Genomic DNA, 57671 nt, shown 5'->3' on the forward strand with positions numbered 1-57671 from the left:
AACCATCAAGCCTAAACGCGCCAAAGAAGAGCGTCCGTCGAGCCAGCCGACCAAATTATCCGGCAATGTCACCGACTCCAGCGTGACCGCCAACGCAAGCTCTCCCGGATGCAAAAAGAAGGCTTCGCCTTCCGGCAGGTTAATTTCATCGCTCATCACGCGGTCCAACGCCGCGCTGACTTCATCTTTCGGGCCGCTTAAATCAATAAAGGCCGCCGTGTGCCCTCTGAATACCCGAAATTGATTTCCTAAACGGACATCAACGGTCGCGCCGTTAATTCTTTCCGTCGGCGGGCGCGGGGTAATCATCAATCGGCCATCGTCCAACCAGGCTTCAATATCACGGTCACACAGTCTCATTTTTTTCTCCACACACATCTATATTCGTCATACTTCAAGTTGCGGGTGCGTTGGCTTTGTTACTCGGCCCATCCATGGGCCTCGCTCCGTTGGGGCCGCCGCCAGCGGCGTTCAAATCTGCTCCCGGCAGATTTGTCATTCCCCCAGTCACTTAGTTATCTAAGCTCCTGGGGACTCACTCGCTTACCGCCTTCCTGCAACTCGAATTATTTAGAGTATACACTGAGTAAAAACCCAAAAAGATTATTCGAAAAACTGGCTTATCTTGGCTTTCAGAATATCAATCGCAATACGGTTTTTCCCGCCGCGCGGGACGATAATATCGGCGTATTGTTTTGAGGGTTCGATAAATTGCATAAACATGGGACGCACCGTTTTCTGATACTGTTCCATCACGGAATCCATTGAGCGGCCGCGTTCGTTGACGTCGCGGCGCATACGGCGCAGCAGGCAAATATCCAGCGGCGTATCGACGAAAATGGAAAAATTCATCTCATCGCGCAGGCGGGCTTCCGTCAGCAGCAGAATCCCCTCCAGAATCACGACTTTCTTCGGATCAAGATGCACAGTCTCCTGCTTACGCGTATGTTCAACATAGCTGTATAGAGGAAGCTCCACCGCCTGACCCGCTTTCAGCATTTTCAAATGCGTCAGCAGCAGGCTGTGGTCCATGGCGCTGGGGTGGTCGTAGTTGGTCTTCACCCGCTCTTCCATCGTCAGGTGGCTTTGATCTTTGTAGTAGCTGTCTTCAGGTATCACGCCAATATGCTGATCACCGACCTGGTCACGCAATTCACGGTACAACGTGCTGGAAATAAGACTTTTACCGGAAGCAGACGCGCCCGCTATCCCGATGATGACACACTGGTGAGACTTATCAGTCATGGTATTAAAGACCTGATTAACATAAAAAAAGAGGGATACACCAAGCGGTGTGGTGACGCGGCAATTATAGGGAGTTAAGGCTGTTCACGCCAGCGTTTCCACCACTGCACGGGCGGGGAGCGGCCGAATGCCGGCGCTTATCCCGCCCCCGTCGTCCGCCGCCTACAGCGCCCGAAAAGAGATTTCCGTCGGGATCACTTCGCCTTGCCAATAAAGCTGAGCGGCGACCTGGCCGGCCAGCTCACGGTAGAGAGACGTGAACTCGCTGTCCGGATGGCTGACCACCGTCGGTTCGCCGCGATCCAGATCTTCACGCAGCGAAATATGCAGCGGCAGCTGTCCCAGCAGCGCGCAATGGTATTTTTCCGCCAGTTTTTGCGCCCCGCCGGTGCCGAAAATCGGCTCCAGATGGCCGCAGTTGCTGCAAATATGGACGCTCATGTTTTCAACGATCCCCAGTACCGGCACGCTGACTTTCTCGAACATGGCGATCCCCTTCATCGCATCCATCAGCGCGATATCCTGCGGCGTCGTCACCACCACCGCGCCGGTGACGGGAATGCTTTGCGCCAGCGTTAATTGAATATCCCCGGTTCCCGGCGGCATATCCAGCACCAGATAATCCAGATCCGGCCAGAGGGTGTCCTGCAACAGCTGCAACAGCGCTTTGCTCGCCATCGGACCGCGCCACACCATGGCGTTATCATCAGTGACCAGATAGCCGATCGAATTGGTCGCCAGCCCGTGCGCCATGATCGGCGCCATGTGCTGGCCGTCCGGCGAAGTCGGGCGCTCGCTCGCGGACCCCAGCATCGTCGGAATCGACGGGCCGTAAATATCGGCATCCAGAATACCGACATTGGCGCCTTCCGCCGCCAGCGCCAGCGCCATATTGACCGCGGTGCTGGATTTGCCGACGCCGCCTTTGCCGGAACTCACCGCGATAATATTCTTAACCCCTTTGACGCCGGCCTGATCGTTCACCCGGCGCAACGTGGCGATATTATGCGTAAGGCGCCACTCCACCGCTTTGGCGCCGGACAGGCGCAGCAGTTCGTCGCTCACCGTCTCTTTTAACGCCTCCAGCCCGCTCAGCCAGGCAAACGGCATGACTAATTCGATATGCAGCACATCATCCAGCAGCGCGCAGTGATGCAGCGCGTTCAGGGTGGTCAGGTTGTTTTTCAGCGTCGGGTGTTGAAAGGTCGATAGTACCCCGGTCACCATGGCATGCAGCGCCTCTGGCCGCTGTTCGGGGGATTTGGAATTCATTCCGGCTCCTTAAAATTTTCATTATTTAACCGTAAAAGCCGTCATAGCATATCAGAAGGGGAAGGAGACTTACGCGGCGCAAGGTAAAAGATTTTAAACGCTGGATTCGCCAATCAGCCGCAGCTTTAGGCAAGGCAGCGGTTTACGCAGTAAGGCGCTATCGGTTAACATCAATGACCCTCAATCACCAATAAAGAAAGCAAGTTCCTCATGACTCAAGTCGCAAAGAAAATACTGGTAACGTGCGCGTTGCCTTACGCTAACGGTTCGATCCACCTCGGTCATATGCTTGAACACATTCAGGCGGATATCTGGGTTCGTTACCAGCGAATGCGCGGCAACCAGGTTTACTTTATCTGCGCGGACGACGCCCACGGCACGCCAATCATGCTGAAAGCGCAGCAGATGGGAATAGCGCCGGAGCAAATGATTGCGGCGATGAGTCAGGAGCATCAGAAAGATTTCGCTGGCTTCAACATCAGCTATGACAATTATCACTCCACGCACAGCGAAGAAAACCGTGAACTGTCCGCGCTGATTTACACCCGGCTAAAAGAGAACGGTTTTATTAAAAACCGCACCATCTCTCAGCTTTACGATCCGGAAAAAGGCATGTTCCTGCCGGACCGTTTTGTGAAAGGCACCTGCCCGAAATGCAAGGCGCCGGATCAGTACGGCGATAACTGCGAAGTGTGCGGCGCGACCTACAGCCCGACCGATCTGATCGATCCGAAATCCGCCGTCTCGGGCGCCACGCCGGTGATGCGCGAATCAGAGCACTTCTTTTTCGATTTGCCCGCGTTTGGCGCAATGCTGCAGGCCTGGACGCGCTCCGGCGCGCTGCAGGAGCAGGTCGCCAATAAGATGCAGGAGTGGTTCGACGCCGGCCTGCAGCAGTGGGATATTTCCCGCGACGCCCCCTACTTCGGTTTCGAAGTGCCGGATGCGCCGGGGAAATATTTTTATGTCTGGCTGGATGCGCCGATCGGCTACATGGGGTCATTCAAAAATCTGTGCGACAAACGCGGCGATCTTGACTTCGACGAATTCTGGCGCCAAGACTCCACCACCGATCTGTACCATTTCATCGGTAAAGACATCGTCTATTTCCACAGTCTGTTCTGGCCGGCCATGCTGGAAGGCAGCCGTTTCCGTAAACCGACCAACCTGTTTGTTCACGGTTATGTGACGGTCAACGGCGCCAAGATGTCGAAATCGCGCGGCACCTTTATCAAGGCCGATACCTACCTGCAACACCTGGATGCGGACTGCCTGCGCTACTATTACGCCGCGAAACTCTCTTCGCGTATTGATGATATCGATCTCAATCTGGAAGACTTCGTCCAGCGCGTGAACGCCGACATCGTTAACAAGTTGGTCAATCTGGCCTCCCGCAACGCTGGCTTTATCAGCAAGCGGTTCGCGGGCCGGCTGGCCGAAAAACTGGCGGATGAAGCGCTGTATAAAACCTTTACCGACGCGGCGGAAAGCATCGCCGAAGCTTACGCCAACCGTGAATCGGGCCGGGCAATCCGCGAAATCATGGCGTTGGCCGATCTGGCCAACCGCTATGTGGATGAACAGGCGCCGTGGGTGGTGGCGAAGGAAGAGGGCCGCGACGCCGATCTGCAAGCCATCTGCTCTATGGGCATCAACCTGTTCCGGGTGCTGATGACCTACCTGAAACCGGTGTTGCCCGCGCTGGCGCAGCGTGCCGAAGCCTTCCTTAACCACGAGCTGAAGTGGGACGAAATCGCCGCGCCGCTGCTTAACCATCAGGTAAACACCTTTAAAGCCCTCTTCAGCCGTATCGATCTGGATAAGGTTAACGCCATGGTGGATGCCTCCAAAGAGGATATGGCGACGGCAAAAGCCGCAGCCGGTCCGCTGGCGGATAACCCCATTCAAGAGACCATCAAGTTCGATGATTTTGATAAGGTGGATATGCGTATCGCCCTGATTAAACAGGCGGAATTGGTTGACGGCTCCGATAAGCTGCTGCGTCTGACGCTGGATCTGGGCGGCGAAACCCGCCAGGTATTCTCCGGCATCCGCACCGCTTATCCCGATCCGTCCGTACTGGAGGGGCGTCTGACGGTGATGGTCGCCAACCTGGCGCCGCGCAAAATGCGCTTCGGTCTCTCGGAAGGCATGGTCATGGCCGCCGGCCCCGGCGGCAAAGACATTTTCCTGCTCAGCCCGGACAGCGGCGCGCAGCCCGGTATGCAGGTGAAATAACCGCGTTACCGCCCTGCCCGCGACCGCAGGCGGGAACGGCGGATTTATATCATCCCCCAAGGCAGAACTCAGGTTCTGCCTTTTTAACATTCCGTTTTAACACCTGATATCACCCGCCTCTCCGTGTTACCGAACGCAACCGCCAAGCAACACAAAGCTAACCAAGCGCTATATAAAACGTGATACAGCGCACAAAAATCCCGCACTTAAACCCCTAGGAACAGACCTTAAATACTTACTTTTTGATTTGGCGCAAAACCCACAGTTTGAGTGTTGTTAAATTGCCTGCAACAAAAATTATACATAAAAATATAGGGAAACTAATGCAACTGAATCGAAGAGGTTTCTTTAAAGTTTGCGCGGGAGGCATGGCAGGGACCACGCTCGCGGTGTTGGGTTTTACCCCGACGGAAGCAATGGCATCGGTACGTCAATACAAACTGCTGCGGGCGAAAGAGACGCGTAACAACTGCACTTACTGCTCCGTCGGCTGCGGCGTGCTGATGTACAGCCTGGGCGATGGCGCAAAAAACGCCAAACCCTCTGTTTTTCATATCGAAGGCGACGCCGACCACCCGGTCAGCCGCGGTTCTTTATGTCCGAAAGGCGCGGGCCTGGTGGACTATATTCACAGCAAGAATCGTCTTCTTTATCCAGAATATCGCGCCCCGGGCTCGGATAAATGGCAGCGCATCAGCTGGCATGACGCCATCGATCGCATCGCGCGCCTGATGAAAGCAGACCGCGACGCCAATTTTCAGCGCACCAACGCCAAAGGCGACACCGTGAATCGCTGGGTGACCACCGGGATGCTCTGCTCCTCCGCCGCCAGCAACGAAACCGGGCTGCTCGACCAGAAATTCACCCGTTCGCTCGGTATGGTCGCCATCGATTGTCAGGCTCGCCTGTGCCACGGCCCGACCGTCGCCGCCTTAGCCCCGACCTTCGGTCGCGGCGCCATGACCAACAACTGGGTCGATATCAAAAACGCCGACGTGATTATCGTGATGGGCGGCAACCCGGCTGAAGCGCACCCCGTCGGCTTTAAATGGGCCATCGAAGCCAAAACCCATAACGATGCGAAGCTGATCGTCGTCGACCCGCGCTTCAACCGCTCCGCGTCCGTGGCCGACCTCTACGCGCCGATTCGCGCCGGCTCCGACGCCGCATTTTTGCTGGGCATCGTCAACTACCTCATCACCCATGACAAAGTCCATCACGAATATGTGACGTCTTACACCAACGCCAGCCTGATCGTACGCGACGATTTCAGTTTTGACGAAGGCCTATTCAGCGGCTATAACCGAGAAACCCGCCAGTACGATAAATCCAGCTGGCACTACGAACTGGATGCCGCGGGCTTCGCCAAACGCGACAAGACGCTCTCCCATCCCCGCTGCGTATGGAATCTGCTGAAAAAACACGTCGCGCGTTACACTCCCGACATGGTGACTTCGCTGTGCGGCACCCCCGCCAAAGCCTATGAGGAGATCTGCCGCACGCTGGCCGAAACCAGCGCTCCGGAAAAAACCGCCACCTTTATGTACGCGCTGGGCTGGACCCACCACACCAACGGCGCGCAGATTATCCGCGCCGCCGCCATCATCCAGCTCTTGCTGGGCAACATCGGCATGGTCGGCGGCGGCGTCAACGCCCTGCGCGGCCACTCCAACATTCAGGGCTATACCGATCTCGGCCTGCTGACCACCAACCTGCCGGGCTATATGCCGTTGCCGTCGGAAAAACAGACCGATCTGCAAACCTATCTGGGACAGATCACGCCGGCGGCGTTACTGCCCGATCAGGTTAACTACTGGAAAAACACCCCGAAATTCTTTATCAGCATGATGAAGAGTTTCTTTGGCGAGAACGCCCAGGCGGCCAATAGCTGGGGCTATGACTGGCTGCCGAAATGGGATCGCAGCTACGACATCATCGCCCAGACCGAACTGATGACCGAAGGCAAAATCAATGGCTACATCGTGCAGGGTTTCAACCCCATCGCCGCATTCGCCAATAAAAACAAAGCCGTCGAAGCGTTATCCAAACTGAAGTTTTTGGTGACCATCGATCCGTTAGCCACGGAAACCTCGACGTTCTGGCAGAACCACGGGGAGTTCAACGACGTCGATACCGCGTCGATCCAAACGGAAGTGTTCCGTCTGCCCTCCTCCTGCTTTGCCGAAGAGGACGGCTCCATCGCCAACTCCGGCCGCTGGCTGCAGTGGCACTGGGCGGCGGCGGAGCCGCCGGGAGAGGCGCTGCACGACGGAAAAATCCTCGGCAAGCTGCTGACCCGCCTGCGCGAACTCTACCGGGAAGAGGGCGGCGCCTACCCCGATCCGCTGATGAACATCAACTGGAACTACCGCGACCCGCAAGACCCGACGCCGGAAGAGGTGGCGCGCGAGGCCAACGGGGTGGCGCTGGCCGATATCTATGACGACGGCGGCAAACTGATCCTGAAAAAAGGCCAGCAGATCGCCGACTTTTCCCAACTGCGCGACGACGGCACCACCGCCAGTTTCTGCTGGATTTACGCCGGCTGCTGGACGGAAGCCGGCAACCAGATGGACAGGCGCGACAACGCCGATGCCGGCATGGGCTGCACGCCGAACTGGTCGTGGGCCTGGCCGCAGAACCGCCGTATTCTTTACAACCGCGCTTCCGCCGACCTGCAGGGCAAACCGTGGGACAAGAAACGCAAGCTGATGGAGTGGAACGGTCAAAAATGGAGCGGAATCGATATTCCCGACTTCGCCAACACCGTGCCGCCGGGCAAAGATACCGGGCCGTTTATCATGCAGCCGGAAGGTCTCGCCAGACTGTTCTCCATGGACAAACTGGTGGACGGCCCGTTCCCGGAACACTACGAACCGATAGAAACGCCGCTGGGCACCAACCCGCTGCATCCCGACGTGGTGTCGAATCCGGCGGCGCGCCTGTTCGCCAGCGACGCGAAAACCATGGGGTCGGCGAAAGACTTCCCTTACGTCGCCACCACCTATTCCATTACCGAATTGTTCCGTCACTGGACGAAACACGCGCGGCTGAACGCCATAGTGCAACCGGAGCAGTTTATTGAAATTGGCGAAAACCTGGCGCAAAGCAAAGGAATAAAAGCGGGCGATGAAGTGAAAATTTCCTGCCAGCGCGGCTATATCAAAGCCAAAGCGGTGGTGACCAAACGCATTAAAACGCTGAACATCGCCGGTCAACCCGTTGAAACCGTCGGCATTCCTTGCCACTGGGGTTTCGAAGGGGCGACGCGCAAAGGCTTCCTGGCGAACACGCTCACCCCCAGCGTCGGCGACGCTAATTCACAGACGCCTGAATATAAAGCGTTTCTGGTTAATATAGAGAAGGTGTAAGGGTAGCCAACTATGTCAATGCAATCTCAAGATATTATTAAACGTTCGGCCACCAACGCCTTCACGCCGCCGCCGCATGCCCGCGACGATAAAAGCGAAGTGGCGAAACTGATCGACGTGACCACCTGCATCGGCTGCAAAGCCTGTCAGGTGGCCTGCTCGGAGTGGAACGATATCCGCGACGAAGTCGGCCATAACGTCGGGGTTTACGATAACCCGGCCGATCTGAGCGCCAAATCCTGGACGCTGATGCGCTTCTCGGAAGTAGAGGAAAACGACCGTCTGGAGTGGCTGATCCGCAAAGACGGTTGTATGCACTGCAGCGAACCGGGCTGTTTGAAAGCCTGTCCGTCCGCCGGCGCCATTATCCAATACGCCAACGGCATCGTCGACTTCCAATCCGAACAGTGCATCGGCTGCGGTTACTGCATCGCCGGCTGCCCCTTTAATATCCCGCGGCTGAATAAAGAGGACAACCGCGTCTATAAATGTACGCTGTGCGTCGATCGCGTCAGCGTCGGCCAGGAGCCCGCGTGCGTGAAAACCTGCCCGACCGGGGCGATTCGTTTCGGCACCAAAGAGGAGATGAAAAGCGTCGCCGAGGAGCGGATCGTCGATCTGAAAAAACGCGGCTACCAACACGCCGGTCTTTACGATCCGCAGGGGGTGGGCGGCACGCACGTGATGTATGTGCTGCACCACGCCGACAGACCGTCGCTGTACCACAATCTTCCCGATAACCCGCAGATCTCCACGCCGGTCAATCTGTGGAAAGGCATTTTGAAGCCCCTGTCGGCGCTCGGATTTGTCATGACGTTTGCCGGATTAATCTTCCACTACGTCGGCATCGGCCCGAACACGGAAGAGATTGAGCACGAGAACGAGGGAGAGAACAAACATGAGTAAACAGAAAATGATTTTGCGCACCAAATTCATTGACCGCATCTGTCACTGGATCGTGGTGATCAGCTTTTTCCTGGTCGCCCTATCCGGGATTGCGCTGTTCTTTCCCACCCTGCAGTGGCTGACGCAAACCTTCGGCACCCCGCAGATGGGACGCATCATGCACCCCTTTTTCGGCATCCTGATCGTCATCTGCCTGATCCCGATGTTTATCCGCTTCGTCGGGCACAACATCCCCAAGCTGCGCGATATTCCCTGGTTTCTGAATATCATCGAAGTGCTGAAGGGCAATGAGCACGAAGTGGCGGATGTGGGCAAATATAACCCCGGTCAGAAAATGATGTTCTGGAGCATCATGGGGCTAACGCTGGTTCTGCTGATTACAGGCGTCATTATGTGGCGCCCCTATTTCGCCCAATTGTTTCCTATCGACGTGGTGCGTTACGCCATTCTGATTCACGCCGCGGCGGCCATCGTACTGATCCATGCGATTCTGATCCATATGTATATGGCATTTTGGGTCAAAGGTTCGATTAAAGGCATGATTGAGGGCAAGGTTTCCGAGCAATGGGCGAGGAAACACCATCCCCGCTGGGCGCGCGGCCTGAAAAAGGAACAGGAAACGAAGAAGTAAGCCATAAAAAGGAGATGAGTTTGCTGACAAAGTCCGGTGAGCGGCGATAATGGACGATAGGTTTGTCAACAGTCTGAGGAGCTCCCCGCGCAGGCCGGGATCTCCGGCGACGCCGCGCCGTCTGGCGCCGCGTCTGCCGCGCTAAAAACATCCCCCTCCCAGACAAACTAAACGTTATAGCTTGCTCCTAAAAGTCATAACAGGCCCCATTCCTCAGCCGGCGCTTAGCGGTTATGATGCGCTATCGCCTGTAAATAGCCATCCAGACAGCCATAACCTCGACGGATATTCAAGCAAAAACAATAAGATGGTCCTATACCCCAAATCGTTCGTGTTACAGGGTATATTGCCGGCATACCATGGAGCTAATAATAATGAAGAGATTCACTCCGGCCTTGATTGCGCTGAGCCTGGCGACGGCTTTACCGGCGTTCGCCGCCGAAACCGCCGCCGTCGCGCCGATTCCCGCCGCTCTGGCTCAGCATAACGGCCCGGTTCGCGTCGCCGTTATCCGCAATTTGGGCTCTGACGACAACACCACGCAGTTTATCTCCGGCGTGGTGGAAGAGAGCAAAAAGCTGGGCTTCAAAGTCAGCACCTTTCTAAGCAACGGCGACGACGCCCGCTTTCAGGATTTCGTCAATCAGGCTATCAGCCAAAAATATGACGGCATCATTCTGTCCCAGGGACGCGACCCCTACTCGACCGATCTGATTAAACGCATCGTCGACAGCGGCATTGCGGTTTCGGTTTTCGATACCGCCGTCAACGGCGAGATCCCCGGCGTCACCGTCACCCAGCAGGACGACGCCTCGTTAACCAACGAATCGCTCGGCCAGTTGGTTAACGACTTTAACGGCAAAGCCAACATCATCAAACTGTGGGTGGCCGGCTTCCCGCCGATGGAGCGTCGGCAGGCGGCCTATCAGCAAATCCTGAAGGCCAATCCCGGTATTAAAGAATTGGAATCCATCGGCGCCGTCTCTTCCGATGTTCAGGGCGATACGGCCAACAAAGTGGGCGCCGTGCTGGCGAAATACCCGAAAGGCAAAATCGATGCGATTTGGGGTTCATGGGACGCATTCACCCAGGGCGCCTATAAAGCGCTGAAAGAGAACGGCCGTTCCGAAATAAAAATCTACAGCATCGATATCTCCAATCAGGATCTGCAACTGATGCGCGAAGCCAACAGCCCGTGGAAAGTCAGCGTGGCGGTCGATCCTAAGCTGATTGGCAAGGTGAACCTGCGACTGATCGCCAATAAAATCGCCGGCGAACCGACGCCGGCCGCGTATGAGTTCAAAGCGGCGGCGATCCCTCAGGCGCTGCTGGTCAGCCAGCCTGGCCCGGTCAACGTCGCCGGACTGGCCAAAATCATCCCCGGCTGGGGCCAGACGGACGATTTTATCGCCCCGTGGTTCGCCACGCTGGAAGCCAAACAGGCTAAATAAGCGGAGAAAAAAGATGGGAGACACTCCTCTGCCCACGCCGGAATACAGCCGCAACATGCGGCTCATCGGACACAGCGATCAAGGCGGCAGGCCCGACGGCGTGCAGGTCATGGTTCATCGCGGCTATGCCTATATCGGCCATATGGTCTCGCAGGGCGTATCCATCGTCGACGTGCGCGATGCGAAAAACCCCAGGCCCGCCGGGTTCATCGCCGCCCCGCCCGGAACCTGGAGCATTCACCTACAGACGCACGACGATCTGCTGCTGGTGGTCAACGCCCGCGATCTGTTCGCCGACGCCAGCTTTGCGGAAGAGAAGGTTTACTACACCCGCTCGGTCGCCGAAACGCTCGGCGGCAAGCGGCAGGAGCGAAGCTGGAGCGCCGGACTGCGCATCTTTGATATCTCTACGCCGGATAAGCCGCGCGAAATCAGCTTCCTATCGCTGGACGGCATCGGCATTCACCGCATCTGGTATGTCGGTGGCCGCTGGGCCTACGTTTCCGCGCTGCTTGACGGCTACAGCGACTATATCTTCCTGACCATCGACCTGGCCGATCCCACGCGTCCGCAAGTCGCCGGACGCTACTGGCTGCCCGGCATGCACACCGCCGGCGGCGAGAAGCCCGCCTGGCCTGAGGGTAAACGCTACGCGCTGCATCACGCCATCGTCAGCGGCGATACCGCCTACGGCAGCTGGCGCGACGGGGGATTAACCCTGCTGGACGTCAGCGATCGCGCCGCGCCGAAGCTGCTCAGCCACCGAAACTGGAGCCCGCCTTTCGGCGGAGGCACACATACCGCGCTGCCGCTGCCCGATCGCGATCTGCTTATCGTACTCGACGAAGCCGTGCTGGATAATCAGGAGGATGGCGAAAAACTTATCTGGATATTCGATATTCGGGAGCCGAGCAACCCGGTCAGCATCGCCACCTTCCCGCAGCCGGCCGAAACCGACTATGTGAAAAAAGGCGCGCACTTCGGCCCGCATAACCTGCACGAAAACCGTCCGGGCAGTTTTATCAGCTCGACGCTGATTTTCGCCACCTATCAGAACGCCGGCGTCAGGGTTTACGATATCAGCAACCCTTATCAGCCGAAGGAGACCGGCGCGCTGGTGCCGGCCGCGCCGCAGAGAATGGTGGACAAGCGCCCCGGCCGACCGCGCGTGATTCAATCCTGCGATGTGTTTGTCGATGCCGAAGGGATTATCTACAGCACCGATTACAACGCCGGTTTATCCATCATCGAATACCGCGGCTGACGGCGGCCGCTTAATCACGTTATTCCCGTTATGCGCGCCTTTTTCCGTCATTCCCGCGCAGGCGGGAATCCTATCCCCCGCGCCGTCTGGAAAAATAGGTCCCCGCCTACAGACTGCGGGGACGACGAAAAGGGCTGCCTGCCGGAACGACGGCGCTTATAGCACGCTCACCCACATCGCGCCTTTCCCCACCGGATAACGCGCCAGCGGCCGTAATGCGCCGTCGGAATCGTTAATGCGGTATACCTCGATATGCTGCGATTTCTGTCCGGTGGCAATCAGGAATTTACCGCTATGGTCAATATTGAAACCGCGGGGCTGCAGCTCCGTCGGCTGATGCCCGGTCAACGACAGCGTGCCGCCATCCTCGGACACCCGGAAGATACTCAGCAGACTGGCGGTACGATCGCTGGTATAAAGGAAACGGCCATCCGGCGTAATGTGGATATCCGCCGCCCAGCGAGTATCGGTAAATCCGGCCGGCATCGCATCCAGCGTCTGGACTCTGCGCAACTTGCCGTCCGGCGTATTGAGCTGATAAACATCCACGGAGCTGTTCAGCTCGTTAACGCAATAGGCAAAATGCCGATTGGGATGGAAGTCCATATGGCGGGGACCCGCGCCGGCGGCGGTGGTCAACGCCGACTGCTGGCGCACGCTCAGTTCTCCGGCAGCGCTCAGATCGTACAAACGGATACGATCTTCTTTCAGACAAGGCGCCCAGACGACGCTATTGGCGGGGTCGATATTGGTGGAATGGCACCCCTCCAGCCCGTCCAACTGCTGGATTGACTCCCCGGCGATACCGTTTTCGCCCAGAGGAATAACGTTAACGCTGGCGCCGCTGTAAGAGGCGCTAAACAGGAAACGCCCCTGGCGATCGGTGGAGAGATGCGTTGGGCTGCCGGGTAAGGAAGCCGCCCCTGTTTCAGTTAATAACCCTTTATCATCAATACGGTAGCTGATAACGCGAAACTCGGGGCGCACGCCGGCAAACAAATGGCGCTTATCAGGCGAGATCACCATGGGCTGCACCTGCCCGGGCATATCGACAACCTGCAATAACGTCAGATCGCCCTGCTCGCCAAGTTGCCAAACATGAATCTGCTGACTCTCCGGACTGGCGACATAAACCACTTGCTGCATCGTACTCTCCTTAATTCATGCGAATTTTACGTCTCAGACTTTTCAGCAAAGGCGGATGAACCGTAGCTCCCCCCTATTTTGCGCCGTCTGAAATACGGTGTAACATCATCGTTAATATTCTATTCTACAGCCACTTTGCGAGACTACTATGGCCTATCGTGTAATTGCGCTCGATCTCGACGGAACGCTCCTGAATCAACAGAAAAAAATTTTGCCGGAATCACTTGCCGCGCTAGCGCTGGCCCGCCAACAGGGCATAAAAGTGGTCATCGTGACCGGACGTCATCATTCAGCCATTCACCCTTTCTATCAGGCGCTGCAGCTTGATACTCCGGCCATCTGCTGCAACGGAACTTACGTCTATGATTATCTGACGGGGCAGGCGTCTCACGCCAATCCCATGTCGGCCGAACAGGCGAAAAGCGTGCTGAATCTCCTGCGGCGGTTTGATATCCATGGGCTGATGTACGCGGATGACGCCATGTATTACCAACATTCGACCGGGCATGTCGCCCGCACGCAAAGCTGGGCGTCGTCGCTGCCGGAATTGCAGCGCCCCTCCTTCAGACAGGTTGACGATTTGGCGCGCCAGGCGGATGCGGCGCTCGCCATCTGGAAATTCGCCACCCACCACGAAAATATCCCGACCCTAAATGATTTCTCCGCCATCGTGGAGCAAGAGCTTGGCCTGGCCTGCGAATGGTCATGGCAGGATCAGGTCGATATCGCGCAAACCGGCAACAGTAAAGGCAAGCTGCTGCGCAAGTGGGTTGAAGAACAAGGGATCGGCATGAGCGAAGTTGTCGCCTTCGGGGATAATTTTAACGATCTCAGCATGCTGGAAAACGCCGGCCTCGGCGTGGCGATGGGCAACAGTGCCGACGAAGTCAAAGCCCGCGCCGATCTGGTTATCGGCCACAATGAAGAACCGGGGATCGCCGACGTGATCCGAACCCGGGTGCTGGGGTAATCCCGCCTGGTTCACCCCTCGCCGTCCCCGCAGTCAGTAAGGCGGGGACCCGCGGTTTCAGGCGGCGCGGATGCCCCGGCGCAAACGACCGATGAACACGCTTTAGGCGGTGATCGATACGCTTTTTATCTGTGCGTAAAGTTGCATATTCGGATGCAGAGAGAGTTCATCGCGCGCCCACGGCGTGATCCGCGCCCACAGCGCTTGATCGCCGATCGCCAGCTTCACTTCGATTTGATCCTCAACATCAATGCACTCGACCACTCTGGCCGGAAGAACATTGCGGATGCTGCTGCCGGCGGACGGCCTCAATACCAGCGAGACATCGGCGGCATTGATACGGATGCGCAGCGGCGTATTTAGCGGCGCATCCACTTTTCCCACCCACAGGTGACGATCGCCCAGCGACAGCGCCGTCATCGCATAGCGATCGTGCTGCTCAAGAACGCGCACGTTCAATATGCTGCTCTGCTCTTCCCGCGGCAGCCAGGGACGTAGCGCGCTGCTGGCCCAGACATCCTCCAGCTTGCCCTGCGCCTTGACTTTCCCCTGATCCAACACCAGTACGCGATCCGCCAGCCGCAGGACCTCCTCCATACTGTGGCTCACGTACAGAATGGGAATATTCACCTCTTTCGCCAAGCGCTCCAGGTAAGGCAGCAGCTCCCGTTTTCTCGGCAAATCAAGAGAGGCCAGCGGCTCATCCATCAGCAGCAGATCGGGCGCGGTCAGCAACGCGCGGCCGATGGCCACCCGCTGCTTTTCCCCGCCCGACAGCGTCAGCGGATAACGCCCCAGCAAATGCTCGATGCCCAGCAGGCGAACGATATCGGCGAACTGCCCGTCCATTCCGCCGGCCATGCCGTAGCGCAGATTGCCGCGGACGCGGTAATGGGGAAATAAACGCGCGTCCTGAAAAACGTAGCCGATGCGGCGTTTTTCCGGCGGCAGAAAAATATGCAGCCGGGTATCGACCAGCACGCGATCGTTAAGCGCGATACGTCCCGACTTCGGGCGGGTTAGCCCGACAATAGCATTGATTAATGAGGTTTTCCCCGCACCGGAAACGCCGAAAACGGCCGTAATGCCGCTGGCGGGCAAATCCTCTTTGACGCTGAGATGCAGATCGCCCAGCTGTTGGTCGAAATCGAGCTGTAACATTATCCCCCCAGCCGTTTACGGCTCCAGTTCGTCAGCCACTCGGACAGCAGCAGGGAAACCAGCGAAAGCGCGATGGCGATGGCGCACAGCCTTGCGGCGTCCGCTTCCGCGCCGGGCGTTTCAATCAGCGTATACATCGCCAGAGGGATGGTTCGGGTTTCGCCGGGAATATTGGAAACAAAGGTGATGGTCGCGCCGAACTCGCCCAAAGAACGGGCGAAGGCCAGCACCGTGCCGACCACGATGCCGGGAAAGGAAAGCGGTAAGGTAATGGTAAAAAATACGCGCCAGGGAGAGGCGCCCAGCGTTCGCGCCGCCTGCTCAAGACGCGTATCCACCGCCTCCAGAGACAAGCGAATCGCCCGGACCATCAAAGGAAAAGCGACGATCGCCGACGCCAAGGCCGCGCCGCGCCAACTGAAACTGAAGCTAAAACCAAACCACTCATACAGCCAGGCGCCAATGACCCCTCGCCGCCCCATGGCGACCAACAGTAGATAACCGATCACCACCGGCGGCAACACCAACGGCAAATGGATGATGCTATCGAGCAGCGATTTACCCGGGAAGCGAAAGCGCACCAGAATCCACGCCATCAGGATCCCCACTGGCAGGCTGCATACCACCGCCGCAAGCGACACCTTGAGGCTGAGTTCAACCGCCTGCCATTCATAATCACTTAACATCGATGGTCACTGACGTCATTAACGCGGAGTAAATCCGAAACGTTTAAACACTTCGGCCGCCGCCGGCGTTTTCAGATAGTCGTAGAAACCCGTCACCGCCGCGTTCTTATGCTCTTTCACAATCGCCATCGGGTATTCCACCGGCTTATGGCTACTGGTCGGAAATATGCCGACAACTTTGACCTTGTCGCTGGCGACGGCATCAGAACCATACACAATACCCAACGGCGCTTCTTCACGCTCCACCAAGGCCATGGCCGCGCGCACATTATTCGCCCGCGCCATCAGCGGCGACAGCTCATCCCAGGCTTTCAGGTTTTGCAACGCCTCTTTGGCATAAATGCCGGCGGGAACGTGATCCGGATCGCCCACGGCCAGACGGCCGCCTTGCAACAGGCTTTTCCAATCGGTTTTATCATTGATGGCCACGTCTTTAACCGCGCTGGTTTTCGGCGCGATCGCCACCAGCTCATTACCCAATAGCGTATAGCGGGTAGCGGCGTCCATCAGGTTTTTATCCTGAGCGTAATCCATCCATTGCTGATCGGCGGAGATAAACATGTCGGCAGGCGCGCCCTGCTCGATCTGGCGCGCCAGCGTCGACGATGATGCATAAGAGGCAACGATCGTGACATTTTTCTCTTTCTGATATTGCGTGGCGATCTCTTGTAATGCGTTGGTCAGCGACGCGGCGGCAAACACCGTCACTTTCTCTTCCGCCGCCATTGCCGGCAGCGCGACGCCCACGCTAAGCGTCAGTGCGGTAACCCATTTTATCCACTGCTTTTTCATTCCCGTCTCCCAATACCCATCGTTATATCGAGGATAATATAACGAAAATTAAAGCCGTGTCATACGCTTTTCAGAAAGCGGGATCGCCGTTGGAAAATAAAGCGTCCGGCAGAGCGCCGGACATCGAAATCGCAGGGGGGAAAATCCATTAATGCTGTTTTTTCGCTTCGCTATGGCCGATCTTGGAAAAAACGTTAAACACCTCGCCCAATCCATAAATGGCGCCCAAAATAATCGCCATCATTACCGGCACCATCGCTACTGCAAATAGCAGGCTTTTTAATAACTCCAACATGCTTACCTCACTTATCGCAACGCTTATCGTTACGCGAGCCGCTCACCCGGCGAACCGAATCACCGTAAGCTACCATAGTCGCCACAATGAGCCAATATTGTAACTTAACGAGAGAAAATAGCGCTGCCATTCGTGCGATTTGCCCCCGATGAAAAAAATGGCGACAATACAAATTATTAAAACCCAATGTCACTCACCTTCGGCGGACTCGCGCATGCAAGCTGAAATTCTTCTTACCCTCAAACTCCAGCAGCGTCTATTTGCCGACCCGCGGCGCATAGAGTTGCTGAAACAGATCCGCCATACCGGTTCAATCAGCCAGGGCGCCAAACTGGCGGGCATCAGTTATAAAAGCGCATGGGATGCCATCAACGAAATGAACCAATTGGCGGAGCAGACGTTAGTTGAGCGCATGACCGGGGGAAAAGGCGGCGGCGGCGCGCAAATTACCCGCTATGGCGAGCGGCTGATTCAGCTTTACGACCTGCTCGCGCAAATTCAGCAAAAAGCGTTTGATGTATTACAGGATGACGCTTTACCGCTAGATAGCCTGCTGGCGGCAATTGCGCGTTTTTCACTGCAAACCAGCGCCCGAAATCAGTTTTTCGGCACCGTGCTCGCACGCAGCAATCAACAGGTGCAGCAGCATCTGGAAATTTTGCTCGCCGATGGCAAAACGTCGATAAGCGCGCTGATTACCCAGCAAAGCGCCGAGCGTTTACAGCTCGCGCCGGGTAAAGAGGTGCTGGCGCTGATTAAGGCGCCCTGGGTCAATCTGTGCGCGGGAACGCCGCCGGAGGGCGAAGCGGATAACGTCCTTAACGGACAGATCAAGAGTATTCAGCCCGGCGCTGAAAATAGCGAGGTGCTGGTCACGCTGGCCGGCGGGGAAACGCTGTGCGCAACGGTGCCTAACGCCGTCGTCTTACAGCAACGGCTCGCGCCCGAGCAGCCTATCCACGCTTATTTTAATGCCGACAAGGTCATCATCGCGACGCTCTGCTAAACACGCCCGCCGTCTGATATACCGTTGGTTCAAGTTTACACCTGCCGTAGGAAGGGAGAAAAATGTCGTTGTTGAAAATATCGCAAGGGTTATTCCGCTTAAGCGACACCCGCGTGCTGCGTCTGGATGAGCTCACGATCGAAAAACATCAATGCTGGGCGTTCGTCGGCGCAAACGGCAGCGGGAAATCGTCGCTGGCTCGTGCCCTGTCCGGCGAATTGCCGCCGCTGAGCGGCGAACGCCGGTGCGGCTTTCAGCGTATTGCCCGGCTGTCGTTCGAACAATTGCAACAGTTGGTTTGCGCCGAATGGCAACGCAATAACACCGATATGCTGAGCAGCGGCGAAGACGATACCGGGCGCACCACCGCGGAAGTGATTCAGGATGCGGTCAAGGATCCCGTACGCTGCCGGCAGTTGGCTGCGCTGTTCGGCATAGATCCTCTGCTGACGCGCCGTTTTAAATACCTCTCCACCGGCGAAACGCGCAAGACCATGCTGTGCCAGGCATTAATGCCTGAGCCGGATCTGCTTATTCTGGACGAACCCTTTGACGGATTGGACGTCTCCTCGCGCCGGCAGCTTGCCGCGCATCTGCCCGAACTGGCCGCTCAGGGCTATACGGTTGCGCTGATCTTGAACCGCTTCGACGATATCCCTGAGTTCATCAATCGGGTCGGCATTCTGGCCGACTGTACGCTTACCCGGACAGGAGAACGGGAGGCGCTGTTACAAGAAGCCCTTATCGCCCAATTGGCCTACAGCGAAAAACTGTCCGCCAGCGCCCTGCCCGAACCGGAAGATCCGAAACTGCATACCAAACTTCCGGCGCATGAACCGCGTATTACGCTGCGCAACGGCGTCGTAACCTATAACGACCGCCCGATTCTGCACGGCTTAACCTGGGAAGTGCTGCCGAACCAGCACTGGCAGATTGTCGGCCCGAACGGCGCCGGGAAATCCACGCTGCTCGGTCTGATTACCGGTGATCATCCGCAAGGCTACAGTAACGATCTCACGCTGTTCGGCCGCCGACGCGGCAGCGGAGAAACCATCTGGGATATCAAACGGCATATCGGTTACGTCAGCAGCAGCCTCCACCTTGACTATCGCGTCAGCGTCAGCGTGCGCAACGTAATTCTCTCCGGCTTTTTTGATTCCATCGGCATCTATCAGGCGGTTTCCGATCGCCAGCGGCAGCTAACCAATCAGTGGCTGACCCTGCTGGGCCTTAACGGCGAGATTGCCGACGCGCCGTTTCAATCGCTCTCCTGGGGTCAGCAGAGGCTGACGCTGATCGCCAGAGCGCTGGTTAAACATCCCGCGCTGCTGATCCTTGATGAACCCTTGCAGGGGTTGGATCCCCTCAACCGCCAGCTGGTCCGCCGCTGGCTGGATATTCTGATCGGGGAAGGCGACACGCAGTTGCTATTCGTCTCCCACCATGCGGAAGACGCTCCGCAGTGTATTACCCACCGCCTGACGTTTGTCGCCAGAGACGGGGGATACGACTATCAAACCGAAGAGATCGCCCCGAGCAGCGCTAATAAATCGTAAGCAGAAATTCCTCAGGATTCCGATTGATCTTTTAACTCCAAATCAGAATCCTACAGGGCGGACTGTTTAGGGAACGCGCCCGAGTGAGAACGCTACCACTTTCAAACGTTCAGCATAAAAAACGACGTTTACTTGCACAAAAAAAGACCGCAATCGCATGCGTTCCCGTTAAAAAATTATCCATAACAGGCGCTTTTTTTTCGGCTGCAGATCACCTTTTTCAGCCACGCGCCGTGTTATTTTTTTATAAATTTTCAAGCAGAGGTCATTATGAACGTTCTTGTTACTGGTGGAAGCGGTTACATAGGCAGCCATACCTGTGTACAACTGCTGGCCGCCGGGCATCAGCCCATCATTCTCGATAATCTATGCAACAGTAAAGCCAGCGTCGTTGAGACCATTACGCGGCTGACGGGAAAAGCGCCCGAATTTTATCAGGGCGACGTACGCGACGGCGCATTGCTTGATGACATCTTCGCCCGTCATACCATTGATTCGGTGATCCATTTCGCCGGTTTGAAAGCGGTAGGGGAATCCGTGCAGAAACCGGTCGCCTACTATGACTGCAACATCTACGGCACGCTGGTCTTGGTCGAGGCCATGAAGAAAGCCGGCGTAAAGAATCTGATTTTCAGCTCGTCCGCCACGGTTTACGGCGATCAGCCGCGCATCCCGTATCAGGAGAGCTTCCCGACCGGCCATCCCGCCAGCCCCTACGGCCGCAGCAAGCTGATGGTCGAACAAATCTTGCAGGATCTGCAACACGCGGAACCGGACTGGAGCATTACGCTGCTGCGTTATTTCAACCCGGTCGGCGCGCATCCCTCGGGCGAGATGGGAGAAGATCCCCAGGGCATTCCCAACAACCTGATGCCGTATATCGCTCAGGTTGCCGTTGGCCGCCGCGAATCGCTGGCGGTTTTCGGTAACGACTATCCGACGGAAGACGGCACCGGCGTGCGCGATTACATCCACGTCGTCGATCTGGCCGACGGTCACGTCGCCGCGATGAATACCCTGCAAAATCGCGCCGGCGTTCATATTTATAATCTGGGCGCCGGCGTCGGCTACAGCGTCTTACAGGTGGTCGACGCGTTCAGCCAGGCCTGCGGCAAACCCGTCGCCTATCACTTCGCGCCGCGCCGCCAGGGCGATCTGGCCGCCTATTGGGCCGATGCGGAAAAAGCCGCCAATGACCTGAACTGGCGGGTAAAACGTTCGCTGCAGGAAATGGCTCAGGACACCTGGCGCTGGCAGTCCACGCATCCGAACGGCTACCCGGACTGAAATCTCATCGCCCGCCATCAATGTAAAGCGCGCTGGTGGCGGGAATGCATAGATTGCAGCGACGGCCGGCGGCGATTCCCATCGATGATGGCATCCACAGGAGCAGATCATGCCGAATGAAAAAACCGCCGCGCCGGACGGCCAGCCGTTTCAATTGACCACATTAGCGAATCAGGCGGGCATGCGCGTGCGCCTGATGGATTGGGGCGCGACCTGGCTCTCCTGCCGGCTTCCCTTCGCGAACGGCGAGGCGCGCGAAGTGCTGTTGGGGTGCGCGTCGCCCGCGCAATATCCGCGGCAGCGGGCCTATCTCGGCGCGTCGATCGGCCGTTACGCCAACCGCATCGCCAACGCCGTTATCCGCCGCGCAGACGACGTTTTTCATCTTACGGCCAATCAGGGAGAACACCAGTTGCATGGCGGGCCGCAAGGTTTTCACGCCCGGCGCTGGCGGATCCTCCGTCAGGATGCCGCCCAGGTCACCTATCAACTGCACTCGCCGGATGGCGATCAGGGATTTCCCGGCCGGCTTAGCGTACAGGTATGCTATCGTCTGACCGACCGTAACGCACTGGAAATCGAGTATCAGGCCGTAGCGGAGAAACCTTGCCCGGTGTGCCTGACCAATCATGCCTACTTTAATCTCGACGGCGCGCCGACGGACGTCCGCCGGCATCGGCTGCAGCTGTTTGCGGACTACTACCTGCCGGTAGACGGCGCCGGCATTCCCGGCGATAACCTCGCCGAGGTGAAAGAGACCGGAATGGATTTCCGCCGGCCTAAAACGCTGGAACAAGATTTTCTGCGCGACCGGGATCAGCTTGTCGTCGGCGGCTACGATCACGCCTATCTATTGCATCGCGGCTCCGGCGCAGGCCCGGCCGCCAATCTGTGGTCGTCCGACGGACGCGTATCGATGAGCGTATTTACCAGCGCGCCCGCCTTGCAACTTTACAGCGGCAACTTTCTCGCCGGCACGCCGTCGCGCGAAGACCACACGTATGCAAACTATGCCGGAATAGCGCTGGAAAGCGAATTTCTACCGGATAGCCCCAACCACCCGGAGTGGCCGCAGCCGGATTGCTGGTTAAAACCGGGAAAGGTTTATCGTTCCGCCACCGCCTATCAGTTTTTCTTCCGGTAGCCGGCGATCTCGTCATCCCCGTCGCTTTTCCGGCTGGCGCTCCCGGCGTTTTACCCGCCGCTGCTCAAGAATGACGCGAATTAGCTGAAACGATAAAGCTGAGAATGATTTTGCACAAAAATAACGCTGATAAATGGCGTTGACTCTCGACTAGAGATTGCCGATAGCCCTCCTCCCCCCCTATAATGAAGCGAGTTATCACAGAAATCTTAGGATATGAAGGAGTTTAGCTATGGCTGTAACTAAGCTGGTACTGGTAAGACACGGTGAAAGCCAGTGGAACAACGAAAACCGCTTCACAGGCTGGTACGATGTTGACCTGTCCGACAAAGGTCGTTCAGAAGCAAAAGCCGCAGGTAAGTTGCTTAAAGATGAAGGTTTTTCCTTTGACTTCGCTTACACGTCCGTGCTGAAACGTGCTATTCATACGCTGTGGAATATTCTGGACGAGCTGGATCAAGCCTGGCTGCCAGTGGAAAAATGCTGGAAACTGAATGAACGTCACTACGGCGCGCTGCAAGGTCTGAACAAAGCGGAAACCGCTGAGAAATACGGCGACGCGCAGGTTAAACAGTGGCGCCGCGGTTTTGCCGTGACGCCGCCGGAACTGACTCGCGATGACGAACGTTTCCCCGGGCACGACCCGCGTTACGCATCTCTGAGCGACAAAGAGCTTCCGCTGACTGAAAGTCTGGCTCTGACCATCGAACGCGTGGTTCCTTACTGGAATGAAACCATTCTGCCGCGCATTAAAAGCGGCGAACGCGTTATTATCGCCGCTCACGGCAACTCGCTGCGCGCCCTGGTAAAATACCTGGACAACATGAGCGAAGAAGAAATTCTCGAACTGAATATCCCGACCGGCGTGCCGCTGGTTTATGAGTTTGACGAAAACTTCAAACCGATCAAACACTACTATCTGGGTAATGCTGATGAAATCGCAGCAAAAGCCGCAGCGGTAGCCAATCAGGGCAAAGCCAAGTAATCCGGCCGACCTGCGTAAAAAACCCGGCGTAATCGCCGGGTTTTTTATTGCGGGCTTACTGGCGCCCCTGCGGGCGCGTTAAATATCGCGCCCGCCCTATTCGCCCTTTACCCGGCGATCATTTACCGCGACGCTCGCGCACCGCCTCCGCCAGACGACGCAACAGCACCTCCGTATCTTCCCAACCGATACAGGCATCCGTCACGCTTTTGCCGTAGACCAGCGGCTCGCCGCTCTCCAGATTCTGGTTGCCTTCCACCAGCGCGCTTTCGACCATCACGCCGATAATCGCCTTTTCGCCCTGCGCAATCTGGCGGCTAACGTCTTCACACACTTCCATCTGCTTTTTGAACTGCTTGCTGCTATTGGCATGGCTGAAGTCAATCATCACCTGCGCCGGCAGTCCGGCTTTTTCCAGCCCCGCCTTGACCTCTTTGACGTGTTCCGCGCTGTAGTTCGGCGCTTTGCCGCCGCGCAGAATAATATGGCAATCGTTATTGCCGCTGGTATTTACGATAGCGGAGTGTCCCCATTTGGTCACCGACAGGAAACAGTGCGGCGCGCCGGCGGCATTAATCGCGTCGATGGCGACCTTAATGGTGCCGTCGGTGCCATTTTTAAAACCAACCGGGCAAGAGAGGCCGGAAGCCAGTTCGCGGTGCACCTGAGACTCCGTCGTCCGCGCGCCGATCGCCCCCCAGCTCATCAAATCGGCAAGGTACTGAGGCGTGATCATATCGAGAAATTCGCCAGCGGCGGGCAAACCGGTATTATTGATATCCAGCAGCAGCTGGCGCGCGATGCGCAGCCCGTCGTTAATCTGATAGCTATGATCCAGATGAGGATCGTTAATCAAACCTTTCCATCCCACGGTGGTGCGCGGCTTTTCAAAATAAACCCGCATCACGACTTCTAAATCGTCATTCAGCTCCTGGCGTAGTTTAAGCAGACGGGCCGCATACTCCTTCGCCGCTTTAGGATCGTGAATGGAACAAGGGCCGATGATAACCAGCAGGCGGTCATCATTGCCGTTAAGAATTTTATGAATGGCGGTACGCGTGAACGAGACCGTTTCCGCGGCACGATCGGTAGCCGGGAATTTTTCCAACAGGGCAACCGGCGGTAAAAGTTCCTTGATTTCTTTAATTCTTAAATCATCATTTTGGTAATTCATAGTAATTCCATCGATTCCAGAGCCGTATTTTTCACCCCTATCCAACGCGCGCCACCTATCCCCTTCATAATCCAAGCTGCAGGCGCGTTGGCTTTGTTATCGCGCCATCCGTGGAGCCCGCCCCGCTGGGGCCGGCGCTTCGCGTTGTTCAAAACGATAACGTTTTGTCCTGCAGCACGAATGATTTTGAGTATATGTGTAAAATAGCTGATAGATTGAGAAATGAAGCTGTTTATATTGCAAGTTGACTATTATATGTCAAGCAAACCACTTAATGGCGCTGAAATTGACCGCATTTTCCTGATCAAATGCTTTTCAATACGCATAAATGGCTTTTTGACCAGGTTAAAAAACGCCGATATCGAAAATTCTCCGCAACAGCCTGATACCGTTCGCTTAAGCCGGTCTTTAGGGGAAATGCAGAGGGAAAGGTTCTCGTAGGGATGCCTCACCCCTGTGGTCGCCCCGCGTATCTCGATGTTTAAATGCTCGGCATTCCCGCGACAACCGGGTTTCAGGCCGTGGGGCGCGGAAAATCAGCAGAAAATTTTGCCTACCGTCGGCTACAGTAAAGAATCAATAACATGCACCCAACGCAGGACAGGTTATGACAGATTCCCATCACGCAGAAGCAAAACCGGGAAACGGGAAACGGCTGTTAGCCGCATTTATTGTCACCGCGACCTTTATGGTGGCGGAGGCGGTTGGCGGGTGGTATTCCGGCTCGCTGGCCCTTATCGCCGATGCCGGACACATGCTGACCGATGCTGCGGCGCTATTGGTGGCGCTGTTAGCGGTACGTTTCGCGCAGCGTAAAGCCAATGCCCGCCACACCTTCGGTTACCTGCGCCTGACCACCCTCGCCGCGTTTGTTAATGCGCTGACATTGGTGGCGATTACCGTCTTTATCTTCTGGGAGGCCATCCAGCGCTTTTATCAACCGCAGCCGGTGGCAAGCCTGCCGATGCTGATTATTGCGGTTGCGGGACTGGCGGCCAACCTGGCGGCGTTCTGGCTGCTGCATCGCGGCGGCGAAGAGAAAAATATTAATGTCCGGGCGGCGGCGCTGCATGTTCTGGGGGACTTGCTAGGCTCGGTCGGCGCGATCGCCGCCGCCTTGATTATTCTGTTTACCGGATGGACGCCGATCGATCCCATCCTCTCCATCGTGGTCTCCTGCCTGGTGTTGCGCAGCGCATGGGCGTTGATGAAAGAGAGTATGCATGAACTGTTGGAAGGCTCGCCGGGCCAGATAAACATTGACGCGCTCAAGAGAGAGCTGACCCTCAACATACCGGAGGTTAGAAACATCCACCATGTCCATTTATGGCAGGTCGGCGAAAAACCGTTAATGACCCTCCATGCTCAGGTTATTCCGCCTTACGATCATGACGCGTTGCTAAAGCGTATTCAGGATTATCTGCTGCAGCATTACCGGATCGATCACTCCACGATTCAGATGGAGTACCAGCATTGTGACGATGACACCTGCGACATCAACCATACGTCCGGCCATCACCACCATCATTAATCGCGCACAAATGGAAAACAGGCTACCCAGCGGGAGCCTCAGACTGTTGACAAAGTCAGATATTACTCGCCCCGTAGCGGGGCTCGCCCTGCGGGCCGCCGCCAGCGGCATTCAAAAACGCACGCGTTTTTGTAGGGGAAACTCGGGGGGAGGTTCCCGCTTACGACGCCTCACCCCCGTGATCGCCCCGGGTATCTCGATCTGACAGACAAGTTTCATGCGGATCGCGGCGTCTGCGGCTTTACGCCGCGACGGATAACGGTTTGGAATGGTTTTCCCGCGCGCTCTTAATCCATAGCCAGGAACCATTCAGCGCGATTAACGTCAGAACGGCGTACTCTACCGCCATCGCGTAGACCCCCTGATAGGCGAAAATCACCACGCTGATAACATCAATAACCACCCATAGCAGCCAGTTTTCAACGTACTTACGCGTCATCAGTATCATGGCGACGATCGACAATACCATCATCGTGGAATCCCAGAATGGGAACGCGTCCGGCTGCAGCGCCGGCATTTGCACGCCGGCGCCGAGCGTTTGCATGCCCGAAACCGCAATACGCGTCAGCACGGCGAAAAATGCGTCGATATAAAAGGTCATCAATCCAATGGCCACGACGCACACTGCGGACCAGCCAAGCAATTTGGGCAGCGAAAGCCAGCGGATTTTAAGCTCCGCTTCATGCGCAGCGGTCTTACGCGTCCAGGCATACCAGCCATAAATATTGGCGGCAAAAAAGAAAATTTGCAGCAGCAGACTGGCATAGAGCTGAATCTGGAAAAAAATAACGGCGAATAGCGTAACGTTAATCAAACCAAACAAATAGTTAATGGTTTTTTCCAAACTCGCCAACCAGATACAAAGCAGTCCGAATAGCGTGCCGATCGCCTCTATCCAGGAAAGATCGTATCCGCCCGTCCCGAAAGGGATATGAATTAAGATGTTACTGGTACTGAAAAAATCCATCTCGTCATCCTGTCTCAATAAATAATAGTGCGCGAATTTATGGCCTTTCCCCTTATTTTTCCGCTTACCGGCGGCATCCGGTTCACTGAACGTTATTGGGCGCAGCCAAATGGAAATCATGAGTTATCAAACAATACCGCTAACATCTCACTTCAGCGCGGCGGCAAAATCCAGCATGCGGTTTAACGGAATCAATGCGCGTTCTCTCAGCGCGGCATCCACGTAAATTTCATGCGCGTCGCCGCGCTGCTCCAGGCCGTCGGCAATCGCCCGCAAGCCATTCATCGCCATCCAGGGGCAGTGCGCGCAGCTGCGGCAGGTCGCGCCTTCGCCCGCGGTAGGCGCTTCAAGCAAAGTTTTTTCCGGACAGGCCTGCTGCATCTTGTAGAAAATGCCGCGATCGGTCGCCACTATCATCTCTCGCTGCGGCAGTCTCTTGGCCGCCTGGATCAGTTGGCTGGTGGAACCAACGGCATCGGCCATCTCAACGACGCTTTGCGGCGACTCCGGATGAACCAGAATCGCCGCCTCGGGATACAGCGCCTTCATTCGCTTCAGAGCCTGGGTTTTAAACTCGTCATGCACAATGCAGGCGCCCTGCCAGCAGAGCACATCGGCGCCGGTCTGCTTTTGCACATAGCTGCCCAGATGGCGATCGGGCGCCCAGATGATTTTTTGCCCCAGGCTGTCCAGATGTTCTATCAGCTCAACCGCAATGCTGGAGGTTACCACCCAATCGGCGCGCGCTTTCACCGCCGCCGAGGTATTGGCATAAACCACCACGGCGCGATCGGGATGGGCGTCGCAAAAACGGCTAAACTCATCCACCGGACACCCCAGGTCGAGCGAGCACTCCGCTTCAAGCGTCGGCATCAGCACGGTTTTTTCCGGGCTGAGGATCTTGGCGGTTTCCCCCATGAAGCGCACGCCCGCCACCAGCAGCGTTGAGGCCGGGTGCGTAGCGCCGAACCGCGCCATCTCCAGAGAGTCCGCGACGCAGCCGCCGGTCTCCTCCGCCAGGGATTGAATTTCCGGGTCGGTATAGTAATGCGCGACCATCACGGCATTGCTCTGTTGTAATAACGACTTTATCCTGCCGCGATAGTGCTGCCTGGCGGCTGCCGATAACGGTTTAGGTTTAGCAGGGAAAGGATAAATAGTTTCATTGCTATCAAAAAGAGTGCTCATGATGGATTTCCATGATAACGACACGGCTCGGAGCCCGAAAGACAGGCGCTCTCGTCTAGGTCTAAATGTTTTTTATCCTAAACAAACTACCTAAAAAAAAGCGAAAAGTCGCCTGTTTTCGCATGAAAATTGTTTTTTTGTTTATTGGATTAAAAATTATCGGAGAGTCTGTTTAACGCCGCGGCGGCGGGCGGGACGTCCGCCATGCCAAGCCGCTAACGCCGCCCCTATCTTCAGGCAAAGAAGCGATGCCAGAACAACGAGATGGGGATAACCAGAAACAGCGCGGGGAGAAAGTTCACGACGGCGAAGCTCTTAATTTGCGCAATGCGCAGCCCTACCGCGATCATAATAATTCCGCCGCAGGCGGAAAAATCGCCGGACGAGATCTCCGTCATAAACGGCATAATCAGCCTGGCGGAAAAAAACAGCAACGATTGGACGATAAGCTGGGGAATGGCTATCGACATGACGGCGAAGCCCAGCGTTATGGAAAAAATCAACGCGGTAAAAATATCCAGCGCTGACTTAATGATCAGCAGCTGATAATCGCCGTTTAGCCCTTCGGTCAGCGCCCCGACGACGCCAGTACCGCTGGCGCAGAACAGCACGATAAGCGCGGTAAAATTCTGCGTATAGACGTCCTGCGGCAGGCGGCGCTCCGGCTGCGGCAAGATACGACTAAGCGCACGTTGGATCATCATTCCCGCTTTTTGCACGCCGTACTCCATGCGCAACAATTCGCCGGCAGCGACGCCAATGATAATCGCCAGCGCCACCGCGGGCAGCTGCTGTACTTTTATCACCAGCGTGACGCCCATTGCTATCGACACCATAGCGAAGGCGGGCGGCAGCCCATCCTGCAACCGTTGGGGAATAAAACGCCGCAGCGCAATACCCAGCCCGCCGCCGACAAGGATAGCGGCGCCGTTAATCAAAGGACCGACCATAAAACTCCCTAACCACTGATATCTACATCGGGATAAGCGCGCACGAGGAGTGCGGCCGCTACCCCTAAAGAGGACTAAAGAAAGGTAATATACCGCAATTCGCGGGCGGTCATAACGCAGAACAATGCAAACAGGGGGCTGAACGCAGGTGATTCGCTTCATTCTGCGGCCAATCCTTACAGGCTAACGAATTCCCAGAAAATCATTAAACTTTATTTAGCGAATGGTCATATATAACAGCATGTTGTTTTTCCCTTCGCGTAAAAAATCATGCTAAGGTCAGTGGCGGAACGTCGCAAAAGCCAATACCGCGTCGGACAAAAATGCGTTTTTATCCCGCAGTTCGGATTAAAAAGCGATGACAGGCTGAACCCATTGTCACAGTCGTTGGTTTTGTTGCTGGAGCTGCGGTTGGAGCTTTCGGTGGTACCGATATAGATAGAATTCGTTCAGTTCTCCATCCCATGCAACCTCAGGCGGTTGCTGATACTTCTGAGGAGTGATCGCTATGGTTCTCGTATCTTTGGACAAAATTCCTTTTTTAATCTTGGGAATTGGCCTTATTTCTTCCTTTGCACTCCCTGGGGCGCCGACATGGCTTTCACCTAAATTTTTGTGCGTTTATTTTTGTGTTTTCCTTGCTGCCGGTTTTTATATTTATTCAGCCATCAGCCATAAAGGACGAGCGGAGATATTGTCAGCATTCATAATCAGTATCTTATCTATAATATTACTTCCCATAATAAAAACTTATTTTAGCTAATGAACTTTATGGCGGATCGTCTTCGCCGCAACGGCCAGCTTCATTTTTCAGCGGAATGCTGCGTATGGGAACAAAAAGATTTCATCTTCTTACACGCCGCCAGGAGCGCCCAGGGACGTTTTTCTTTATCTATCGTTTGCTATCCCAGCAGGGCGTACGAGGGGCAGAAACGTTGCAGCAGCGGCGCTGAGTTTCCAATGCTCACGACATACCGGCACCGACTCACGCGCGGCATAAGCGCGTGCGCTTTCAGTTTCGCCACCGGCGTTTGCCGTTCCCATTCGGCTCCCTTCTGCCTGAGCGTTATATACAGGCAAAGATGCTAATGGCAAAGGGCAGACTTTTTAAGTGACGGCGGGATGAGCGATATCACACCAGAGGAAAATCGTTGCTAAAAAAGGGACTATACGGATAGTGGTGGGTCGTGCAGGATTCGAACCTGCGACCAATTGATTAAAAGTCAACTGCTCTACCAACTGAGCTAACGACCCGCAATGCGGAACTGCTGATGATAAACCGGCATTAAAACTTAATGCTGAAATTGGTGGGTCGTGCAGGATTCGAACCTGCGACCAATTGATTAAAAGTCAACTGCTCTACCAACTGAGCTAACGACCCAAATTTCATGCTGCTTCGGCATCTCGCTATTGCCTTGGCAACGGCGGCATATATTACTAATTTAAATTTTCAGCGCAACCTATTTTCCATAAAAAAGGGCTGACTGCTTATTCTTCAGGCGCTAAAGAACAAAAATCGCCCATGGAGAGCGATTTTTATTCCTGAATAGAAGGGGTCAGGACGCGGACAGGCGTTTTTGCGCCAGCTTGGCGCTTTCCGTATTGGGGTACATTTTTACCACCTGCTGGTAAACGGCCTTGGCTTTATCCGCCTGACCTTTTTCCTGCATGATCACCCCAACCTTGAGCAAGGCTTCCGCGCTTTTGGGGGATTTAGGATAATTCTTGACTACATTGGCAAAATAGTAAGCGGCATCATCTTTTTTACCCTTGTTGTAATTCAACTGTCCGAGCCAGTAGTTGGCATTGGGTTGATAGGTTGAATCCGGGTATTTCTTAACGAAAGCCTGAAATGCGTTGATAGCCTGATCGTACTGTTTTTTTTCCAGCACCAGGGCAACAGCGGCATTGTAATCGCTATTCGCATCGCCGGTACTGGCCGGCGCCGCGCTATTGTCAGCCCCCGCCCCCGAATCCGCTCCCGACGCGCTCGGCGCTTGGGCGGCGGATGAAGATGCGGACGAAGAGCTTAATCCATCAATTTGCTGATAGATCTGTTTTTGTCGTTCAACAACCTGATTCAACTGATACTGGCTTTCTTGAATCTGCCCGCGCAAATTATCGATATCGCGCTGCGTATCGGAGAGTTGTTGCTGAAGTTGAGTTAAAACCTGACTGTGAGCGTTAGAAATACGCTCCAATTGCGTGACCCGATCTTCTACCGAGCCCGAGCCGACATTACTGATTGGCGCTGCCTGGACAGTAGCGGCCCAAGGAGCCGCTACGCCAACCAGTAACGACAGACCCGCTAAGCGATGTCTGAAGTTACTGCTCATGCGATTCTCTTAATAGACCAGAACGGCACGACGGTTTTTGGCATATGCCGCTTCGTCATGACCCAGAACGGCTGGTTTTTCTTTACCGTAAGATACGATAGAGATTTGATCGGAAGAAACGCCTTTGCCCTGCAGGTACATCTGTACCGCATTAGCACGACGTTCACCCAGAGCGATGTTGTATTCCGGCGTACCGCGTTCATCCGCATGACCTTCGATAGTCACTTTGTAAGACGGGTTGCTACGCAGGAATGCGGCGTGCGCATCCAGCATTTGAGCGAAATCAGAGCGAATATCGTACTTATCCAGATCGAAGTAAACGATATTGTTGCGCTGTAATTCTTGCATCTGCAGACGAGCCTGTTCAGAAGAAGAGGCGCCGCCATTTTCGAAACCGCTGCCGTCGGCGGCGCCGATGGAAGATTGGTCGCTACCTGCATTTTTGTTAGAACTACATGCGGCAACTGCCAGTACCGGCAGAGCCAACATCAGGCCTTTCAGCACTTTATTGAATTGCATCTCTTTGTGTCCTTAAATAGTTTGTTGTACATATCTGCACTTATAGATACGGCGACCAGGCAGGAAATTTAACCTGTCCATCGGTGGCCGGAAGACGCGCTTTGAAACGCCCATCAGTCGAAACTATCTGCAACACGGAACCCAGCCCTTGTTTAGAGCTATAGATAACCATAGTGCCATTAGGTGCGATACTTGGCGTTTCGTCCAGGAACGTGTCCGTTAATACTTGCACGGCGCCCGTTACCAGATCCTGTTTGGCAATATGCTGAACTCCGCCATTGGAACCCACCATTACCAGAAATTTACCGTCGGCGCTCACTTCAGAATCCTGATTTTGAGCGCCTTCCCAAGTCAGACGTTGGGGCGAACCGCCGTTGACATTGGTTTTATAAACCTGAGGCCGACCAGCCTGATCCGAAGTATAAGCCAGGGTCTGGCTGTCCGGGAACCAGCTAGGCTCGGTGTTATTGCTACGCCCGTCGGTTACCTGGCTGATCTGCCCCGATCCCAGATTCATCACGTACAGATTCAGGCTGCCGCTCTTGGAGAGCGCAAACGCCAGTTTGCTGCCGTCAGGCGAGAAAGACGGCGCGCCGTTATGACGCGGGAAGGATGCGACCTGCCTAATAGCGCCGTTCGCCAGCGTTTGGATAACCAGCGCGGAGCGGCCGCTTTCAAACGTCACATAGGCCAGTTTGCTGCCGTCCGGCGACCAGGCCGGCGACATCAGCGGCTCGGGAGAACGATGCACGACGAACTGGTTATAGCCGTCGTAATCCGCCACGCGCAATTCATAAGGGAACTGGCCGCCATTGGTTTGCACCACATAGGCGATACGCGTGCGGAACGCGCCTTTAATGCCGCTCAGCTTTTCAAATACTTCATCGCTGGCGGTATGCGCCGCATAACGCAACCACTGTTTAGTGACCTTAAACTGGTTCTGAACCAATACGCTTCCCGGATTGCCGGAAGTATCGACCAGTTGATAAGAGATAACGTAGCTGCCGTCGGCGCTGGGTTGCACCTGACCGACGACAACCGCATCAATCCCCAGCGCGGTCCAGGCGGCCGGAGTCACTTCCGACGCCGTCGCAGGCTGCTGAGGCATACGGGCGGCGTCAATGGGGTTGAATTTACCGCTATTGCGCAAGTCGGCGCCGACAATGCCGCCGATATCTTCAGGCGCTGAGCCCGGCCCGGCCCATTTGAAAGGAACGACGCCGATAGGGCGCGCTGAGTCTACCCCCTGGGTAATCTCGATGCGCACTTCGGCATGCAGCAACGTTGCCCATAGCATTAAAAAACTTAATGCGACTTTAAGTACCTGCTTCATTTAATCTCCCTTATCCAGACGATAACGCCTGCGATAAATATACCGGCTACAGCAGAATTTTAACAAAAACAAACCAATGTCAATAAAACACTATAACCTGGTTTGTTTACCATAGTAACAATCTTAAACCCATATCGGTAAACAGCCCGGTTACTGCGGTTTAAAGTCTATCGGCGCATTTTTGAAAGCTTCATAAACATCTGAACTCGGCGGTTTGGGAATTCTCGCCTGTTTCGCGGCGGCGATCGCGGCCTGGCACAACGCGGGGTCGCCCGCTTCGGCATTCACATCGATCAACAACCCATCCGGAGCAAGCTTGATGCGTAATGTACAGGTCCGCCCTTTATAGAGCTGCCAGTCATAAAATTTGCTTTGGATAGCCGTTCTAACCTGGCTGCCATAGCTGTCCAGCGCCGCGCCGGACGCGCCGCTGCGTTTGTTATTCCCGGCTCCCGCCGGCGCGCCGCCGCCCGACCTGGGGGCATTCTTCGATGACGCCAGCCCCCCGAGCAAATCGTCGACGACGCCTTCCTGCTTGGCGGCTTCCGCGGCGGCGCGCTTTTTATCATCCGCCGCTTTTTTAGCCGCTGCCGCCGCCTCGGCTTTCTTCGCCGCTTCCGCGGCCGCTTTTTGTTTTGCCGCTTCCGCCGCCGCAGCCGCCTTTTGTTTCGCCAACTCGGCCGCTTTCGCCGCCTCGGCTTTTGCCGCTTCTTCCGCTTTCTGCTTGGCGGCCTCCGCGGCGGCCTTGGCTTCCTCTTCCGCTTTTTTCTTCGCCGCCGCGGCCGCGGCCGCCTGCCGTTGAATTTCCTCTTCCGCTTTTTTCTTCGCATCGGCTGCGGCTTTCGCCTGCTGTTCCGCTTCGGCCTTCGCTTTAGCCGCTGCCGCTTCGGCCTGTTTCTGCTGCGCTTTCGCCTGCTGCGCGGCCTCTTCCGCCTGCTTGCGCTGCTGTTCCTGCGCCAGCGCCTGCTGTTTAGCCTCTTCCTGCGCCTGCAGCCGCTCTTTTTCCAGCTCCTTCAGCCGCTGCTGCTCCGCCGCCTGCTTCTGCTGCAGTTCTTCAGCCTGCTGCTCGGCCTGTTTTTTACGCAGTTGCTCGGCGCGCTGCGCGTCGCTCTGCTGCTGTTGCTGACGATTGTATTGTTCGACGACGGCGCTGGGATCGACCATGACGGCGTCAATTGACGAGCCGCCCCCGCCGCCTCCGCTGGCATCCATCGTCTGCGAAAACGAGCTCCAGACCAGCAAAGCAATCAGTATGACATGCAGACCGGCCGAAATAATAACGGCGCGTTTCAGCTTGTCGTTTTGTTCGGTTGCCTTTAGCACAATCGATTCCCAAAAACAGTATTGCCAGAAATATGCCCGACGCTCATCGTGCCGATTCAGATTGGTTGCGTCATCAGCCCGACGGATTTCACCCCGGCCTGATGCAACAGGTTCAGCGCTTTTATGATTTCATCATAAGGAACATCTTTGGCACCGCCAATCAAAAATACCGCTTTAGGGTTTTCGGTCAGACGCGCCCGAGCCTCGGCGACAATCTGCTCCGCCGGAAGTTGCTCCATCCGCTTCTGTTCAATCACCAGGCTGTATTGCCCGACGCCGGACACTTCAACGATGACCGGAGGATTATCATTACTGGAAACCGTTTTCGAATCCGTGGCGTCCGGCAAATCAACCTCAACGCTCTGGGTAATAATCGGCGCGGTCGCCATGAAGATCAGCAGCAGCACCAACAGCACATCCAGCAGCGGAACAATGTTGATCTCGGACTTCAGGTCACGACGACCTCTGCGTAGTCGAGCCATGATCCCCCCTGATTATTTGCCGCTATCGCTTGAGAAAGCCTGACGATGCAGAATGGCGAGGAACTCTTCCATAAAGTTGTCGTAGTTCTGCTCCAGCTTGTTCACCCGCTGGTTAAGGCGGTTATACGCCATAACGGCGGGAATAGCCGCAAACAGCCCTATAGCCGTTGCAATCAAGGCTTCGGCGATACCGGGCGCGACCATTTGCAACGTCGCCTGCTTCACCGCGCCCAGGGCGATGAATGCGTGCATAATTCCCCAGACGGTACCGAACAGGCCGATGTACGGGCTGATGGATCCCACGGTGCCGAGAAACGGGATATGCGTTTCCAATGTTTCCAACTCGCGGTTCATGGAGATGCGCATTGCCCGCGACGCCCCCTCAACCACCGCTTCAGGCGCATGGCTGTTGGCGCGATGCAGGCGGGCGAACTCTTTGAACCCGGAATAGAAGATCTGTTCCGTTCCCGTCAGCGAATCGCGACGGGTCTGACTTTCCTGATACAAACGCGACAGTTCGATACCTGACCAAAACTTATCTTCGAATGCATCGGCATCGCGCGTCGCTGCATTCAGAATTCGGGTTCGCTGGATGATAATCGCCCAGGAAGCAATGGAAAAACAGATTAAAATCAGCATGATTAGTTTGACCAGAAGGCTTGCCTTCAGGAACAAATCAAGAATGTTCATGTCAGTCACTGCTTAAACTCCGCGACAATAGACTTAGGAAGCGCGATGGGCTTCATTTGATGTGGATCGATACATGCGATCAAAACGTCAGCCTGACTCAGTAATTTGCCGTCTGAATTAAGGATGCGCTGTAAGAAAGTAAGAGAAGCGCCGCGTATCGAAACGATTTCGCTTTGCACCTCCAACAGATCGTCAAGACGCGCCGGAGCAAAATACTCAACGGACATTCGGCGGACGGCGAAAGCGACATGCTCATGCATTAGGGCTTGCTGATGAAAATTGCGCTCACGCAACATCTCTGTTCTCGCCCTTTCATAAAAAGCGACGTAACGTGCATGATAGACAACACCACCTGCATCTGTGTCTTCAAAGTAGACCCGAACTGGCCAGCAGAACAACTTATTACTCACTCTACATCCCGGCAATACGATAAACATCGCTACTATACGCAAGAGAAATGAGGTTGGGAATGGATAGCAACAGCGGAAAGAAAATAATTATGGGTTGCCGGCAACCCATAACCAAATGGAATAGAGAGTAAGGCTAACGGAAGAAATGATAGAGTCCCAACGCCAGGATCGCCAGGGCGGGAAGCGGGCTGAAAAACGCCCGCCAGCGCAGGCGTTGAGGACGGAATCCGACGCCATGAACCACCCCCGCACACACGGCCCAGATCAGCAGCAAGCCCTGCCAGACCGACAATTCGCTGGTCTTTGCCGCGAAGCGGGTAGGATCCCAGAAAACGCACCCTGCCGCCGACAGCGCCATGATAAGGGAAAGAGCCCGAATCGGGCTCTTATCCATCAGACGATACAGCTTATCGACTAAATCACTCATTGAGTTTTGTCTTCAGTCTTTTTGCTTGCCTCGCTCTGCTCAAGCGCCAGGGCCGTAATGATCCCCAGTGAACAAGCAAGAAGCGTTCCGAGTATCCAGGCAAAATACCACATAAATTAAGCTCCTTACTTAGTACATCGAGTGCGTGTTTTGCTCAATGTGTTCTTTGGTAATCCGTCCGAACATTTTGTAGTAACACCACGCGGTGTAGGACAGCACGATCGGGACGAAGATAATGGCGACGACGGTCATCACTTTCAGCGTCAGCAGGCTAGAGGTCGCATCCCACATGGTCAGACTGACATTCGGCACGGTGACCGACGGCATGATGAAGGGGAACATCGCCACACCCGCAGTCAGAATCACGCAGGCGATGGTCAGAGAGGAGAACAGGAACGCCATCGCCCCTTTCTCCATCCGCGCCATGATGATGGTCAACACCGGCAATACCACGCCCAGCAGCGGAATCACCCACAGTACCGGGTGGTTGTTGAAATTAATCAACCAGGCGCCCGCCTGATGCGCGACCTCTTTATGCAGAGGATTGGACTCGGCCGCCGTGTTCAGAGCGGAAGTGACGACATAGCCATCAATGCCATAAATAACCCATACGCCGGCCAGCGCGAAAGTCACCAGCATGATCAGCGCCGTGATCTGCGCCACCGATTTGGCGCGGACATGCAGGTCGCCATTGGTGCGCATCAGCAGATAGGTCGCCCCCTGCGTCACAATCATCATCAGGCTGACTACGCCGGTCAATAATCCAAACGGGTTCAGCAGTTGGAAGAAGTTGCCGGTGTAATAGAGGCGCAGATAGGCATCAACATGGAACGGCACGCCCTGCAACAGGTTGCCGAAGGCCACGCCGATTACCACCGGCGGCACAAAACTGCCGATGAAAATGGCCCAATCCCACATGCCGCGCCAGCGCGGATCTTCGATTTTCGAACGATAGTCAAAGCCGACGGGGCGGAAGAACAGCGACGCCAGCACCAGGATCATAGCGATATAAAAACCGGAGAACGCGGCGGCATAGACCATCGGCCAGGCGGCAAACAGCGCGCCGCCGGCGGTGATCAGCCACACCTGGTTGCCGTCCCAGTGCGGGGCGATACTGTTGATCATCACGCGGCGTTCGGTATCGCTGCGGCCCATCAGCCGTACCAATACCCCTACCCCCATATCAAAACCATCGGTGACGGCGAAACCAATCAGCAGGATGCCGATCAACAGCCACCAGATAAATCGCAATACTTCATATTCAAACATAGTGGACTCCTGTTTACCGTGCTTCCTGCGCGACCGCTATGGGTTGTTCAAAGTGGTAACGACCCGTTTTCAGGCTGCTTGGCCCCAGACGTGCGAATTTGAACATCAGATACATTTCCGCAATCAGGAACAATGTATACAGACCGCAAATCAGCCCCATAGAGAACAGGATGTCCCCTGCGGTCAATGATGAGTTCGCGACCGCCGTCGGCAATACCTCGCCGATAGCCCAAGGCTGACGGCCATACTCGGCGACGAACCATCCCGCTTCCACGGCAATCCACGGTAAGGGAATACCGTACAACGCGGCGCGGTGCAGCCATTTTCTTTCGCCGATCTTGCCGCGCAGCACCGTCCAGAACGAAAGGCCGATGATCAGCAGCATCAGTACGCCGCAGGCGACCATGATACGGAAAGAGAAATAGAGCGGAGCAACACGCGGAATGGAGTCTTTGGTCGCTTGCTGAATTTGCGCTTCGGTCGCATCGGAAACTTTCTGCGTATAGCGTTTCAACAGCAGGCCGTAACCCAAATCCTGTTTGGACTGGTTAAACGCGTCTCTGACGGCCGGGTCGGTATTGCCGGCGCGCAGCTCTTCCAGCAGCTGATAAGCCTTCATGCCGTTACGGATACGCACTTCGTGCTGTTCCATCAGCTCTTTCAGACCGGTGACCTGCTTATCGGTGGAGCGCGTGACGATCAGCCCCATCAGATACGGGATCTGGATGGCGTAATCGTTTTGCATGGTGTTTTGATTGGGCAGGCCGATCAGGGTAAATGAGGCGGGCGCCGGCTGGGTTTCCCATTCGGCTTCGATGGCGGCCAGTTTGGTTTTCTGCACATCGCCCATTTCATAGCCGGATTCATCGCCCAGCACGATAACAGACAACACCGAAGCCAGGCCGAAGCTGGCGGCGATGGCGAAGGAACGCTTGGCGAAAGCGATGTCGCGGCCTTTCAGCAGGTAGTAGGAGCTGATGCCCAGGATGAACATCGCGCCGGTACAGTAGCCGGCGGCGACAGTGTGAACGAATTTCACCTGAGCAACCGGGTTCAGCACCAGCGAAGCGAAGCTCACCATCTCCATACGCATGGTTTCGAAGTTGAAATCGGAGGCGATGGGGTTTTGCATCCAGCCGTTCGCCACCAGGATCCACAGCGCGGAGAAGTTGGAACCCAGCGCGACGAGCCAGGTGACCGCCATATGCTGAACTTTTCCCAACCGATCCCAGCCAAAGAAGAACAGGCCGACAAAGGTGGATTCAAGGAAAAATGCCATCAGGCCTTCAATGGCGAGCGGAGCGCCAAAGATATCCCCGACATAATGTGAAAAGTACGACCAGTTGGTGCCGAACTGAAACTCCATCGTCAGCCCGGTCGCCACGCCCAGGGCAAAGTTAATCGCAAATAACTTGCCCCAGAATTTGGTCATATCTTTATAGATTTGCTTGCCGGACAGCACATATACCGTTTCCATAATCGCCAGCAGAAACGCCATCCCCAGCGTTAATGGCACGAACAGAAAATGGTACATTGCGGTCAAGGCAAACTGTAAGCGTGACAGTTCGACTATATCAAACATCTTGACTCCTTGCTCCTCGCAGGAAGGTTTTAGCTTACGGCACTTCGCAAGCCGCTAAACACCCGTCAGTAAACACCCAAAAGAACACAACAATAAATGACTTCGGCACAAGGCCGCAGCAAACGCCGAAAAGCCGGCGAATCCATCGGCAAGCCAAAGAAAAATCACGATAATTACAAGTATCGTATCCTAAGATAGAGTAGCGGTATATTACGCCTGTAATCCCGCACAATAAATAGGTTTTTACGTGACCCAGATTGGGTTTTTGATTTCAAATCAATTTTGGCGATAAATCCGCCTTCAGGTGATAATTGATCTGGCGCAATTTAAGCGTATTTCTTGAAATATATCCATAGCCAAATCCTGATCTAAAACAAATTAACCCCTTTTTGTTAATTAATGGTTTATATTAATTTCACATTGGCCATTATTGTTAATATGGTGTGATTTGTTGGTTTAAATTTAAATTAATTTAGTAATATATTTTTCACCTCGCCCGCGGTCGCTCATCGGCGGCAATAGGCTTTCACATTCATCATGTTCGTCGCTCCCGCCTTATATTTATAGTCGATAATTACGCGCCTTTATTGTTACCATATTGTTGCTATTAATTAACAATAATTATGCGCGACAAAAACGGACTGAAAAGCGACGCTCGTAAGCTTAGAAGGCAGCCCGCGCCGGGGCGATTTTCAACGCCGCCTGCGGCGGCCCGAAGGGTGACGGGCAGGAAGCCCGTTATATAAAAAAGGCCGCCCTTATCTATGCCAGGCGGCCAAACATGTCGAATAAGGAAATCTATATCAACGGGAAAGCACGGCTTTTACCGCATCGCCGATATCGGCCAGGCTGCGCACCGTTTTTACCCCGGCCGCTTCCAGCGCCGCGAACTTATCGTCGGCGGTGCCTTTGCCGCCGGCGATGATCGCCCCGGCATGCCCCATTCGCTTGCCTTTCGGCGCGGTCACCCCCGCGATGTAGCTGACGACGGGTTTCGTCACATGATCCTTGATATAGGCGGCGGCCTCTTCTTCCGCCGTTCCGCCGATCTCGCCGATCATCACGATCGCTTCCGTCTGCGGATCCTGCTCAAACAATTGCAATATATCAATAAAGCTGGAGCCGGGAATGGGATCGCCGCCGATCCCCACGCAGCTGGACTGTCCCAGTCCGGCGTCGGTCGTCTGTTTTACCGCTTCATAAGTCAGGGTGCCGGAACGGGAAACGATTCCTACCTTTCCCGGCAAATGGATGTGGCCGGGCATAATACCGATCTTGCAGGCGTCCGGCGTAATGACGCCCGGGCAGTTAGGACCGATCATGCGTACGCCGCTCTCATCCAGCTTGACTTTAACCGTCAGCATATCCAGCGTCGGAATCCCCTCGGTAATACAGATAATCAGTTCAATACCGGCGTCGATGGCTTCCAGAATCGAATCTTTGCAAAATGGCGCGGGCACGTAGATGACCGAAACCGTCGCGCCGGTGGCCGCAAGGGCTTCATGCACGGTATTAAATACCGGCAGCCCCAGATGTACCGTCCCGCCTTTGCCCGGCGTTACTCCCCCCACCAGTTGCGTGCCGTAAGCAAGCGCCTGCTCGGAGTGAAAAGTCCCCTGACTGCCGGTAAAGCCCTGGCAAATAACTTTGGTCTCTTTATCGATCAGAATGGACATTATTTATCTCCCGCCGCTGCAACTACCTGCTGGGCCGCATCGATCAAGCTGGTTGCGGCGATAATATTCAGACCGCTGTCCGCCAGCTTTTTCGCGCCCAGATCCGCATTGTTCCCTTCCAGACGAACGACAACGGGTACGTTAACGCCCACTTCCTCGACGGCGCCGATGATACCGTCCGCGATCAGGTCGCAGCGTACGATGCCGCCGAAAATATTGACCAGCACGGCTTTAACGTCGTCATCAGACAGGATGATTTTAAACGCTTCCGTCACGCGCTCTTTGGTGGCGCCGCCGCCGACATCCAGAAAATTGGCCGGCGCGCCGCCGTGCAGCTTGACGATATCCATCGTCCCCATCGCCAGGCCGGCGCCGTTGACCATGCAGCCGATATTGCCGTCCAGCGCCACATAGTTCAGTTCCCACTGGGCGGCGTGCGCTTCGCGGGAGTCTTCCTGCGTCGGATCCTGCATCTCGCGCAGCTCAGGCTGGCGAAATAGCGCGTTGCCGTCTACCGCCAGCTTGCCGTCCAGACAGATCAAATCCCCCTGCGCGGTGATGACCAGCGGGTTAATCTCCACCAGCGACAGATCTCGCTCCAGGAACATCTTCGCCAATCCCATAAAGATCTTGGTGAACTGCGCGACCTGCTTGCCGCTCAGGCCCATTTTGAAGGCCAGCTCGCGCCCCTGATAGGGTTGCGGCCCGGTCAGCGGATCCAGCGTAGCCTTGTGAATCAGCTCCGGGGTTTCCTGCGCGACTTTTTCAATTTCCACGCCGCCTTCCGTCGATGCCATAAACACCACGCGGCGGCTGCCGCGGTCGATGACGGCGCCCAGGTAGAGTTCTTTATCAATATCGGTTGCCGCTTCCACCAGAATTTGATGAACGGGTTGCCCAAGCGCATCCGTCTGATAGGTAACCAGATTTTTACCCAACCAGCGTTCAGCGAACGCGCGGATATCTTCTTTGTTGCCGACAACCTTCACGCCGCCCGCCTTACCGCGGCCGCCGGCGTGAACCTGGCATTTAACCACCCATGGACCCGCACCAATTTTTGATGCAGCCTCTTCCGCCTCGCGCGGCGTAGTACAGGCATAGCCGACCGGCGCCGGTAACCCATATCGAGCAAACAGTTGTTTTGCCTGATATTCATGTAAATTCATGATGTTCTATCCATTCTGGTTTTTCATTTCCGAGAGCGTCGTTAACAACAACGACCTGCATAGCACATACCTATAATTATAAATTATGGGGGCAGGCATTCGACGGCCAGCCGCCCGGCGATCAGATGTCCAGAAGCAAACGCGTCGGATCTTCCAGCAACTCTTTTATCGTAACCAGAAAGCCGACGGACTCACGGCCGTCAATCAGTCGGTGGTCATAGGAGAGCGCCAGATACATCATAGGCAAAATGACGACCTGGCCATCCACGGCCATCGGGCGATCTTTAATCGCATGCATACCCAGGATTGCGCTCTGCGGCGGGTTAATAATCGGGGTCGACATCAGCGAGCCAAAGACGCCGCCGTTGGTAATGGTGAAATTACCGCCGGTCAGCTCTTCAACGGTCAGTTTGCCGTCGCGGCCTTTCAGCGCCAGCTCTTTGATCCGTTTCTCAATTTCGGCCATGCCTAGCGTATCGACATCCCGCAGTACCGGGGTAACTAAACCGCGCGGCGTCGACACCGCGATGCTGACATCAAAATAGTTGTGATAAACCACATCTTCGCCGTCTATCGAGGCATTCACCTCCGGGAAGCGCTTCAACGCTTCAACCACCGCCTTGAGGTAAAACGACATAAAGCCTAAACGCACGCCGTGGCGTTTTTCAAACACTTCGCCATACTGTTTGCGCAAATCCATAATCGGCTTCATGTTGACTTCATTGAACGTCGTCAACATCGCCGTACTGTTTTTCGCTTCCAGCAGCCGTTCCGCCACGCGTTTGCGCAGTCGCGTCATGGGAACGCGTTTTTCGCTGCGTCCGCCCAACGCCGGCTCCGCTGCCGGCGGCGTCGCCGGTTTATCCTCGTTTCGACTCTCTTTTTGCGCGGTCAGATGCTTATCAATATCTTCGCGGGTGATGCGCCCGCCGACGCCGCTGCCTTTAATGGCAGCGGGATCCAGATCGTGCTCGGCGATCAACCGACGGATCGCCGGGCTGAGCGCATCATTGCTCTCATCCTCCAGACCCGCGGTATAACGCTGCGCCGGCGTGGACTCCTTACTCTGGGACTTCTCGCTGGTTTCCTTGCCGGAGCTATCGCCCAGGCGCAGGCGCGCCAGCACCTGGCGAGCGGTCACCGTGGCGCCCTCGTTTTCCAGAATACTATCCAGGATCCCCGCTTCGGACGCGGGCACCTCCAGCACCACTTTATCGGTTTCAATTTCGACCAGCACTTCATCACGCTGGACGCTATCGCCCGGTTTCTTATGCCAGGTGGCGACGGTGGCGTCGGCTACCGATTCAGGCAAGTCAGGGACAAGAATATCTACGCTACTCATTATCTATCCTTTTATTTAATCAACGTTCAGCGCGTCATTAACCAGAGCTTGCTGCTGTTTCTGGTGTACGGACAAATAGCCAACTGCTGGAGAAGCGGAGGCTGGACGTCCGGCGTAACGTAAAGAAGCCCCGAATGGAATCACTTCACGGAAATGATGCTGACTGCAATACCAGGCGCCCTGATTCAGCGGCTCTTCCTGACACCATACGAAATCATGGACGTGAGAGAACGGCTCCAGCACGGCCTGCACCGCCTGGTGCGGGAAGGGATAAAGTTGTTCGATACGCACCAGCGCCACATCTTTTTGTTCATTCTTACGCCGCTGTTCCAACAGGTCATAATAAACCTTGCCGGAACAGAGAACGACACGTTTGACCGCCTGGGGGGCCAAATCATCGATTTCGCCAATCGCCGGCTGGAAACAGCCGTGCGCCAAATCATCCAGAGAAGAGACGGCGAGCGGATGGCGCAGCAGCGACTTCGGCGACATCACGATCAGCGGGCGCCGCATGCCGCGCAGCGCCTGACGGCGCAGCATATGGTAAACCTGCGCCGGCGTCGAAGGAATGCACACCTGCATATTCTGTTCGGCGCACAGCTGCAGATAGCGCTCAAGGCGGGCGGAAGAGTGTTCCGGCCCCTGCCCTTCGTAACCGTGCGGCAGCAACATGACCAGTCCGCACATCCGGCCCCACTTCTGCTCCCCGGAGCTGATGAATTGGTCGATAACCACCTGAGCGCCGTTGGCGAAGTCGCCGAATTGCGCTTCCCAGATGGTCAGGGTGCGCGGCTCGGCCGTCGCATAGCCATATTCAAACGCCAGCACCGCCTCTTCAGAGAGCACCGAATCCCAGACCTGGAACTCCCCCTGCGCGTTGTGAACATGCTCAAGCGGCGTGTAGCCGGAGCCGTTTTTCTGGTTGTGCACCACGGCATGGCGGTGGAAAAAAGTGCCGCGGCCGGTATCTTCGCCGGACAGGCGCACCGATACCCCGTCATCGACCAGCGTGGCGTAGGCCAGCATCTCCGCGCCGCCCCAGTCGAACGGTTTATTGCCCTCCGCCATTTCCGCGCGGTCATGATACACCTTGGCCACCCGCGGCTGCATCTCTATCGCCTCGGGGATCTCGCTGATACGTTTGGCCAGCTCCTGCAAACGCTTCATCTCAACCTTGTTCGGGTAGGGCTCATCCCACTCGTGATTCAGATAGGGCGACCAGGTGAAAGAGAGCATATCCATCTCGCGGCGCTCTTCCACCACGCACTCCCCGCCGTCCAGCGCGTCGCGATACAGGTTGATCATCTCCGTGGCGTCTTCCAGCGTCACCACCTTCTCCTGTTCCAGACGGTCGGCGTACACTTTACGCGGCGTCGGGTGTTTCTTGATTTTGCGATACATCATCGGCTGGGTGGCGCTGGGTTCGTCGGCCTCGTTATGGCCGTGCCGGCGGTAGCAGATCAGGTCGATAAACACGTCGCGCTTAAAGGTGTTGCGGAAATCCAGCGCGATGCGCGTTACAAACGCCACCGCTTCCGGATCGTCCGAGTTAACGTGGAAAATCGGCGCCTGAACCATTTTGCCGATATCGGTACAGTATTCCGTGGAGCGGATATCCAGCAGGTTGGAGGTGGTGAACCCGATGCGGTTGTTAATGACGATGCGCAATGTGCCGCCCACCTCATAGCCGCGCACCTTGGACATATTCAGCGTTTCCTGCACCACGCCCTGCCCGCTGATCGCCGCATCCCCGTGAATGGTAACCGGCAGAACCAGCGTACCGACCGGGTTATCCAGCCGGTCGAGGCGCGCGCGCACCGAGCCGGTCACCACCGGACTGACGATCTCCAGGTGCGAGGGGTTGAAGGCCAGCGCTAGATGCACCAGTCCTCCGCCCGTTTCCAGATCGGAGGAGAAGCCCTGATGGTATTTCACGTCCCCGGTGCCCAGGTGCTCTTTATGCTTACCGGCGAACTCATCGAACAAATCCTGCGGTTTTTTCCCCACCACGTTGATCAGCACATTCAGGCGGCCGCGGTGCGCCATGCCCAGCACCACTTCACGCGTGCCGTTGTTGCCCGCATGGCGGACCATCTCTTTCAGCATCGGCACCAACACATCCCCGCCTTCCAGCGAGAAGCGTTTGGCGCCGGGGAACTTGGCGCCGAGATAGCGTTCCAGTCCCTCCGCCGCGGTCAGCTCTTTCAGAAAGCGCTTTTTCTCGTCGGCGGTAAACGACGGCTGCCCCATCACGGACTCAATACGCTGCTGGATCCAGCGCTTCTCTTCCGTATTGGTGATATGCATATACTCGGCGCCGATAGACCCGCAGTAGGTCTGTTTCAGCGCCTCATACAGCTCGCCCAGATTCATGGTCTCTTTGCCGATGGCGAACGACCCCACGTTAAAGGTTTCCTGCAAATCTTCCTGGGTCAGATTGTGGTAATCGAGATCCAGTTCGGGCACCGGAATCTGCGGGCGCAGATTCAGCGGGTCGAGATTCGCCTGCTGGTGACCACGGAAACGGAACGCATTGATCAGCTGCAATACCTTAACCTGCTTCGCATCTTTATCAGGATCGGTAATCGACGAGGTAGAACGAGAGGAATCTTTCGCCAAGCGACGAAAATATTCGCGGGTTTTGGAGTGGAGCTGATCCGGTTTAACCCCGGCAGTCGGTAACTGCTGAAAGATCGAACGCCAGCTAAGATCGATGGAGTCTGGATCGGTTAAAAAATCTTCATAGAGCTGCTCTATGTAGGACTGGTTTGCGCCCGCCAGATAGGAGGAATCCAGCCAGGCCTTCATTGCGCCGTTCTGCATTATGATCCCTTAAGCTTATAAGCTTCAGTTTTCGCCGTGGTTAACATGTCGTTTGTGCCGTATTAATCGGTTGCCGTAACGGTTCGCGCTACGCGCCTTCCCCATTAAGGAACCTTTAAAAACAGGTTCTGCAATGCAATAAACCCGCTTTTGAAGGTTTCTCGATCTCCCCCCGGAATCCGCTTCAAGGGGGAGATGCCTTTTTATCGCTTAACCATTAGCCGTGCCGTTGCGTAACGGCGTCTTACCCGTTGCGTTGCAGCAGCATGGATTTAATGTGGCCGATCGCCCGCGTCGGATTAAGCCCTTTCGGGCAAACATTGACGCAATTCATAATGCTGTGACAGCGGAATACGCTGAAAGCATCGTCCAGATTGTCGAGCCGCGGCGTGGTTTCCGTATCGCGGCTATCGATCAGGAAGCGGTATGCGGCCAGCAGTCCCGCGGGCCCGACGAACTTATCCGGGTTCCACCAGAACGACGGACAAGAGGTTGAACAACAGGCGCACATGATGCACTCATAGAGTCCGTCCAGCTTTTCGCGCTGCTCCGGCGACTGTAAATGCTCCCGGGCTGGAGGATTTTTCCCATTATTCAACAGGTAAGGTTTTATTTTCTCATATTGGGCATAGAATTGCCCCATGTCCACTACCAAATCGCGCACAACGGGCAATCCGGGCAGAGGTCGGATGACAATTTTACCGTTTCCGCGCCGCAATGCCGACACCGGCGTAATGCAGGCCAGACCGTTTTTACCGTTCATGTTAACACCATCCGAGCCGCAAACGCCTTCGCGGCAGGAGCGGCGGAACGATAAGGTCGGATCCTGTTCTTTCAGCAGAATCAAGGCGTCCAGCAGCATCATATCGCGCCCCTCTTCCGCCTCCAGCCGGTAATCCTGCATCCGCGGCGCACTATCGACATCCGGATTATAGCGGTAAATGGAAAATTCAAGTTTCATCAGTCAATCCCCCCGCGATTAATAAGTACGCACTTTCGGCGGGAAGGCCGGGCGTAATTTGGGCTGCATATTCACCTCGCGGCGCGTCATGCTATCGGTTTGCGGCAGATACAGCGAATGGCATAGCCAATTTTTATCATCCCGATCGGGATAGTCGAAACGGCTGTGCGCTCCCCGGCTCTCGGTGCGGAAGTTGGCGGATACCGCCGTCGCATACGCGGTTTCCATCAGGTTATCCAGCTCCAGGCATTCAACCCGCTGGGTATTGAATTCCGTGGAGCGATCGTCCAGCCGCGCGTATTTCAGCCGTTCGCGGATCGTCTTCAGCTCTTCCAGTCCTTGCGCCATCGCATCGCCTTCACGGAATACGGAGAAGTTATGCTGCATGCAGGATTGCAGCGCCTTACGGATTTCCACCGGATCTTCGCCGGAACTGCTGTTGTTCCAGCGGTTAAGACGTTCGAGGGCGGCCTCGATATCGGAATCGCCGGCGTCTCGGCTTGCGCCCTGCTCTTGCAGCGACTCCCGCAAATGCACCCCCGCCGAACGGCCGAACACCACCAGATCGAGCAGCGAATTTCCCCCCAGGCGGTTCGCGCCATGCACCGAAACGCAGGCGATCTCCCCCACCGCGAACAGGCCGGGAATAACGACGTCCTCGCCCTTCTCGTTAATCGTCAGCGCCTGGCCGCTGACTTTGGTCGGAATGCCGCCCATCATGTAGTGACAGGTGGGAATAACCGGAATCGGTTCCTTTACCGGATCGACGTGAGCGAAGGTACGGGATAACTCCAGGATCCCCGGCAGCCGCGACTCCAACACTTCTTTGCCCAGGTGGTCCAGCTTCAGCTTGGCATGGGGTCCCCACGGGCCATCGCAGCCGCGGCCTTCGCGAATTTCGATCATAATCGAGCGCGCCACCACGTCGCGGCCGGCCAGATCTTTGGCGTTCGGCGCGTAGCGTTCCATAAAACGCTCGCCGTGCTTATTCAACAGATAGCCGCCCTCGCCGCGGCAGCCCTCGGTCACCAACACCCCGGCGCCGGCGATTCCCGTCGGATGGAACTGCCACATTTCCATATCCTGCACCGGCACCCCGGCGCGTAACGCCATGCCGACGCCGTCGCCGGTATTGATGTGCGCATTGGTGGTGGATTGGTAAATGCGCCCCGCTCCGCCGGTCGCCAGCACGGTGGCCCGGGCTTTGAAATAGACGACCTCTCCGGTTTCGATGCAGATCGCGCTGCACCCGACGACGGCGCCATCCTGATTTTTCACCAGATCGAGCGCATACCATTCGGAGAAGATGGTGGTGTGATTTTTCAGGTTCTGCTGATAGAGCGTATGCAGCAGGGCATGACCGGTGCGGTCAGCCGCGGCGGCGGTTCGCGCCGCCTGCTCGCCGCCGAAGTTTCTGGATTGTCCGCCGAACGGGCGCTGGTAAATACGCCCATCGTCCAGGCGCGAAAAGGGCAGCCCCATGTGCTCCAGTTCCAGCACCGCTTCCGGGCCGGTTTTGCACATATATTCAATCGCGTCCTGATCGCCGATATAGTCGGAACCCTTGACGGTGTCATACATATGCCATTCCCAGTTATCCTCATGGGTATTGCCCAGCGCGACGGTAATGCCGCCCTGGGCGGAGACGGTATGGGAACGGGTGGGAAAAACCTTGGACAACAGGGCGCAGGACAGGCCCATCTGAGATATTTGCAGGGCGGCGCGCATACCTGCGCCCCCTGCGCCGACGACAACCGCATCAAACTCTCTAATTGGCAAATTCATTACGCCCCCCACACCACAACGGTTCCATAAATAACGTACACCAATAGCGCAACCACGATCGCCAACTGTAAAGTCAGGCGCAGGGCCAACGGTTTAATGTAGTCGGTCAGCACTTGCCACATCCCTATCCATGCGTGTACCAGGATGGAAAATAACGTCAGCAGCGTGAATACCTTAGTGAGCGCCATAGAGAAAAACGCGCGCCAGACTTCATAGGTTATGCTGTCGGCGGAGACGACAAAGCCAATCAGATAGATGACATACAGCACGATAACGATGGCGGACGCCCGAAGCAGCAGCCAGTCCTGTACGCCATTTCTTCCTAATGCAGAAGCATTGCTTACCATACGAGGACTCCAGCCAGTAGTGAAAGCACGACGGTAATAACAAAGGAGATGTTTGCGGAACGCTTACCGCCGACCAGATCTTCTTCTATATAGCCAAAATCCATCATCAGGTGACGCAGACCGCCGACGATATGGTAGGCCAGCGCGGTGAGAATGCCCCAGACGATAAATTTAACCATAAAGCTATCCATGATCTGCGCGGCGCGCAGAAATCCCTCCTCTGAAGAGAGAGAGAGGCCCAACAGCCACAGCAGGATACCGAGAGCGACAAAGGTGATAACGCCGGATACACGGTGAAGGATAGAGGCTATCGCAGTAACGGGAAACTGGATCGTTTGCAGATCCAGATTAACAGGTCTTTGTTTTTTCACAGATTCGCCCACACAGTTTTTATTATTGTGACTTCCTCCGGACCTGTATGAGGTCAGACAGCATGAATGCCCAAAACCTGAAACTCGTTTTGCGGTACGCGCTCAAACATCGACATTCCGGTATCTAAACAGCGCATGCTCACTTCATGCTGGGTGCTCCTACGGCAGGGTATCCCGGAGACCTGGCCGAAGTATAGGAGCTTCACATTCTTATTACAATTACCATACAAACTGTTTGGAGACATTTCCCTTGAATAGTGATTCGCATCACGAATTTCACAATTCATTCAAAATTACTTATTAGTTTTGACAAAAAATAAACATTGCGATTACAACTATGGCGATAAATTCCCTATGCTGTAGTAAAGCGCAGCGGTTATTCTTCCCCACTGCCGAAACTTATGTAACAGTGGTGCGGATAATCCCTGTAAAAGTCATAGATATTACTATGACGAATGACGAGAATGATTAATTATCTGGAGAGATGATGTTTCCATCCTGAGGCAATGGGCGATAAGTCCATAAATTTTCGGCCTTGCTCTGTGCCCTATTGACGATTCGTCGCGACAGAGTTTCATCGGTCCATCATTAACCCGATGTACAGGCATGTACGGTATTTCTTCGGTGAAAAGAGTTTAAAATTAAAGCGCTAGGAGACTATAAATGACTGACAAAAAAGCAACGCTGACTCTAGACGGTAAAGATCCTATTGAGCTTAACGTGCTGACCGGCACGCTGGGACAACAGGAGATCGATATCCGCTCCCTGGGCGCCAAAGGATTGTTCACATTTGACCCTGGTTTCACCTCCACCGCATCCTGCGAATCTAAAATCACCTTTATCGATGGTGAAGAGGGCGTTTTATTACACCGCGGTTTTCCTATCGCTCAGTTGGCCGAGAAGTCCAACTACCTTGAAGTTTGCTATATCCTGCTTTTCGGCGAGGCGCCGACGCAGGAGCAGTTCGACACCTTTAAAACCACGGTGACGCGCCACACGATGATCCACGAACAGATTACCCGCCTGTTCCACGGCTTCCGTCGCGACTCGCATCCGATGGCCGTACTGTGCGGGGTGACCGGCGCGCTGGCGGCGTTCTACCACGATTCGCTGGATATCAGCATCGAACGCCACCGTGAAATCGCCGCTTACCGTCTGCTATCCAAAATGCCGACCGTCGCCGCCATGTGTTACAAATATTCGCTCGGTCAGCCCTTTGTCTATCCTAAAAACAACCTTTCATATGCCGGTAATTTCCTGCATATGATGTTCGCGACCCCGTGCGAGGAGTACGAGGTGAACCCGGTGCTGGAACGCGCCATGGACCGAATTCTGATCCTGCACGCCGACCACGAACAAAACGCCTCCACCTCGACGGTGAGAACGGCGGGATCGTCCGGCGCCAACCCGTTCGCCTGTATCGCCGCCGGGATCGCCTCGCTGTGGGGACCGGCGCACGGCGGGGCGAACGAAGCCTGTCTGCGCATGCTGGAAGAGATCAGCTCCGTTGAACACATCCCGGCCTTCGTCAAGCGGGCCAAAGACAAAAATGATTCGTTCCGTCTGATGGGATTCGGCCACCGCGTGTATAAAAACTACGACCCGCGCGCGACCGTGATGCGCGAAACCTGCCATGAAGTGCTGAAGGAGCTGGGAAGAAAAGACGACCTGCTGGAAGTCGCCATGGAGCTGGAGCACATCGCGCTGAACGATCCGTACTTCATTGAGAAGAAGCTCTATCCGAACGTCGATTTTTATTCGGGCATTATTTTGAAAGCGATGGGGATTCCCTCTTCCATGTTTACCGTGATCTTCGCCATGGCGCGTACGGTCGGCTGGATCGCCCACTGGAATGAAATGCACGACGACGGGATTAAAATCGCGCGTCCGCGCCAGCTCTACACCGGCTACGGCAAACGTGATTTTGAATCCAATTTATCGAAAGAGTGATCGATTCGTTCAACCAGAATGAAGACCGGAGCGCCCCGTCAGCGGGGCGAGTAATATCTAACGTTATCAACAGGCTGATGAACCCCGCGGGGTTCATCATTTCGACTAAGGCCGCAAAAATCGACGACGGCTATGCGCGCGCCGCCATCGCCGTACCGGCACAAATTTCTCCCCGAACCTCCAGGACTCCCTCACCGCTGGCAGCCGGGACACCAGTAAAACGGACGCGACGCCAGCATGGTTTTCACAATGATATGTCCGCATCGCAGACAGGCTTCCCCTTCGCGATGAAACACCTTAAAGGAGAAAACGGCGCCGTGATGGCGATTCTCATCCGCCGCGCCGCGCGTGTTATAGGATAGACGCGGGATATCGAGCAGCGCCTGGCTTAAGGTTTGCAGCTGTTCGCCGCTCAGGCCCTGCGCACTGTGCTGCGGGGCCAGCCGCGCGTGCCAGAGGATTTCAACTCTCAGATAGTTGCCCAGACCGGCTAAAAAAGTCTGGTCGAGCAATAGGCCGGCGAACCGGCGGCGGCGAAAACGCGCGGAGAGCAACCTCTCGCCGACCTGCTCCGGCGTTAGCGTCAAATCCAGCACGTCGGGGCCGATGCGCCGCAGGAAAGGGTGCGATGAGAGAGAATCCGTGGTCAACATTTCAATATCGGAGGCGCTGAACAGCAAAGCGGCCCGCTCGTCCGTTTCCAGTCTGACGCGCAGATCGCGTTTGGTTTGCGGCGTTTCCCCGGCATTCGCCACCCGCCACACGCCATATAGCTGGTTATGACTGTAAAGCACCAGACCGTTGGTAAAATAGGTCAGTAACGCTTTTCCGCGGGTGACGATTTTCTCAACCCGCCGCCCGGCCAGCAACGGCTCATACTGTTTCAGCTCAGGGAACGCGAACCAGACGCGGGTCAATGTCTTGCCGACAATCGCGGCCGCCAGCGTGTCGGCCGCGCGGCGGATCTCCGGTCCTTCCGGCATGAATCACTCCATAATAAAATAAAAAAACGATGCGGCGCATGCGCGAGGCGCCGCCGCCCTCCGCGCCATCATGCGGCGGCGACGTCAATCCGATGCTGGGAAAAACAGTTGCGCAACTTACGGGCGAAGGTCAGCGCATGCTGGCCGTCGCCGTGAACGCAGACCGTATCCGCCTGAACATCGACCCAGGAACCGTCGCTGGCGCGCACGCGCTTGCGCTGAATCATCTCCAGCGTTTGGGCTAAGGCAAGTTCGTCGCTGTTAATCAACGCGCCTGACTGGGAACGCGGCACCAAAGATCCATCCGGCAGGTAGCAGCGATCGGCGAACACCTCCTGGCGGGTGACCAGCCCCAAACGCTGCCCGGCGCGAATCAGTTCACTGCCGGCCAATCCCACCAGACGCAAGGCCGGATTGATCATTTTCACCGCGCGGGCGACGGCGTCGGCCAGCGCGGGTTCGCGGGCGGCCTGATTATAGAGCATGCCGTGCGGCTTGACGTGAACCAGCCTTCCCCCTTCCGCGGCGGCGATCGCGGCCAGCGCGCCGATCTGATACACCACCTGGGCAAAAACCGTCTCCGCCGGCAGCTGCATCGCTTTGCGGCCGAAGTTCTCGCGATCGGGAAAGCTGGGATGCGCCCCGAGCGCCACGCCATAGTCGATGCCCCAACGTACCGACCGCCGCATGGTTTGCGCGTCTCCCGCATGAAATCCGCAGGCGATATTCGCCGAACTGACCAGTTTCAACAATGCTTCATCATGCTCTCCGCCTTCGCCCAGGTCGGCATTCAGGTCAATAATCATGTAGCCTCCACGCCAGTTGATCAAGATAACGCCGCTGTTCCTGCGCCGCACGGTGCGCCTCCGCCAGCGTACAGCGGACGAAATGCACCGGCTCCCCCAGACGTATTTGCGCCAAATGATACAGATCGGCATCAATCACGCAGGCGATACGCGGGTACCCTCCCGTGGTTTGCGCATCGGCCAGCAACACAATCGGATGGCCGTTGTGCGGCACCTGCACGACGCCCGGCAACAGGCCATGCGACGGCATCTCCCTGCGGGTCGTCCGGGATAATTCCGGGCCTTGCAGCCGATACCCCATGCGGTTGCTTTGCGGACTCAGATGCCAGGAAGTCTGCCAAAATTTTTCCTGGGCATCGCCGCTGAACTCTTTATATTCCGGCCCCGGCAACGCTCTGACGCGGTTGCCAAAGAGCAGTTGCTTAACCCCTATTTCTCGGGTCGGCGTGCGGACGGCGCGTCCCAGCGCGAGTTCGTCGCCGTCCGCCAGCAGGCGTCCAGAGAATCCGCCGAACCCCGCTTTCAGATCGGTACTGCGCGAACCTAAGGTTTCCGGCACCGCGACGCCGCCGGACAGCGCCAGATAGCTGCGCATACCGTGGCGCGGCATATGCATTTTCAATATTTGTCCGGCCCGCACGGCAAAGCGCCATCCGGTCCACAGCGGTTTACCGTCCAACTCGGCGTGGCAGTCGGCGCCGGTCAGCGCGACCCAGCAGGGGGAGGTAAAGGCGGCGATGAATTTTCCCAGCGTGATTTCCAGCGCGGCGGCATTCTCCGCGTTGCCCACCAGCAGATTAGCCAGCTTAAGCGCGGGAATATCCAGCGCGCCCGACTGGCTGACGCCCAGGTGACGCAAGCCGAAACGCCCGGCGTCCTGTACGGAAGCGTGTAGTCCAGCATGAATAATTTTCAGCATACGCCCGCCTTCTGCGGCAGAAACCGAATATTATCGCCGGGACGCAGCAGCGTCGGCGGCGTACTCAGCGGATCGAACAAGCGCAGAGCGGTGCGGCCGATCAGCTGCCAGCCGCCTGGCGTCGATAGCGGGTAAATGCCGGTTTGCGCGCCGCCGATGCCGACCGAGCCGGCGGCCACCTGGAGCCGAGGCTCGGCGCGGCGCGGCGCGTGCAACTTTTCGTCCAGCCCGCCCAGATAGGCGAAGCCCGGCTGAAAGCCGAGAAAATAGACGGTATAGCTTGCAGAGGCGTGCGCCGCCACAACCTGTTTTTCGCTCATGCCGCAGTGGCCGGCGACCCAGGCCAGATCCGGCCCGGCTTCGCCGCCGTAGGTCACCGGGATATCAATGGCGCGGGGTTCGAAAAGCAACGACTCGCTCTCTTCCCACCAGCGTTGCAGATTTTCAATGGCGTCCAGCGCCGCCCGCTGCGGATGCGCCAGCAGCACCGTCAGATTGTTCATGCCCGGGATCGCTTCCTGCACCGCCTCATGGCGATGCAAACGTTCGGCCAGCCCCCAGATGCGCTGCTGACTTTGCAGCGTCATCGGCGGCTCCAGCTCCAGAACCACCGTTTTCTCGCCCAGCAGATAACACCGCGCCCGTTGCAATCTTCTCTCCCGCATCACGTTGATGTTTTTCTTGTCATTATGGTAAAAGCAAAAAAGATACCAACCTGGATTTTTATGCTTATTTTTATCGTTTGCCGAGCTATGCCCTTAATAAAGAAACATTCGTCATCAGGCCGGATTAGGAATATCGATAAAGGTCACGTCAAAGCCATGTTCCTGGGCCAGCCATTCCCCCAGGGCGTGGATCCCTCCCCGCTCGGTGGCATGATGCCCGGCGGCAAAAAAATGCAGCCCCATTTCGCGGGCGATATGAATCGTCTGCTCCGAGACTTCGCCGGTAATAAAGGCATCGACGCCAAAGCGGGCGGCCAATTCGATAAAACCCTGTCCCCCGCCGGTACACCAGGCAATTCTCCGTATCTGTCGCGGTGCATTATCCCCACAATGCAGCACCGCACGCCCCAAGCGGTTTTCCAGACGCTGGCGCAGCGCATCGCCGCTAAGTGTTTGAGACAGCTCGCCATACGGCACCAGCGGCTCAATCATCCCCAGTACGTCGATCTCCAGCAGCGCAGCCAGTTGGGCGTTATTGCCCAGTTGAGGATGGGCATCCAGCGGCAAATGATAGCCATAGAGATTAATATCGTTAATCAGCAGCGTCTTTAGCCGATTACGCTTCATCCCGACGACGATCGGCGCTTCGTTTTTCCAAAAATAGCCGTGGTGGACCAAAACGGCATCGGCCTGATGCTCAACGGCCGCATCCAGCAAAGCCTGCGAGGCGGTGACGCCGGTGACGATACGCCGCACATCGCGCCGGCCCTCCACCTGCAGGCCGTTCGGGGCGTAATCCTGAAAGGACTCAACGTTAAGCTTCTGGTTGATCAGTTTTTCCAACTCGCTGTTACGCATAGTTAACTCTTCTCTGTTTGATCGTCATTCGCCGCGGCGAAATTTTTCGCGGCTTCAAACGCCGCCAGCGTCCGCCCTCTCGCCTGTTGGTGATCGACAATCGGCGGCGGATAGTCCAGGGAGTGCGCCTGTCGCTCGGCCCACCGATGAGGCTGATGAATATCTTTATCCGGCACCGCCGCCAGCTCCGGCAGCCAGCGGCGAATAAAGGCCCCCTGCGGATCGAATCGCTCTCCCTGCGCGGTCGGGTTGAAAATGCGGAAATAGGGCGCGGCGTCGGTTCCGGTCGACGCCGCCCACTGCCAGCCGCCGTTATTCGCCGCCAGATCGCCGTCCAGCAATTGCGATATAAAATAGCGCTCCCCTTCGCGCCAGTCGATAAGTAAATCTTTTACTAAAAAACTGGCGCAAATCATACGCAGGCGGTTATGCATCCAGCCGGTTTGATTCATCTGCCGCATGGCTGCATCCACGATCGGATACCCGGTTTTCCCCTGCTGCCAGGCGGCCAGATCCTCCGGCGCCTGACGCCACTGAACCTGCCGGGTCCAGGCAATGAACGGCTGGTTTTTACACAAATCCGGCCAGAACACCAATAGATGGCGGTAAAACTCGCGCCAGACCAGCTCATTGAACCAGACAAAAGCGCCGCTCTCCCGCTGTTCCAGCAGCGCGGGACATTCGGCGCGCAGCCGGTTAAAACACTGGCGGGGGGAGAGAACGCCCAGAGCCAGGTAAGGCGATAACTTGCTGGTTCCCGCCAGCGCCGGCAAATCCCGCTGGCGCGCATAATCCGGCGCCTGCTCGCGGCAGAATTGACGCAGTCGGCCCAGGGCCGCCGCCTCCCCCGCGGGAAATTCCCGGTCGACGGCCAGCCGAGGATAGCTGAAGGGCGTCAATGACGCCGTGAGATCAACCGCTGCGCCGTTTCTCGGGCGCGGCGCCGGAACGCTAGCGGTATCGGTTTCCAGCAGCCGTTTGATAAACGCCTGGCGAAACGGCGTGAACACCTTGTACATATTGCCCTCCCCGGTCAGCACGCTCCCGGGCGGCAACAGCAGGCCGTCATCAAATCCCCGGCACTCGACGCTTTCGGCCAGCAGCGATTCCGCCAGTTCGTCGCGCCGCCGTTCGTTGATTTCATACTGACGGTTATAAAACAGGCGCGTAACGTCCTGCCGCCGGCAGAAATCGGCCAGCCAGCGCGCCGCCGCGGAAAAATCCGCGCATTCATGATAGTAAAGCGCGATCCCTTTCTCTGCCAGCGCCTGGCGCATCAACTCAAGATTTTCCAGCAGAAAGGCGGCCTGCCGCGGGGCCATGCCGTGCCGCCGCCACTGCTGCGGCGTGGCGATAAACAGGGCGATAACCCGCGCCTGCGCGTCCTGGCAAGCCGCATGCAACGCCAGGTTATCGGTCGTGCGTAGATCGT

At 56.1% G+C, this 57671-nt stretch carries 51 protein-coding genes and 2 tRNA genes (2 of these 53 running past the window's edge); 14 read left to right on the forward strand and 39 right to left on the reverse strand.

Going from position 1 to position 57671, the window contains the following annotated elements:
• The 3 genes from dcd to apbC all read right to left on the reverse strand — a co-directional run.
• Window positions 1–360: the 5' portion of a dCTP deaminase gene (gene dcd / locus VSX58_RS05540; RefSeq protein WP_327612591.1), read on the reverse strand. Its footprint begins 222 nt before the window's first position; the window shows 360 of its 582 coding nt (coding positions 1–360); the start codon lies at window positions 358–360; its stop codon lies off the left edge, out of view.
• Between the two features lie 243 nt (window positions 361–603).
• Window positions 604–1245 (reverse strand): uridine kinase, encoded by a 642-nt coding sequence (gene udk, locus VSX58_RS05545; RefSeq protein WP_327617236.1) that lies wholly within the window; start codon window positions 1243–1245, stop codon window positions 604–606.
• A gap of 162 nt (window positions 1246–1407) precedes the next feature.
• Window positions 1408–2517, reverse strand: a complete 1110-nt coding sequence (gene apbC, locus VSX58_RS05550; protein WP_327617237.1) for an iron-sulfur cluster carrier protein ApbC — start codon at window positions 2515–2517, stop codon at window positions 1408–1410.
• Window positions 2518–2727: 210 nt separating this feature from the next.
• Between apbC and metG the strand changes: the two genes are divergently transcribed.
• From metG to VSX58_RS05580, 6 genes are all read left to right on the forward strand, one after another.
• Window positions 2728–4755 carry a methionine--tRNA ligase gene (gene metG, locus VSX58_RS05555; protein WP_327617238.1) on the forward strand — a complete coding sequence of 676 codons (2028 nt, stop codon included), beginning with the start codon at window positions 2728–2730 and terminating at the stop codon, window positions 4753–4755.
• 323 nt (window positions 4756–5078) lie between these two features.
• Window positions 5079–8126: a formate dehydrogenase-N subunit alpha gene (gene fdnG, locus VSX58_RS05560; RefSeq protein WP_327617239.1), complete on the forward strand. Its 3048-nt coding sequence runs from the start codon at window positions 5079–5081 to the stop codon at window positions 8124–8126.
• Between the two features lie 12 nt (window positions 8127–8138).
• Window positions 8139–9032, forward strand: a complete 894-nt coding sequence (gene fdxH, locus VSX58_RS05565; protein WP_327617240.1) for a formate dehydrogenase subunit beta — start codon at window positions 8139–8141, stop codon at window positions 9030–9032.
• Window positions 9025–9663 (forward strand): formate dehydrogenase-N subunit gamma, encoded by a 639-nt coding sequence (fdnI, locus tag VSX58_RS05570; RefSeq protein WP_327617241.1) that lies wholly within the window; start codon window positions 9025–9027, stop codon window positions 9661–9663. Before fdxH ends, fdnI begins: the two co-directional genes overlap by 8 nt.
• A 374-nt stretch (window positions 9664–10037) precedes the next feature.
• The gene (locus tag VSX58_RS05575) at window positions 10038–11114 is read left to right on the forward strand and encodes a sugar ABC transporter substrate-binding protein (protein WP_327617242.1); all 1077 of its coding nucleotides are present in this window, start codon (window positions 10038–10040) and stop codon (window positions 11112–11114) included.
• A 13-nt stretch (window positions 11115–11127) separates the two neighbouring features.
• On the forward strand, window positions 11128–12378 hold the full coding sequence (locus tag VSX58_RS05580; protein WP_327617243.1) for an LVIVD repeat-containing protein: 1251 nt from the start codon (window positions 11128–11130) through the stop codon (window positions 12376–12378).
• A gap of 156 nt (window positions 12379–12534) precedes the next feature.
• Here the strand turns inward: VSX58_RS05580 and pgl are convergent, their stop codons facing one another.
• Window positions 12535–13524: a 6-phosphogluconolactonase gene (pgl, locus tag VSX58_RS05585; RefSeq protein ID WP_327617244.1), complete on the reverse strand. Its 990-nt coding sequence runs from the start codon at window positions 13522–13524 to the stop codon at window positions 12535–12537.
• Window positions 13525–13672: 148 nt separating this feature from the next.
• Here pgl and VSX58_RS05590 point away from each other — a divergent pair, with 148 nt between their 5' ends.
• Window positions 13673–14494 (forward strand): pyridoxal phosphatase, encoded by an 822-nt coding sequence (locus VSX58_RS05590; protein WP_327617245.1) that lies wholly within the window; start codon window positions 13673–13675, stop codon window positions 14492–14494.
• A 102-nt stretch (window positions 14495–14596) separates the two neighbouring features.
• On the opposite strand, the gene modC is transcribed toward VSX58_RS05590, so the two are convergent.
• The 4 genes from modC to VSX58_RS05610 all read right to left on the reverse strand — a co-directional run bounded on the left by modC (window position 14597) and on the right by VSX58_RS05610 (window position 17428).
• Complete coding sequence (modC, locus tag VSX58_RS05595; protein ID WP_327617246.1) at window positions 14597–15655, reverse strand: molybdenum ABC transporter ATP-binding protein ModC; 1059 nt, start codon at window positions 15653–15655, stop codon at window positions 14597–14599.
• Entirely contained in the window at window positions 15655–16341 is a 687-nt protein-coding gene (gene modB / locus VSX58_RS05600) for a molybdate ABC transporter permease subunit (RefSeq protein WP_327617247.1), read from the reverse strand. Before modB ends, modC begins: the two co-directional genes overlap by 1 nt.
• Before the next feature lie 18 nt (window positions 16342–16359).
• Window positions 16360–17133, reverse strand: a complete 774-nt coding sequence (modA, locus tag VSX58_RS05605; RefSeq protein ID WP_327614686.1) for a molybdate ABC transporter substrate-binding protein — start codon at window positions 17131–17133, stop codon at window positions 16360–16362.
• Between the two features lie 148 nt (window positions 17134–17281).
• Window positions 17282–17428, reverse strand: coding sequence for an AcrZ family multidrug efflux pump-associated protein (locus tag VSX58_RS05610; RefSeq protein WP_327614687.1), 147 nt, complete (start codon window positions 17426–17428; stop codon window positions 17282–17284).
• A 214-nt stretch (window positions 17429–17642) separates the two neighbouring features.
• On the opposite strand from VSX58_RS05610, the gene modE reads away from it, so the two are divergent.
• The 5 genes from modE (at window position 17643) to gpmA (ending at window position 23406) form a co-directional block, all read left to right on the forward strand.
• Window positions 17643–18434, forward strand: coding sequence for a molybdenum-dependent transcriptional regulator (modE, locus tag VSX58_RS05615; RefSeq protein ID WP_327617248.1), 792 nt, complete (start codon window positions 17643–17645; stop codon window positions 18432–18434).
• Window positions 18435–18496: 62 nt separating this feature from the next.
• Window positions 18497–19990: a molybdate ABC transporter ATP-binding protein ModF gene (gene modF / locus VSX58_RS05620; RefSeq protein WP_327617249.1), complete on the forward strand. Its 1494-nt coding sequence runs from the start codon at window positions 18497–18499 to the stop codon at window positions 19988–19990.
• Between the two features lie 270 nt (window positions 19991–20260).
• On the forward strand, window positions 20261–21277 hold the full coding sequence (gene galE / locus VSX58_RS05625; RefSeq protein ID WP_327617251.1) for a UDP-glucose 4-epimerase GalE: 1017 nt from the start codon (window positions 20261–20263) through the stop codon (window positions 21275–21277).
• 109 nt (window positions 21278–21386) lie between these two features.
• On the forward strand, window positions 21387–22421 hold the full coding sequence (gene galM, locus VSX58_RS05630; protein WP_327617252.1) for a galactose-1-epimerase: 1035 nt from the start codon (window positions 21387–21389) through the stop codon (window positions 22419–22421).
• Window positions 22422–22653: 232 nt separating this feature from the next.
• A complete protein-coding gene (gene gpmA, locus VSX58_RS05635; protein WP_327614692.1) occupies window positions 22654–23406 on the forward strand; it encodes a 2,3-diphosphoglycerate-dependent phosphoglycerate mutase in 753 nt (250 codons plus the stop codon).
• Window positions 23407–23524: 118 nt separating this feature from the next.
• Here gpmA and aroG read toward each other — a convergent pair whose 3' ends face one another.
• The gene (gene aroG, locus VSX58_RS05640) at window positions 23525–24580 is read right to left on the reverse strand and encodes a 3-deoxy-7-phosphoheptulonate synthase AroG (protein ID WP_327614693.1); all 1056 of its coding nucleotides are present in this window, start codon (window positions 24578–24580) and stop codon (window positions 23525–23527) included.
• 607 nt (window positions 24581–25187) lie between these two features.
• Here aroG and zitB point away from each other — a divergent pair.
• Window positions 25188–26111 carry a CDF family zinc transporter ZitB gene (zitB, locus tag VSX58_RS05645; protein WP_327617253.1) on the forward strand — a complete coding sequence of 308 codons (924 nt, stop codon included), beginning with the start codon at window positions 25188–25190 and terminating at the stop codon, window positions 26109–26111.
• A gap of 241 nt (window positions 26112–26352) precedes the next feature.
• On the opposite strand, the gene pnuC is transcribed toward zitB, so the two are convergent.
• From pnuC to sdhC, 24 genes are all read right to left on the reverse strand, one after another.
• Window positions 26353–27078, reverse strand: coding sequence for a nicotinamide riboside transporter PnuC (gene pnuC, locus VSX58_RS05650; protein ID WP_327617254.1), 726 nt, complete (start codon window positions 27076–27078; stop codon window positions 26353–26355).
• 147 nt (window positions 27079–27225) lie between these two features.
• Window positions 27226–28266 carry a quinolinate synthase NadA gene (gene nadA, locus VSX58_RS05655; RefSeq protein ID WP_327617255.1) on the reverse strand — a complete coding sequence of 347 codons (1041 nt, stop codon included), beginning with the start codon at window positions 28264–28266 and terminating at the stop codon, window positions 27226–27228.
• Window positions 28267–28499: 233 nt separating this feature from the next.
• On the reverse strand, window positions 28500–29216 hold the full coding sequence (locus VSX58_RS05660; RefSeq protein ID WP_327617256.1) for a DUF554 domain-containing protein: 717 nt from the start codon (window positions 29214–29216) through the stop codon (window positions 28500–28502).
• Window positions 29217–30394: 1178 nt separating this feature from the next.
• A tRNA-Lys gene (locus tag VSX58_RS05665) sits at window positions 30395–30470 on the reverse strand.
• Between the two features lie 51 nt (window positions 30471–30521).
• Window positions 30522–30597, reverse strand: a tRNA-Lys gene (locus VSX58_RS05670).
• Window positions 30598–30772: 175 nt separating this feature from the next.
• The gene (cpoB, locus tag VSX58_RS05675) at window positions 30773–31552 is read right to left on the reverse strand and encodes a cell division protein CpoB (RefSeq protein ID WP_327617257.1); all 780 of its coding nucleotides are present in this window, start codon (window positions 31550–31552) and stop codon (window positions 30773–30775) included.
• Between the two features lie 9 nt (window positions 31553–31561).
• Window positions 31562–32071, reverse strand: coding sequence for a peptidoglycan-associated lipoprotein Pal (gene pal / locus VSX58_RS05680; protein WP_048635628.1), 510 nt, complete (start codon window positions 32069–32071; stop codon window positions 31562–31564).
• A 40-nt stretch (window positions 32072–32111) separates the two neighbouring features.
• On the reverse strand, window positions 32112–33404 hold the full coding sequence (gene tolB / locus VSX58_RS05685; protein WP_327614699.1) for a Tol-Pal system beta propeller repeat protein TolB: 1293 nt from the start codon (window positions 33402–33404) through the stop codon (window positions 32112–32114).
• Window positions 33405–33554: 150 nt separating this feature from the next.
• Window positions 33555–34727, reverse strand: coding sequence for a cell envelope integrity protein TolA (tolA, locus tag VSX58_RS05690; RefSeq protein WP_327617258.1), 1173 nt, complete (start codon window positions 34725–34727; stop codon window positions 33555–33557).
• Between the two features lie 56 nt (window positions 34728–34783).
• Window positions 34784–35209, reverse strand: coding sequence for a colicin uptake protein TolR (gene tolR / locus VSX58_RS05695; protein WP_327614701.1), 426 nt, complete (start codon window positions 35207–35209; stop codon window positions 34784–34786).
• A gap of 12 nt (window positions 35210–35221) precedes the next feature.
• Entirely contained in the window at window positions 35222–35908 is a 687-nt protein-coding gene (gene tolQ / locus VSX58_RS05700; protein WP_327614702.1) for a Tol-Pal system protein TolQ, read from the reverse strand.
• A complete protein-coding gene (gene ybgC, locus VSX58_RS05705) occupies window positions 35905–36309 on the reverse strand; it encodes a tol-pal system-associated acyl-CoA thioesterase (protein ID WP_327614703.1) in 405 nt (134 codons plus the stop codon). Before ybgC ends, tolQ begins: the two co-directional genes overlap by 4 nt.
• Window positions 36310–36442: 133 nt before the next feature.
• Window positions 36443–36736, reverse strand: a complete 294-nt coding sequence (gene ybgE / locus VSX58_RS05710) for a cyd operon protein YbgE (protein WP_327617259.1) — start codon at window positions 36734–36736, stop codon at window positions 36443–36445.
• Window positions 36733–36849, reverse strand: a complete 117-nt coding sequence (cydX, locus tag VSX58_RS05715) for a cytochrome bd-I oxidase subunit CydX (RefSeq protein WP_327614705.1) — start codon at window positions 36847–36849, stop codon at window positions 36733–36735. The genes ybgE and cydX overlap by 4 nt, the downstream gene beginning before the upstream one ends.
• A gap of 16 nt (window positions 36850–36865) precedes the next feature.
• Window positions 36866–38005: a cytochrome d ubiquinol oxidase subunit II gene (gene cydB / locus VSX58_RS05720; protein WP_327614706.1), complete on the reverse strand. Its 1140-nt coding sequence runs from the start codon at window positions 38003–38005 to the stop codon at window positions 36866–36868.
• A 13-nt stretch (window positions 38006–38018) separates the two neighbouring features.
• A complete protein-coding gene (gene cydA / locus VSX58_RS05725; RefSeq protein ID WP_327614707.1) occupies window positions 38019–39587 on the reverse strand; it encodes a cytochrome ubiquinol oxidase subunit I in 1569 nt (522 codons plus the stop codon).
• Window positions 39588–40390: 803 nt separating this feature from the next.
• Window positions 40391–41263: a succinate--CoA ligase subunit alpha gene (gene sucD / locus VSX58_RS05730; RefSeq protein WP_327614708.1), complete on the reverse strand. Its 873-nt coding sequence runs from the start codon at window positions 41261–41263 to the stop codon at window positions 40391–40393.
• Window positions 41263–42429, reverse strand: a complete 1167-nt coding sequence (gene sucC / locus VSX58_RS05735) for an ADP-forming succinate--CoA ligase subunit beta (protein WP_327614709.1) — start codon at window positions 42427–42429, stop codon at window positions 41263–41265. The genes sucD and sucC overlap by 1 nt, the downstream gene beginning before the upstream one ends.
• A 121-nt stretch (window positions 42430–42550) precedes the next feature.
• Window positions 42551–43771 (reverse strand): 2-oxoglutarate dehydrogenase complex dihydrolipoyllysine-residue succinyltransferase, encoded by a 1221-nt coding sequence (gene odhB / locus VSX58_RS05740; protein ID WP_327617260.1) that lies wholly within the window; start codon window positions 43769–43771, stop codon window positions 42551–42553.
• A gap of 15 nt (window positions 43772–43786) precedes the next feature.
• Complete coding sequence (gene sucA / locus VSX58_RS05745) at window positions 43787–46594, reverse strand: 2-oxoglutarate dehydrogenase E1 component (RefSeq protein ID WP_327617261.1); 2808 nt, start codon at window positions 46592–46594, stop codon at window positions 43787–43789.
• A gap of 244 nt (window positions 46595–46838) precedes the next feature.
• Window positions 46839–47555: a succinate dehydrogenase iron-sulfur subunit gene (locus VSX58_RS05750; RefSeq protein ID WP_327617262.1), complete on the reverse strand. Its 717-nt coding sequence runs from the start codon at window positions 47553–47555 to the stop codon at window positions 46839–46841.
• Between the two features lie 18 nt (window positions 47556–47573).
• Window positions 47574–49340 (reverse strand): succinate dehydrogenase flavoprotein subunit, encoded by a 1767-nt coding sequence (sdhA, locus tag VSX58_RS05755; RefSeq protein ID WP_327617263.1) that lies wholly within the window; start codon window positions 49338–49340, stop codon window positions 47574–47576.
• A complete protein-coding gene (gene sdhD, locus VSX58_RS05760; protein WP_327617264.1) occupies window positions 49340–49687 on the reverse strand; it encodes a succinate dehydrogenase membrane anchor subunit in 348 nt (115 codons plus the stop codon). The genes sdhA and sdhD overlap by 1 nt, the downstream gene beginning before the upstream one ends.
• Window positions 49681–50070 (reverse strand): succinate dehydrogenase cytochrome b556 subunit, encoded by a 390-nt coding sequence (sdhC, locus tag VSX58_RS05765; RefSeq protein WP_327614715.1) that lies wholly within the window; start codon window positions 50068–50070, stop codon window positions 49681–49683. Before sdhC ends, sdhD begins: the two co-directional genes overlap by 7 nt.
• Before the next feature lie 651 nt (window positions 50071–50721).
• Here sdhC and VSX58_RS05770 point away from each other — a divergent pair.
• Window positions 50722–52008 (forward strand): citrate synthase, encoded by a 1287-nt coding sequence (locus VSX58_RS05770; RefSeq protein ID WP_327617265.1) that lies wholly within the window; start codon window positions 50722–50724, stop codon window positions 52006–52008.
• Window positions 52009–52199: 191 nt separating this feature from the next.
• Here the strand turns inward: VSX58_RS05770 and nei are convergent, their stop codons facing one another.
• The 6 genes from nei to phrB all read right to left on the reverse strand — a co-directional run.
• On the reverse strand, window positions 52200–52991 hold the full coding sequence (gene nei, locus VSX58_RS05775) for an endonuclease VIII (protein ID WP_327617266.1): 792 nt from the start codon (window positions 52989–52991) through the stop codon (window positions 52200–52202).
• Window positions 52992–53059: 68 nt separating this feature from the next.
• Window positions 53060–53797, reverse strand: coding sequence for a 5-oxoprolinase subunit PxpA (pxpA, locus tag VSX58_RS05780; RefSeq protein ID WP_327617267.1), 738 nt, complete (start codon window positions 53795–53797; stop codon window positions 53060–53062).
• On the reverse strand, window positions 53787–54716 hold the full coding sequence (gene pxpC / locus VSX58_RS05785; RefSeq protein WP_327617268.1) for a 5-oxoprolinase subunit PxpC: 930 nt from the start codon (window positions 54714–54716) through the stop codon (window positions 53787–53789). The genes pxpA and pxpC overlap by 11 nt, the downstream gene beginning before the upstream one ends.
• A complete protein-coding gene (pxpB, locus tag VSX58_RS05790) occupies window positions 54710–55366 on the reverse strand; it encodes a 5-oxoprolinase subunit PxpB (protein WP_327617269.1) in 657 nt (218 codons plus the stop codon). Before pxpB ends, pxpC begins: the two co-directional genes overlap by 7 nt.
• Before the next feature lie 129 nt (window positions 55367–55495).
• Window positions 55496–56239, reverse strand: coding sequence for a type 2 GTP cyclohydrolase I (locus VSX58_RS05795; protein ID WP_327617271.1), 744 nt, complete (start codon window positions 56237–56239; stop codon window positions 55496–55498).
• A gap of 2 nt (window positions 56240–56241) precedes the next feature.
• Window positions 56242–57671, reverse strand: partial view of a deoxyribodipyrimidine photo-lyase gene (gene phrB, locus VSX58_RS05800; RefSeq protein WP_327617272.1) — the 3' portion only. The gene runs 28 nt beyond the window's last position; 1430 of the gene's 1458 nt are visible here — the last part of the coding sequence; the start codon falls outside the window, past its right edge; it ends in the stop codon at window positions 56242–56244.

It is taken from the genome of Brenneria populi, assembly GCF_036016195.1.
In the GTDB taxonomy this organism is placed as follows: domain Bacteria; phylum Pseudomonadota; class Gammaproteobacteria; order Enterobacterales; family Enterobacteriaceae; genus Brenneria; species Brenneria populi.

Coding starts and splice junctions, on each gene's coding strand:
- udk (WP_327617236.1), bottom strand. CDS start 1,245: ATGACTGATAAGTCTCACCAGTGTGTCATCATCGGGATAGCGGGCGCG.
- apbC (WP_327617237.1), bottom strand. CDS start 2,517: ATGAATTCCAAATCCCCCGAACAGCGGCCAGAGGCGCTGCATGCCATG.
- metG (WP_327617238.1), top strand. CDS start 2,728: ATGACTCAAGTCGCAAAGAAAATACTGGTAACGTGCGCGTTGCCTTAC.
- fdnG (WP_327617239.1), top strand. CDS start 5,079: ATGCAACTGAATCGAAGAGGTTTCTTTAAAGTTTGCGCGGGAGGCATG.
- fdxH (WP_327617240.1), top strand. CDS start 8,139: ATGTCAATGCAATCTCAAGATATTATTAAACGTTCGGCCACCAACGCC.
- fdnI (WP_327617241.1), top strand. CDS start 9,025: ATGAGTAAACAGAAAATGATTTTGCGCACCAAATTCATTGACCGCATC.
- VSX58_RS05575 (WP_327617242.1), top strand. CDS start 10,038: ATGAAGAGATTCACTCCGGCCTTGATTGCGCTGAGCCTGGCGACGGCT.
- VSX58_RS05580 (WP_327617243.1), top strand. CDS start 11,128: ATGGGAGACACTCCTCTGCCCACGCCGGAATACAGCCGCAACATGCGG.
- pgl (WP_327617244.1), bottom strand. CDS start 13,524: ATGCAGCAAGTGGTTTATGTCGCCAGTCCGGAGAGTCAGCAGATTCAT.
- VSX58_RS05590 (WP_327617245.1), top strand. CDS start 13,673: ATGGCCTATCGTGTAATTGCGCTCGATCTCGACGGAACGCTCCTGAAT.
- modC (WP_327617246.1), bottom strand. CDS start 15,655: ATGTTACAGCTCGATTTCGACCAACAGCTGGGCGATCTGCATCTCAGC.
- modB (WP_327617247.1), bottom strand. CDS start 16,341: ATGTTAAGTGATTATGAATGGCAGGCGGTTGAACTCAGCCTCAAGGTG.
- modA (WP_327614686.1), bottom strand. CDS start 17,133: ATGAAAAAGCAGTGGATAAAATGGGTTACCGCACTGACGCTTAGCGTG.
- VSX58_RS05610 (WP_327614687.1), bottom strand. CDS start 17,428: ATGTTGGAGTTATTAAAAAGCCTGCTATTTGCAGTAGCGATGGTGCCG.
- modE (WP_327617248.1), top strand. CDS start 17,643: ATGCAAGCTGAAATTCTTCTTACCCTCAAACTCCAGCAGCGTCTATTT.
- modF (WP_327617249.1), top strand. CDS start 18,497: ATGTCGTTGTTGAAAATATCGCAAGGGTTATTCCGCTTAAGCGACACC.
- galE (WP_327617251.1), top strand. CDS start 20,261: ATGAACGTTCTTGTTACTGGTGGAAGCGGTTACATAGGCAGCCATACC.
- galM (WP_327617252.1), top strand. CDS start 21,387: ATGCCGAATGAAAAAACCGCCGCGCCGGACGGCCAGCCGTTTCAATTG.
- gpmA (WP_327614692.1), top strand. CDS start 22,654: ATGGCTGTAACTAAGCTGGTACTGGTAAGACACGGTGAAAGCCAGTGG.
- aroG (WP_327614693.1), bottom strand. CDS start 24,580: ATGAATTACCAAAATGATGATTTAAGAATTAAAGAAATCAAGGAACTT.
- zitB (WP_327617253.1), top strand. CDS start 25,188: ATGACAGATTCCCATCACGCAGAAGCAAAACCGGGAAACGGGAAACGG.
- pnuC (WP_327617254.1), bottom strand. CDS start 27,078: ATGGATTTTTTCAGTACCAGTAACATCTTAATTCATATCCCTTTCGGG.
- nadA (WP_327617255.1), bottom strand. CDS start 28,266: ATGAGCACTCTTTTTGATAGCAATGAAACTATTTATCCTTTCCCTGCT.
- VSX58_RS05660 (WP_327617256.1), bottom strand. CDS start 29,216: ATGGTCGGTCCTTTGATTAACGGCGCCGCTATCCTTGTCGGCGGCGGG.
- cpoB (WP_327617257.1), bottom strand. CDS start 31,552: ATGAGCAGTAACTTCAGACATCGCTTAGCGGGTCTGTCGTTACTGGTT.
- pal (WP_048635628.1), bottom strand. CDS start 32,071: ATGCAATTCAATAAAGTGCTGAAAGGCCTGATGTTGGCTCTGCCGGTA.
- tolB (WP_327614699.1), bottom strand. CDS start 33,404: ATGAAGCAGGTACTTAAAGTCGCATTAAGTTTTTTAATGCTATGGGCA.
- tolR (WP_327614701.1), bottom strand. CDS start 35,209: ATGGCTCGACTACGCAGAGGTCGTCGTGACCTGAAGTCCGAGATCAAC.
- ybgE (WP_327617259.1), bottom strand. CDS start 36,736: ATGAGTGATTTAGTCGATAAGCTGTATCGTCTGATGGATAAGAGCCCG.
- cydX (WP_327614705.1), bottom strand. CDS start 36,849: ATGTGGTATTTTGCCTGGATACTCGGAACGCTTCTTGCTTGTTCACTG.
- cydB (WP_327614706.1), bottom strand. CDS start 38,005: ATGTTTGAATATGAAGTATTGCGATTTATCTGGTGGCTGTTGATCGGC.
- cydA (WP_327614707.1), bottom strand. CDS start 39,587: ATGTTTGATATAGTCGAACTGTCACGCTTACAGTTTGCCTTGACCGCA.
- sucD (WP_327614708.1), bottom strand. CDS start 41,263: ATGTCCATTCTGATCGATAAAGAGACCAAAGTTATTTGCCAGGGCTTT.
- sucC (WP_327614709.1), bottom strand. CDS start 42,429: ATGAATTTACATGAATATCAGGCAAAACAACTGTTTGCTCGATATGGG.
- odhB (WP_327617260.1), bottom strand. CDS start 43,771: ATGAGTAGCGTAGATATTCTTGTCCCTGACTTGCCTGAATCGGTAGCC.
- sucA (WP_327617261.1), bottom strand. CDS start 46,594: ATGCAGAACGGCGCAATGAAGGCCTGGCTGGATTCCTCCTATCTGGCG.
- VSX58_RS05750 (WP_327617262.1), bottom strand. CDS start 47,555: ATGAAACTTGAATTTTCCATTTACCGCTATAATCCGGATGTCGATAGT.
- sdhA (WP_327617263.1), bottom strand. CDS start 49,340: ATGAATTTGCCAATTAGAGAGTTTGATGCGGTTGTCGTCGGCGCAGGG.
- sdhD (WP_327617264.1), bottom strand. CDS start 49,687: ATGGTAAGCAATGCTTCTGCATTAGGAAGAAATGGCGTACAGGACTGG.
- VSX58_RS05770 (WP_327617265.1), top strand. CDS start 50,722: ATGACTGACAAAAAAGCAACGCTGACTCTAGACGGTAAAGATCCTATT.
- nei (WP_327617266.1), bottom strand. CDS start 52,991: ATGCCGGAAGGACCGGAGATCCGCCGCGCGGCCGACACGCTGGCGGCC.
- pxpA (WP_327617267.1), bottom strand. CDS start 53,797: ATGATTATTGACCTGAATGCCGACCTGGGCGAAGGCGGAGAGCATGAT.
- pxpC (WP_327617268.1), bottom strand. CDS start 54,716: ATGCTGAAAATTATTCATGCTGGACTACACGCTTCCGTACAGGACGCC.
- VSX58_RS05795 (WP_327617271.1), bottom strand. CDS start 56,239: ATGCGTAACAGCGAGTTGGAAAAACTGATCAACCAGAAGCTTAACGTT.